The organism is Bacillus sp. FSL R5-0397 (genome assembly GCF_038593395.1).
GTDB lineage: Bacteria > Bacillota > Bacilli > Bacillales > Bacillaceae > Bacillus > Bacillus altitudinis.
On record NZ_CP151992.1, the window covers coordinates 57,672 to 102,500 of the forward strand.

General features: G+C 43.6%; 37 protein-coding genes, 11 tRNA genes and 4 rRNA genes (2 of these 52 running past the window's edge). All 52 read left to right on the plus strand.

Annotated features, from left to right (window positions below; all coding sequences use genetic code 11):
* Positions 1–623: the 3' portion of a 4-(cytidine 5'-diphospho)-2-C-methyl-D-erythritol kinase gene (gene ispE / locus NSQ70_RS00305; protein WP_017359321.1), read on the plus strand. The gene continues 247 nt to the left of window position 1, outside the view; the window shows 623 of its 870 coding nt (coding positions 248–870); its start codon lies off the left edge, out of view; the stop codon is at positions 621–623.
* 55 nt (positions 624–678) lie between these two features.
* The gene (gene purR / locus NSQ70_RS00310; RefSeq protein WP_007496210.1) at positions 679–1,512 is read left to right on the plus strand and encodes a pur operon repressor; all 834 of its coding nucleotides are present in this window, start codon (positions 679–681) and stop codon (positions 1,510–1,512) included.
* A 38-nt stretch (positions 1,513–1,550) separates the two neighbouring features.
* Positions 1,551–1,928: a 2-iminobutanoate/2-iminopropanoate deaminase gene (gene ridA / locus NSQ70_RS00315; RefSeq protein WP_008341860.1), complete on the plus strand. Its 378-nt coding sequence runs from the start codon at positions 1,551–1,553 to the stop codon at positions 1,926–1,928.
* Positions 1,929–2,152: 224 nt separating this feature from the next.
* Positions 2,153–2,449, plus strand: a complete 297-nt coding sequence (gene spoVG, locus NSQ70_RS00320; protein ID WP_008357439.1) for a septation regulator SpoVG — start codon at positions 2,153–2,155, stop codon at positions 2,447–2,449.
* 198 nt (positions 2,450–2,647) lie between these two features.
* Entirely contained in the window at positions 2,648–4,018 is a 1,371-nt protein-coding gene (glmU, locus tag NSQ70_RS00325; protein ID WP_342502362.1) for a bifunctional UDP-N-acetylglucosamine diphosphorylase/glucosamine-1-phosphate N-acetyltransferase GlmU, read from the plus strand.
* A 22-nt stretch (positions 4,019–4,040) separates the two neighbouring features.
* Positions 4,041–4,994, plus strand: coding sequence for a ribose-phosphate diphosphokinase (locus NSQ70_RS00330; RefSeq protein ID WP_003217907.1), 954 nt, complete (start codon positions 4,041–4,043; stop codon positions 4,992–4,994).
* Between the two features lie 138 nt (positions 4,995–5,132).
* Entirely contained in the window at positions 5,133–5,759 is a 627-nt protein-coding gene (locus tag NSQ70_RS00335) for a 50S ribosomal protein L25/general stress protein Ctc (RefSeq protein ID WP_327872020.1), read from the plus strand.
* A gap of 140 nt (positions 5,760–5,899) precedes the next feature.
* Positions 5,900–6,466 carry an aminoacyl-tRNA hydrolase gene (pth, locus tag NSQ70_RS00340; RefSeq protein ID WP_007496201.1) on the plus strand — a complete coding sequence of 189 codons (567 nt, stop codon included), beginning with the start codon at positions 5,900–5,902 and terminating at the stop codon, positions 6,464–6,466.
* A gap of 55 nt (positions 6,467–6,521) precedes the next feature.
* Positions 6,522–6,752: an anti-sigma-F factor Fin family protein gene (locus tag NSQ70_RS00345; RefSeq protein WP_003217967.1), complete on the plus strand. Its 231-nt coding sequence runs from the start codon at positions 6,522–6,524 to the stop codon at positions 6,750–6,752.
* Positions 6,753–6,819: 67 nt separating this feature from the next.
* Complete coding sequence (gene mfd, locus NSQ70_RS00350) at positions 6,820–10,353, plus strand: transcription-repair coupling factor (RefSeq protein ID WP_327872019.1); 3,534 nt, start codon at positions 6,820–6,822, stop codon at positions 10,351–10,353.
* A 139-nt stretch (positions 10,354–10,492) separates the two neighbouring features.
* Positions 10,493–11,029, plus strand: coding sequence for a stage V sporulation protein T (gene spoVT / locus NSQ70_RS00355; protein WP_007496196.1), 537 nt, complete (start codon positions 10,493–10,495; stop codon positions 11,027–11,029).
* Positions 11,030–11,233: 204 nt separating this feature from the next.
* Complete coding sequence (locus NSQ70_RS00360; protein ID WP_327872018.1) at positions 11,234–12,826, plus strand: polysaccharide biosynthesis protein; 1,593 nt, start codon at positions 11,234–11,236, stop codon at positions 12,824–12,826.
* 1 nt (position 12,827) lies between these two features.
* Positions 12,828–14,312, plus strand: a complete 1,485-nt coding sequence (gene mazG / locus NSQ70_RS00365; protein WP_212361990.1) for a nucleoside triphosphate pyrophosphohydrolase — start codon at positions 12,828–12,830, stop codon at positions 14,310–14,312.
* Positions 14,309–14,569 carry an RNA-binding S4 domain-containing protein gene (locus NSQ70_RS00370; protein ID WP_008341839.1) on the plus strand — a complete coding sequence of 87 codons (261 nt, stop codon included), beginning with the start codon at positions 14,309–14,311 and terminating at the stop codon, positions 14,567–14,569. The genes mazG and NSQ70_RS00370 overlap by 4 nt, the downstream gene beginning before the upstream one ends.
* A 74-nt stretch (positions 14,570–14,643) precedes the next feature.
* Positions 14,644–14,952 (plus strand): sporulation protein YabP, encoded by a 309-nt coding sequence (yabP, locus tag NSQ70_RS00375; RefSeq protein WP_007496190.1) that lies wholly within the window; start codon positions 14,644–14,646, stop codon positions 14,950–14,952.
* Entirely contained in the window at positions 14,949–15,587 is a 639-nt protein-coding gene (gene yabQ, locus NSQ70_RS00380; RefSeq protein WP_024719361.1) for a spore cortex biosynthesis protein YabQ, read from the plus strand. The genes yabP and yabQ overlap by 4 nt, the downstream gene beginning before the upstream one ends.
* Before the next feature lie 18 nt (positions 15,588–15,605).
* On the plus strand, positions 15,606–15,980 hold the full coding sequence (locus tag NSQ70_RS00385) for a septum formation initiator family protein (RefSeq protein ID WP_007496186.1): 375 nt from the start codon (positions 15,606–15,608) through the stop codon (positions 15,978–15,980).
* Positions 15,981–16,062: 82 nt separating this feature from the next.
* Positions 16,063–16,461: a S1 domain-containing RNA-binding protein gene (locus NSQ70_RS00390; protein WP_003217901.1), complete on the plus strand. Its 399-nt coding sequence runs from the start codon at positions 16,063–16,065 to the stop codon at positions 16,459–16,461.
* Positions 16,462–16,639: 178 nt separating this feature from the next.
* A tRNA-Met gene (locus NSQ70_RS00395) sits at positions 16,640–16,713 on the plus strand.
* A gap of 25 nt (positions 16,714–16,738) precedes the next feature.
* Positions 16,739–16,810 (plus strand) — tRNA-Glu (locus NSQ70_RS00400).
* 202 nt (positions 16,811–17,012) lie between these two features.
* Positions 17,013–19,496 carry a stage II sporulation protein E gene (spoIIE, locus tag NSQ70_RS00405; RefSeq protein ID WP_025206603.1) on the plus strand — a complete coding sequence of 828 codons (2,484 nt, stop codon included), beginning with the start codon at positions 17,013–17,015 and terminating at the stop codon, positions 19,494–19,496.
* Positions 19,497–19,572: 76 nt separating this feature from the next.
* Positions 19,573–20,307, plus strand: coding sequence for a VWA domain-containing protein (locus NSQ70_RS00410; protein WP_008341829.1), 735 nt, complete (start codon positions 19,573–19,575; stop codon positions 20,305–20,307).
* Positions 20,291–21,301: a protein kinase family protein gene (locus NSQ70_RS00415; RefSeq protein WP_327872017.1), complete on the plus strand. Its 1,011-nt coding sequence runs from the start codon at positions 20,291–20,293 to the stop codon at positions 21,299–21,301. The genes NSQ70_RS00410 and NSQ70_RS00415 overlap by 17 nt, the downstream gene beginning before the upstream one ends.
* Before the next feature lie 96 nt (positions 21,302–21,397).
* A complete protein-coding gene (gene tilS, locus NSQ70_RS00420; protein WP_039170108.1) occupies positions 21,398–22,801 on the plus strand; it encodes a tRNA lysidine(34) synthetase TilS in 1,404 nt (467 codons plus the stop codon).
* 15 nt (positions 22,802–22,816) lie between these two features.
* Positions 22,817–23,356: a hypoxanthine phosphoribosyltransferase gene (gene hpt, locus NSQ70_RS00425; protein ID WP_007496175.1), complete on the plus strand. Its 540-nt coding sequence runs from the start codon at positions 22,817–22,819 to the stop codon at positions 23,354–23,356.
* A gap of 95 nt (positions 23,357–23,451) precedes the next feature.
* Complete coding sequence (ftsH, locus tag NSQ70_RS00430; protein WP_024719367.1) at positions 23,452–25,356, plus strand: ATP-dependent zinc metalloprotease FtsH; 1,905 nt, start codon at positions 23,452–23,454, stop codon at positions 25,354–25,356.
* A 163-nt stretch (positions 25,357–25,519) separates the two neighbouring features.
* Positions 25,520–26,296, plus strand: a complete 777-nt coding sequence (locus NSQ70_RS00435; RefSeq protein WP_008341820.1) for a type III pantothenate kinase — start codon at positions 25,520–25,522, stop codon at positions 26,294–26,296.
* A 15-nt stretch (positions 26,297–26,311) separates the two neighbouring features.
* The gene (gene hslO / locus NSQ70_RS00440) at positions 26,312–27,187 is read left to right on the plus strand and encodes an Hsp33 family molecular chaperone HslO (protein WP_007496169.1); all 876 of its coding nucleotides are present in this window, start codon (positions 26,312–26,314) and stop codon (positions 27,185–27,187) included.
* A gap of 52 nt (positions 27,188–27,239) precedes the next feature.
* Positions 27,240–28,142, plus strand: coding sequence for a peptidyl-prolyl cis-trans isomerase (locus NSQ70_RS00445; protein ID WP_025206605.1), 903 nt, complete (start codon positions 27,240–27,242; stop codon positions 28,140–28,142).
* A 77-nt stretch (positions 28,143–28,219) separates the two neighbouring features.
* The gene (gene cysK / locus NSQ70_RS00450) at positions 28,220–29,143 is read left to right on the plus strand and encodes a cysteine synthase A (protein WP_008341814.1); all 924 of its coding nucleotides are present in this window, start codon (positions 28,220–28,222) and stop codon (positions 29,141–29,143) included.
* A 125-nt stretch (positions 29,144–29,268) separates the two neighbouring features.
* Positions 29,269–30,687 carry an anthranilate synthase component I family protein gene (locus NSQ70_RS00455; protein ID WP_249670788.1) on the plus strand — a complete coding sequence of 473 codons (1,419 nt, stop codon included), beginning with the start codon at positions 29,269–29,271 and terminating at the stop codon, positions 30,685–30,687.
* A 13-nt stretch (positions 30,688–30,700) separates the two neighbouring features.
* Positions 30,701–31,294 (plus strand): aminodeoxychorismate/anthranilate synthase component II, encoded by a 594-nt coding sequence (gene pabA, locus NSQ70_RS00460; protein ID WP_008341810.1) that lies wholly within the window; start codon positions 30,701–30,703, stop codon positions 31,292–31,294.
* Positions 31,291–32,139, plus strand: a complete 849-nt coding sequence (pabC, locus tag NSQ70_RS00465) for an aminodeoxychorismate lyase (RefSeq protein WP_061417642.1) — start codon at positions 31,291–31,293, stop codon at positions 32,137–32,139. The genes pabA and pabC overlap by 4 nt, the downstream gene beginning before the upstream one ends.
* Before the next feature lie 9 nt (positions 32,140–32,148).
* Positions 32,149–33,006, plus strand: coding sequence for a dihydropteroate synthase (folP, locus tag NSQ70_RS00470; RefSeq protein WP_024719371.1), 858 nt, complete (start codon positions 32,149–32,151; stop codon positions 33,004–33,006).
* Positions 32,999–33,361: a dihydroneopterin aldolase gene (gene folB / locus NSQ70_RS00475; RefSeq protein ID WP_024719372.1), complete on the plus strand. Its 363-nt coding sequence runs from the start codon at positions 32,999–33,001 to the stop codon at positions 33,359–33,361. The genes folP and folB overlap by 8 nt, the downstream gene beginning before the upstream one ends.
* Positions 33,358–33,861 carry a 2-amino-4-hydroxy-6-hydroxymethyldihydropteridine diphosphokinase gene (gene folK, locus NSQ70_RS00480; RefSeq protein ID WP_135009434.1) on the plus strand — a complete coding sequence of 168 codons (504 nt, stop codon included), beginning with the start codon at positions 33,358–33,360 and terminating at the stop codon, positions 33,859–33,861. The genes folB and folK overlap by 4 nt, the downstream gene beginning before the upstream one ends.
* Entirely contained in the window at positions 33,813–34,046 is a 234-nt protein-coding gene (locus NSQ70_RS00485) for a helix-turn-helix transcriptional regulator (protein WP_008341798.1), read from the plus strand. Before folK ends, NSQ70_RS00485 begins: the two co-directional genes overlap by 49 nt.
* On the plus strand, positions 34,039–35,040 hold the full coding sequence (dusB, locus tag NSQ70_RS00490; RefSeq protein WP_057078731.1) for a tRNA dihydrouridine synthase DusB: 1,002 nt from the start codon (positions 34,039–34,041) through the stop codon (positions 35,038–35,040). Before NSQ70_RS00485 ends, dusB begins: the two co-directional genes overlap by 8 nt.
* Positions 35,041–35,130: 90 nt before the next feature.
* On the plus strand, positions 35,131–36,630 hold the full coding sequence (lysS, locus tag NSQ70_RS00495; RefSeq protein WP_024719373.1) for a lysine--tRNA ligase: 1,500 nt from the start codon (positions 35,131–35,133) through the stop codon (positions 36,628–36,630).
* A 341-nt stretch (positions 36,631–36,971) separates the two neighbouring features.
* Positions 36,972–38,520 (plus strand): 16S ribosomal RNA (locus tag NSQ70_RS00500).
* 183 nt (positions 38,521–38,703) lie between these two features.
* Positions 38,704–41,634 (plus strand): 23S ribosomal RNA (locus NSQ70_RS00505).
* A 61-nt stretch (positions 41,635–41,695) separates the two neighbouring features.
* Positions 41,696–41,811, plus strand: a 5S ribosomal RNA gene (gene rrf, locus NSQ70_RS00510).
* Between the two features lie 782 nt (positions 41,812–42,593).
* A tRNA-Val gene (locus tag NSQ70_RS00515) sits at positions 42,594–42,669 on the plus strand.
* 33 nt (positions 42,670–42,702) lie between these two features.
* Positions 42,703–42,778: transfer RNA gene (locus NSQ70_RS00520), tRNA-Thr, on the plus strand.
* A 37-nt stretch (positions 42,779–42,815) separates the two neighbouring features.
* Positions 42,816–42,891, plus strand: a tRNA-Lys gene (locus tag NSQ70_RS00525).
* Positions 42,892–42,898: 7 nt separating this feature from the next.
* A tRNA-Leu gene (locus NSQ70_RS00530) sits at positions 42,899–42,981 on the plus strand.
* Between the two features lie 30 nt (positions 42,982–43,011).
* Positions 43,012–43,083: transfer RNA gene (locus NSQ70_RS00535), tRNA-Gly, on the plus strand.
* A gap of 12 nt (positions 43,084–43,095) precedes the next feature.
* A tRNA-Leu gene (locus NSQ70_RS00540) sits at positions 43,096–43,181 on the plus strand.
* Positions 43,182–43,192: 11 nt separating this feature from the next.
* Positions 43,193–43,269: transfer RNA gene (locus NSQ70_RS00545), tRNA-Arg, on the plus strand.
* A 7-nt stretch (positions 43,270–43,276) separates the two neighbouring features.
* Positions 43,277–43,353: transfer RNA gene (locus NSQ70_RS00550), tRNA-Pro, on the plus strand.
* A gap of 8 nt (positions 43,354–43,361) precedes the next feature.
* Positions 43,362–43,437: transfer RNA gene (locus NSQ70_RS00555), tRNA-Ala, on the plus strand.
* A gap of 125 nt (positions 43,438–43,562) precedes the next feature.
* Positions 43,563–44,829, plus strand: a 16S ribosomal RNA gene (locus tag NSQ70_RS00560); it runs 282 nt beyond the window's last position.
* Together the 16S, 23S and 5S rRNA genes with 9 tRNA genes alongside form the textbook arrangement of a ribosomal RNA operon.

The following is a 44,829-nucleotide window of genomic DNA, read 5'->3' on the forward strand; positions in this document are numbered from 1 at the left end:
AAGGCGTATCGATTGTCATCACAAAAGCAATTCCCGTCGCAGCAGGTTTAGCTGGAGGCAGCAGTGATGCCGCAGCAGCGCTTCGCGGCTTAAACCGTTTGTGGAAGTTAAATCTCACGTTAGATGAACTAGCTGAGCTTGGAGCGGAGATCGGCTCAGATGTCTCTTTTTGTGTACACGGAGGGACAGCGCTAGCGACAGGACGTGGAGAGAAACTAAAGCATATTGCGACACCGCCGCATTGCTGGGTGATTTTAGCGAAGCCGGTGATTGGGGTATCTACAGCTGAGGTCTACAGACAATATGACGCAAGCAAAGTAGAACACCCAAATGTACAGCGTATGATTGAAGCAATTGAAGCGAAAGATTATAAAGAGATGTGCGGCTCACTCGGTAACGTGTTGGAATCTGTGACATTAAAGATGTATCCAGAAGTCGATATGATTAAGAGACAGATGAAGCGTTTCGGAGCAGATGCTGTATTAATGAGCGGCAGCGGGCCAACTGTATTTGGCTTGATTCAATATGAATCGAAGGTACAAAGAATATATAACGGACTGAGAGGATTTTGTGATCAGGTTTACGCTGTCCGCATGATCGGCGAACAAAATACCCTTGATTAAATCCGTATATTAAGTTATATTATTCATAAATTATTCGGGTTCTGGGGGTAAGTTCATGAAGTTTCGTCGAAGCGGCAGATTGGTGGACTTAACAAATTATTTGTTAACCCACCCGCACGTACTAGTACCTTTAACTTTTTTTGCAGAGCGATATCAATCTGCGAAGTCCTCTATTAGTGAAGACTTAACGATTATCAAACAGACCTTCGAACAGCAGGGAATAGGGACTTTACTTACTGTACCTGGCGCTGCTGGCGGAGTGAAATATATTCCAAAGATTCATCTAAAAGAAGCAGACGAAGTCGTCAACGATATCGGAGAGGCATTATCAACTCCTGAACGTGTGCTTCCTGGCGGTTATTTATATTTAACTGATGTTTTAGGCAATCCATCGATTCTTGCGAAAATCGGTAAGCTTTTTGCGACCATTTTTTCGGATCGACCGATTGATGTTGTCATGACTGTTGCGACGAAAGGTATTCCGATTGCCTATTCTGTTGCAGGTTATTTAAATGTGCCTGTTGTGATCGTTAGAAAAGATAATAAGGTAACTGAAGGATCAACTGTGAGTATTAATTATGCATCAGGTTCTTCTAACCGAATTCAAACCATGTCACTTGCAAAGCGGAGCTTAGATAAAGGATCCAATGTGTTGATTATTGATGACTTTATGAAAGCAGGCGGAACCATTAATGGCATGATGAATCTGCTAGAGGAATTTAATGCAAATGTTGCAGGGATCGGTGTTTTATTAGAAGATGAAGGCGTAGATGAACGTCTTGTCGATGAATATGTATCGCTTTTAAAGCTTTCAACCATTGATATGAAGCAGAAAATCATTGAGATTAATGAAGGCAATTTCCACGAGTTTTTTCATTCGAAAGCTTAAGCTTTGATCAAACATGTATTTGAATGGGAGAGATTGATATGACAAAAGTTGTTCAAACCAAAAACGCGCCAGCAGCCATTGGACCTTACTCTCAAGGGATTATCGTCAATAACATGTTTTACAGCTCAGGGCAGATTCCGTTAACGCCAGCTGGAGATTTTGTGAATGGAGATATTAAAGAACAAACACACCAAGTGTTTCATAATCTTAAAGCCGTCCTTGAAGCAGCGGGTGCTTCCTTTGAAACAGTCGTGAAAGCAACGGTTTTCATTAAAGATATGGAACAATTCGCTGAAGTGAATGAAGTGTACGGTGAATACTTCCATACACATAAGCCAGCTCGTTCATGTGTAGAAGTAGCCAGACTTCCAAAAGATGCACTTGTAGAAATTGAAGTTGTGGCATTAGTGAAATAAACAGGCCATCTCTTTGGAGACCGTTTGGTTTCATTATATGTATGAAAAGGCATCGTCATGATGTCTTTTTTCACGCAACCGATGTAAGCGTCGTCATTAAAATGACAAAAAATGTATAAATATCCCGATATTTCAAAAAAAGTTTAAAAAAAGAGCAGGAGAATCACCACAATCGTTGAATACCTAATTAATGCTTTTATATTGGGAAAAGGTGGTGAACTACTGTGGAAGTTACTGACGTAAGATTACGCCGCGTGAATACCGATGGTCGCATGAGGGCGATTGCATCCATCACGCTGGACCACGAATTTGTTGTTCATGATATTCGTGTGATTGATGGAAACAATGGCTTGTTTGTTGCAATGCCTAGCAAACGTACGCCTGATGGAGAGTTTCGCGACATTGCACATCCAATTAATTCAAGCACTCGGGGTAAAATCCAAGATGCTGTTTTAAATGAGTATCATCGCTTAGGCGAAGAGGAAGAGACAATTGAATATGAAGAAGCTGGAGCTTCTTAAAGATATGTGAACCTAAAAAGACAGCTTTAAGAGAAAATGAATGTTTTCTTTTAAATGCTGTCTTTTTTGCGTTTTTTCTCTTGTTCCTTATGTCTCCCGTTCATTAGAAAATTAATGCACTTCCTTTTGTATCCTTGAAATCAGTCCTTATTTAGGATATATTTTTCTATGGATAATAGGGATATTGGAGGCCAATCAATGGATAAGCGGTTCGCAGTGATTTTAGCAGCGGGAAAAGGAACAAGAATGAAGTCAAAGTTATACAAAGTACTTCATCCAGTTTGCGGAAAGCCAATGGTCGAGCATGTGGCAGATCAAGCGTTAAAGCTATCTTTAGCCAAGCTTGTGACGATTGTCGGTCATGGAGCAGAGGACGTCAAGAAGCAGCTTGGGGACAGAAGTGAATATGCACTTCAAGAAGAACAGCTGGGAACAGCACATGCCGTCAAACAAGCCAAATCGTTCCTCGCGCAGGAAAAGGGAACAACCATTGTCATTTGTGGAGATACACCATTATTGACAGCGGAAACAATGGAAGCCATGTTAAGCGAGCATCAAAAACAACAAGCGAAAGTGACGATTTTGACAGCACACGCGGATGATCCAACAGGTTATGGACGTATTATTCGTGATGAAACAGGTGCTGTGGTAAAGATCGTCGAGCATAAAGATGCAAATGATGCTGAACGTCAAGTGAATGAAATTAATACTGGAACCTATTGCTTTTCAAATGAAGATCTCTTCCGTGTGATTGAGCAAGTGTCAAATGAAAATGCACAAGGTGAATACTATTTGCCGGATGTCATTGAAATTCTAAAGAATGAAGGACAGACGGTTACAGCGTATCAAACACCGCATTTTGAAGAAACACTTGGAGTCAATGATCGTATCGCTCTATCACAAGCAGAGCAATTCATGAAGCGACGTATTAATCATCAGCATATGAAGAATGGTGTAACCTTGATTGATCCTGAGAACACGTATATCTCGCCAGATGCAGTCATCGGTGAAGATACAATGATTTATCCTGGGACGGTCATCAAAGGGAATGTAAAGATTGGTGCAGATGCCACAATCGGTCCGAACACTGAAATTGTTGATAGCGTAATTGGAGATCGGACAGTCATTAAGCAGTCTGTTGTCTGCGATAGTGAAGTTGGGGTAGATGTAACAATTGGACCGTTTGCTCATATTCGCCCGTTGTCGAAAATTGGCGATGAAGTGAAGATCGGAAATTTTGTCGAAATCAAGAAAACAGTTTTCGGTGACCGAAGCAAAGCGTCTCATCTAAGCTATATTGGAGATGCAGAGGTCGGAACGGATGTAAACCTTGGTTGTGGATCCATTACAGTTAACTATGATGGGAAGAACAAATTCTTAACGAAGATTGAAGATGGCGCATTTATTGGCTGCAATTCAAATCTCGTTGCACCAGTCACTGTCGGAAAAGGGGCATATGTTGCAGCCGGTTCAACGGTTACAGAAGATGTACCGCAGGATGCATTGTCTATTGCTAGAGCAAGACAAGTCAATAAAGAAGATTATGTGAAAAATATTCATAAAAAATAATCCAAATACCCGGAGGTTTACCATGTCTAATCGTTATGCTGATGCGAATTTAAAGATATTCTCTTTGAATTCAAACCCTGAACTTGCCAAAGAAATTGCCGATCGTATCGGAGTTGATGTAGGAAAGAGCTCTGTTAAACGTTTTAGTGACGGTGAAGTCCAAATCAATATTGAAGAAAGTATCCGCGGCTGTGATTGTTATGTTATTCAATCTACTAGTGCGCCAGTCAATGAGCACATTATGGAGCTACTCATTATGGTAGATGCACTAAAACGCGCTTCTGCGAAAACGGTCAATATTGTCATCCCTTATTACGGATATGCACGTCAAGATCGTAAGGCGAAACCTCGTGAGCCAATCACGGCGAAGCTTTTTGCGAACTTACTTGAAACAGCAGGTGCTACACGTGTCATTGCACTTGATCTTCATGCGCCGCAAATCCAAGGTTTCTTTGATATTCCAATCGATAACTTAATGGCTGTGCCAATCTTAACAAACTATTTTGAACAGAAAAACTTGAATGATATCGTTGTTGTGTCTCCTGACCACGGTGGTGTTACGCGTGCGCGCAAAATGGCGGACCGCCTGAAAGCACCAATCGCAATTATCGACAAACGTCGTCCGAAGCCGAACGTGGCTGAAGTGATGAACATCATTGGGAACATTGAAGGCAAAACGGCGATTCTCATCGATGATATCATTGATACAGCTGGTACGATTACACTTGCTGCAAATGCACTTGTGGAAAATGGAGCGGCTGAAGTCTATGCTTGTTGTACTCACCCAGTATTGTCTGGACCAGCAGTAGAACGTATTACAAACTCTAAAATTAAAGAATTAGTTGTGACAAACAGTATTCACTTAACAGATGACAAGAAAGTTGGAAAATTCATTCCGCTTTCAGTTGGGCCTTTGCTTGCAGAAGCCATCATCCGTGTACATGAAGAAGAATCTGTGAGCTACCTTTTCAGCTAATTTTCTGATTGGAAAAGGCCCTAGGCATCAGCTTGGGGTCTTTTTGCTGTGATAAATGAAAGGCAAACATGTTTAAAATGATTCAGTTATGGGTATTTATGAAAGTAGTGACAAAAAAGAAATAGGATGGTGCTGAATATGGCAACTTTAAAAGCAAATAAAAGAACTGATTTCAAACGTTCCACACTGCAAAAAATCCGTCATTCAGGACACGTTCCTGGTGTCATATACGGAAAAAATACAGACAACCTGGCTGTTTCATTAGACAGTATTGATTTATTAAAGACATTACGTGATGAAGGAAAAAACACAATCATCACATTAGACGTTGGCGGTGAAACAAAATCTGTGATGGTAACAGAACTGCAAACAGATCCGTTGAAAAATGAGCTAGTCCACGCTGATTTCCAAGTGGTCGACTTACAGCGAGAAATTGACGCAGATGTACCTGTACAACTCATTGGCGAATCCAAAGGTGTAAAGGATGGCGGTGTGCTTCAGCAGCCACTATTTGAGCTATCCATTACAGCGAAACCAAAGGATATCCCGCAAAATATTGAAGCTGATATTACAAACTTAGAAGTAAATGACGTACTAACAGTTGGTGATCTGTCTGTTCAGTCTACGTATCAAATTAATAATGATCCAGAAGAAGTTGTTGCTTCGATCTTACCGCCTCAGCAATCAGAGGTTCCAGAGCCAGATAGTGAAGAGGAAACGCAAGAGCCTGAGACCATTAAAGAAAAAGATGACAGCGAAGAATAACTGGTCAATTAGAGACGTAACCCTCCCGCGGTTACGTCTTTTGTGCTAGAATGAAAAGAATTCATACGTTTTGCATGAGGCAATCACATTGGCTCATTTTTTAGGCGTGTGCATGTGCGACAAAGGAGGTTATTGGTTTCATGATTGCGTTCGTTGGATTGGGTAATCCAGGAAAAGAATATGAAAAAACAAGACATAACGTCGGGTTTATGACAATAGATGAACTATCAAAAAAATGGGACATCCCATTAAATCAATCAAAATTCCATGGACAATATGGAACTGGGTTTGTTTCGGGGCAAAAGGTTCTACTTGTGAAGCCTCTTACATATATGAACTTATCAGGGGAATGTGTGCGTCCGCTGATGGATTACTATGATATTCCCCTTGAACATTTGAAGGTCATCTATGATGATCTTGATTTGCCAACGGGCCGGATTCGTTTGCGTACTAAAGGAAGTGCAGGCGGACATAACGGAATCAAATCGTTGATTCAGCATTTAGGTTCACCTGAGTTTGATCGATTCCGTATCGGCATCGGCCGTCCACAAAACGGCATGAAGGTCGTCGATTACGTACTAGGACGCTTCTCAGAGGAAGAACAGCCTGATATCTCATCTGCTATTCAAGCATCTGTTGAAGCTTGTGAAGCGGCTTTAACAAAGCCATTTTTAGAAGTGATGAATGATTTTAACAAGAAGGTATAAGAATGATAAGCAAAGCACATACTGATCATAAAATCTCAGCATGGGAGGATCACGTATGGCTTTGCACTATTACTGCCGGCACTGTGGTGTAAAGGTTGGCAGTCTAGATGAATCCGCTGTCCAAAGTGAAGCACTTGGATTTCATCACTTAACAAATGAGGAAAGAAACGATATGATTTCTTATAGGGAAAATGGTGATTTACATGTACAAACCATTTGTGAGGATTGCCAAGAGGCGCTCGAAAGAAATCCTGATTACCATCAGTATCATACCTTTATTCAATAAAAAGCTTTGGTGTAGATAATAGACCAAAGCGTTTTTCTGTTTTAAACAAGCAGGGAGGAGGAGCCAAATGAAAAATATACAATCATTTATCAAACAAAGTGATGATTTTCAGTCCATTTTTAATGGGCTAAAGGAAGGTTTAAAAGAACAACTGCTCGCCGGACTATCAGGCTCCGTCAGATCTTTATTTACAGCCGCCATATCAGACGAATTAAAGCGGCCGATGTTTATTGTGACACACAACTTATATCAAGCGCAGAAGGTCACAGATGATCTAGCAAGTGTGATGCCAGATCGCTCGGTCCTTCTTTATCCTGTCAATGAACTCATTGCATCTGAAATTGCTGTGGCAAGCCCGGAGCTTAGAGCGCAGCGTCTTGATGTATTGAATCGTCTCGCGAATGGAGAAAATCCGATTGTCGTGACCCCAGCAGCTGCAGTGCGTAGAATGCTTCCTCCTGTTGAGCTCTGGAAGGAGAGTCAGATCCATTTAAAGGTTGGTGAAGAAATTGATTTGGAGGCGTTTTCAAAACAACTCGTGCAAATCGGTTATGACCGGACGTCCATGGTCGCTGCGCCCGGAGACTTTAGTGTGCGCGGAGGCATCATTGACATTTATGCGTTAACGGAAGACCACCCGATCCGTATTGAGCTGTTTGATACAGAAGTGGATTCTATTCGGTCCTTCCACTCTGACACGCAGCGTTCATTGGAAACACTTCAAGAAATCAAGATTGGCCCGGCGAAAGAGCTGATTGTAAGAGGGCCTGAACGAGTGAGAGCGATTGAACAGCTTGACGAAGGTCTTGCCAGTAGCTTAAAGAAATTCAACTCGGATAAACAAAAAGAGCTGCTCCATCAGAATATTTCTGCTGATCGTGAGAAGCTGCTAGAAGGTATTGTGACACAAGAAATGACGAAGTATCTGTCCTATTTCTATGAAAAGCCTGCTAGTTTGCTAGATTATACATCGCAGGATACGATAATCATTCTAGATGAAATCAGCAGAATTCAGGAGATGGAAGAACAGCTTGAACAGGAAGAAGCAGATTGGACAATTAGTCTGCTGGAAGAAGGGAATATCCTGCATGATCTAGCCCTTTCCTTCCCATTTCAAGAGCTGTTCAATCAGCAATCGAGATCGATTCTGTACTATTCCTTATTTTTGAGACATGTTCAGCAGACCAATCCGCAAAATATCGTCAATGTATCTAGTAAGCAAATGCAGAATTTCCACGGGCAGATGAATGTGCTTGCAAGTGAAATTGAACGCTACAAAAAGCAGAATTATACGGTAGTCTTTTTAGGTGCGGATGAAGAGCGGACAGAGAAGCTGTCATCTGTCTTGCATGATTATGACATTGAAGCAGCTCTTGCTAAACCTGATGCTGAGCTTGTCAGCGGGCAAGTATATATTTTACAAGGTGAGCTGCAAACCGGTTTTGAACTACCTTTATCCAAAATTGCTGTCATTACAGAGGGTGAACTTTTCAAGAAACGTGTGAAGAAGCAGGCACGTAAGCAAAAGCTGACGAACGCAGAGCGAATCAAAAGCTATTCAGAGCTGCAAGTGGGCGATTATGTGGTGCACATTAACCACGGGATCGGTAAGTATTTAGGAATTGAAACGCTTGAAATTGGCGGCATTCATAAAGATTATTTAAATATTCATTATCAAGGAAGCGACAAGCTTTATGTCCCTGTTGAACAAATTGATCAGGTGCAGAAGTATGTAGGGTCAGAAGGAAAAGAACCAAAGCTATACAAACTAGGCGGTAGCGACTGGAAACGCGTGAAGAAAAAAGTAGAATCATCTGTGCAGGACATTGCAGATGATCTGATTAAGCTGTACGCAGAACGTGAAGCAAGCAAAGGGTATGCCTTCTCGCCTGACCATGAGATGCAGCGCCAGTTTGAATCTGCATTCCCTTACCAAGAAACAGACGATCAAATTCGCTCGATTCATGAAATCAAGCAAGACATGGAGCGGGAGCGCCCGATGGATCGTCTGCTTTGTGGAGATGTGGGCTATGGAAAAACAGAGGTGGCGATTCGAGCGGCCTTCAAAGCCATTGCTGACGGGAAGCAGGTGGCACTGCTTGTACCAACAACGATCTTAGCGCAGCAGCATTTTGACACCATTATGGACAGATTCCAAGACTATCCTGTTAAAATCGCTCAGCTTAGCCGCTTCCGTACACGAAAAGAAACAACAGAAACATTAAAAGGGCTGAAAAATGGAACGATTGATATGGTCATCGGGACGCATCGTCTTCTTTCAAAAGACATTGTGTACAAGGATTTAGGACTTTTAATTATCGATGAAGAGCAGCGCTTTGGTGTGACGCATAAAGAGAAAATTAAACAAATGAAAGCCAATATTGATGTGCTGACGTTAACGGCAACGCCAATTCCTCGTACGCTTCATATGTCGATGCTTGGCGTACGTGACTTATCTGTTATTGAAACGCCACCTGAGAACCGTTTCCCAGTTCAAACCTATGTTGTCGAGTACAATGGTGCGTTAGTTAGAGAAGCCATTGAGCGAGAACTGGCAAGAGGCGGTCAAGTGTACTTCCTTTATAACCGAGTGGAGGATATTGAACGAAAAGCAGATGAAATCTCGATGCTTGTTCCAGACGCAAAAGTGAGCTATGCACACGGGAAAATGAGTGAGAATGAGCTGGAATCCGTGATGATTAATTTCCTAGAAGGTGAATCGGATGTACTCGTCAGTACAACCATTATCGAAACGGGCGTAGACATACCAAATGTGAACACGCTCATTGTTCATGATGCTGATAAAATGGGGCTTTCGCAGCTGTACCAGTTAAGAGGACGAGTTGGGCGCTCGAATCGTGTGGCCTATGCTTATTTCACTTATCGAAAAGATAAAGTGCTTTCTGAAGTAGCAGAGAAAAGACTTCAAGCTATTAAAGAATTCACTGAGCTCGGATCAGGCTTTAAGATTGCGATGCGTGACTTAACGATTCGAGGAGCAGGAAATTTACTTGGTGCACAGCAACATGGATTTATTGATTCTGTTGGATTCGACCTTTACTCTCAAATGCTGAAAGAAGCCATTGAAGAAAGAAGAGGCGATACGACTGCTCAAGAAAAATTTGAGCCGGAAATTGATCTCCAAATTGATGCCTACATTCCAGATAACTATATTTCTGATGGCAAACAAAAGATCGAGATGTATAAACAGTTTAGAGCGATTGGATCAATAGAAGAGCGGAAAGAGCTTCAAGATGAAATGATTGACCGATTTGGAGAATATCCGCAAGAAGTGGCTGATTTGTTCACGATTGCGACGATGAAGGTGTACGCTGTGCAGGAACGTGTCGAGTTGATCAAGATGGAGAAAGGCATTGTCAGACTCACTCTCGATGAAAAAGCAAGCAGCGACATCGATGGTCAAAAATTATTTGAGCTTGGCAGTCAATATGGACGTGATATCGGTCTTGGCATGGAAGGCAGCAAGCTGATTATTTCTGTCCAAACAAAAGGCAAGAAAACGGAGGAGTGGCTTGAAGTCGTTCTTCGTATGCTTCGAGGTCTTCAAGATGTGAAAAAAGAAACCATTCCATCTTCATAAAATTTTGTTGGTCTCTCGTGTATATTACGTTTGATGTGACGGATACTAATCTCAGGGTCAAGTGGTGAATGTTGCATAAAGTGGACGCTTTTGTTCCATTCACCCAACACATCATCAAACGAAAGAGAGGCAGCAGTGAATGAAAGCAACTGGAATTGTACGCCGCATCGATGATCTAGGTAGAGTGGTTATACCGAAGGAGATTCGCAGAACATTGCGTATCCGGGAAGGAGATCCACTTGAGATTTTTGTCGACCGCGATGGAGAAGTCATTTTGAAGAAGTATTCACCGATTAGTGAGCTAGGAGACTTTGCGAAGGAATATGCTGATGCTTTATTCGACAGTTTGGGTCATTCTATCCTCATCTGTGATCGTGATACGTATATTGCTGTATCCGGCAGTTCAAAAAAAGAGTACTTAAACAAATCCATTAGTGATTTACTTGAACGAACAATGGATCAGCGTAATTCTGTATTAGAGGACAGCAAGAAAGAAATTCAGCTTGTGGATGGTATTGATGATGATGTATCAGCTTATACCATTGCACCTATTGTTGCAAACGGAGATCCAATTGGCGCCGTCGTTTTATTTTCTAAAGAGCGTTCAATGGGAGAAGTGGAGCATAAAGCGGCAGAAACGGCAGCTGGCTTCTTAGCCCGTCAAATGGAACATTAGGTCTAATAATTCTATATCATCTTGATAAAAAGAAAGAATGCCGATGAAATCATCTGATTTTGTCGGCGTTTTTTATATGGGATGAAACAAAATAATGAATGTATCGTCTACTCCTTAGAAAGAAACGGCTTGCCAGTCACATATGATATAATGAGTGCGTTTAAATGCAGGTATATTTTTTGATTGAACATAAAGGAGTCATCCATGAAAAATGCTGTGAATCAGCCGCATTGGCTTTTCCAAGGTGCGGTGATTTTAACCATCGCAGGCTTGTTATCAAAGATACTGAGTGCCGTATATCGTGTCCCTTTTCAAAATATCGTAGGAGACACAGGTTTTTATATTTATCAGCAGGTCTATCCCTTTCTTGGCATTGCGATCATGCTCGGCACCACTGGTTTTCCTGTGATGGTGTCCAAGCTCCTGAGCGAGCATGGTGAGGAGAATCGCCGAATCATTACAAAGGTATCCTTGGTGTATATCACTTTGCTGAGCTTGGTCTTATTTCTTTGTTTATATATAGGAGCAGGCACAATTGCGAATCTCATGGCAGACAGTCAATTAATGCTTCTCATCCAGATGAGTTCGTTTGTGTTTTTATTTCTGCCGCTTACCGTGATGCTGAGGGGTGTTTTTCAGAGTGATGGGCTGATGCTCCCCACTGCGGTCTCTCAATTGGCTGAGCAGCTCATCAGAGTAGGCGTCCTGCTTGTTTTATCTTTCTATTTTGTGAGACATGGCTATTCGCTTTATGAAACAGGAGCGGGTGCGGTGTTCTCTTCTATAGCTGGAAGTGCTGCTTCACTCCTTTTGCTTCTTTTCCTTTGGCTGACCTATCGGAAGCGGTTGTCAGCGAGCAAGACATTAAAACAGGCTACACTGCGGAAAAAAGATGTGCTGAAGAGTTTGGTGCTGTATACATTGACGATTTGTGTGAGTGGATTGCTGATCCTATGGATGCAAATGATCGATGCTTTTCACTTGTATGCGCTGCTGCGCAGTGAGGGACTGAGTGAAGCAGCTGCAAAGGCGGCAAAAGGCGTATATGACCGAGGTCAGCCGTTCCTGCAGCTCGGGACGGTGTTTGCAATTAGTATCGGGACGTCTCTTGTTCCGTTTTTGTCGTCGGCCTTAAGAAAAGGGCAGCATGAAGCAATTCGTGAAAAAGTACGTACATCGTTTAAGGCAACATCGGTGCTGGGGATTGGTTCAGCTGTCGGGCTTATATGTATTTTATCGTCTGTGAACATTATGCTTTTTCGTAATGACTTAGGGACAGATGCTCTGCAGATATTTTGCATATCCATTGCCTTTACATCAATGGCGATTACGCAAACCGCTTTACTTCAGGGTCTGGGACATACCGTGTACCCGGCTATTGTGGTCCTGATCAGTGTACTGGTGAAATGGGGGCTGACGCTGGCTCTTGTCCCGTTATTCGGCATTTATGGAGCCGCATGGTCGACTGTTTGTGGGTTTCTCGCCGCCGCTGCGCTCAATGCGGTGTATTTGAAGCATAAAGGGTGGATTTCAATAAGAGAGCTATTCCCAGTGAAAATTCTTTTATCAGCAGCATTCATGGCTGTCGTTTTAATTGGATATCAGGCATTGTTTTCTTGGGTCATTCCCTTTGAGAAACGTCCGTTTTCTGTTTTAGAGAGCCTGACTTCAGTTTTTATTGGTGGTTTCGCCTTTTTATATAGTATTCTTAAGCTAGACGTATTTACGGAAGAGGAATGGAGACTCATTCCATTAGGAGAAAAGATTTTATATTTTAAACAGATGAGAGGGAATTGAAATGGCAGGTAAGATTACAGTCGTTGGTCTTGGGGCAGGCGACATGGATCAGCTAACGCTCGGTGTATATAAGCAGCTGAAGCAGGCGAAAGAAGTATACATGAGAACGCAGGATCATCCACTCACCGCAGAATTGATGCAGGAGGTCCCGTCTCTGACCTTTTTTGATGAGATATATGAAAAGCATGATCAGTTTGATGCAGTGTATGAGGAAATCACAGACATTCTCTTCCGAGAGGCTGAGGAGAAAGATATTGTGTATGCAGTACCAGGTCACCCGTTTGTAGCGGAAAAGACAGTGCAACTTCTTGTTTCACAACAGAAGGAGCGCGGGGTTGAGGTGTACGTGGCTGGTGGACAAAGCTTTTTGGATGCGACGTTTAATTCCTTACAGATTGACCCAATTGAAGGGCTGCAATTCGTTGACGCAGGGGATATGAGAGCGGATGATCTGAAGTTGACCCAGCACGTGCTGATCTGTCAAGTATATGATCAGATGACAGCCTCGAATGTGAAGCTGACCCTCATGGAAAAGCTACCTGACGATTATGAAGTCTTTATCGTAACGGCAGCGGGAAGCAGTCAGGAACAGATTACAGGTGTTCCTTTATTTGAACTTGATCGAGATGTGTCGATAAATAACTTAACGAGTGTTTATGTGCCTCCAATCCAAGATGAAAAGCTACTCTATCAACAATTTGACACTTTCCGTGAAGTCATTCGTACATTAAGAGGTCCTGGCGGCTGTCCTTGGGATCAAAAACAAACGAATGAGTCGCTCAAACCATATTTAATTGAAGAATGTTATGAGCTGCTGGAAGCCATAGATGAAGACGATCCAGATCATATGGTTGAAGAACTCGGAGATGTACTGCTTCAAGTTTTACTCCATGCTCAAATTGGTGAAGATGATGGTTACTTCTCAATGGATGACGTCATCCAGCATGTCACAGAAAAAATGATTCGACGACATCCGCATGTGTTTGGTGATACGGATGTGTCTGAAGCATCAGATGTCGTCGCCAACTGGGAAAAAATCAAGCAGCAGGAAAAACCGGAGCGTGCAGCATCTATTTTGCAATCCATTCCAACGACACTTCCAGCTTTAACAAAAGCTTATAAGCTCCAAAAGAAAGCAGCGAAAGTGGGCTTCGATTGGACAGAAGTAGAGGATATTTGGAACAAATACGAAGAGGAAAAGCGGGAATTCCTTGTGGAAGTGGCAGAGAAAACGGATGAAGGTGCAACAAAGCAGATGAAGGATGAATTTGGGGATCTTTTATTTGTTCTCGTCAACATCGGCAGATTTTATCACCTAGAGCCTGAAACCGCCCTCTCTTCTGCAAACACAAAATTCATGCGGCGCTTTCAGCATATTGAACAAAAAGCAAAGGACATAGGGCGTTCACTAGAAGACTTGACCCTAGAAGAAATGGACGATCTGTGGAACGATGCCAAACGCATAGAAAGAGGTGAACATACATGAGACTAGATAAATTCTTAAAAGTGTCTCGTTTAATCAAAAGAAGAACATTGGCAAAAGAAGTAGCCGATCAAGGGAGAATTTCCATTAATGGCACGCAGGCGAAAGCCAGCTCTGACGTGAAAGAAGGGGACGAGCTTCAAATTCGCTTCGGCCAAAAGCTTGTGACTGTTCAAGTCAACGAGTTAAAAGACACAACGAAAAAAGAAGAAGCTGCTGGCATGTATACCGTGCTAAAAGAAGAGAAAACAGCAGAATAGGGCTTGTTCTAAATGTCCCGCCTGTCACATACAATGCAGTAACAATGCAAGTATGAGATATGGGGGATGTATAAATGAATCAATATTATAATCAACCTCAAGGCACGAAGTTGTCATCAGAAGCCGAGCATCATGTCACAATGCGCAACAGAAAGCATTTAGATATTACCGGGGTCAAACAAGTCGAGAGCTTTGATAATGAAGAATTTCTGCTTGAGACTGTCATGGGAGTCCTCGCCATTCGCGGAGAAAATCTGCAAATGAAAAACTTAGATGTAGAAAAGGGCGTTGTGTCCATTAAAGGGCGTGTCTTTGACTTAATCTATGTAGATGAGCAGCACGGGGAGAAAGCTAAAGGATTTTTTAGCAAGCTGTTTAAATGACACTGACGGTCCAGTTTTATACGATGCTTTCGATGGCGGCGATGGGCATCTGGCTGGGCGCATCGCTGGATACGTACAAGCTGTTTGTGAACCGGGAAAAAACAGCAAAATGGCTGCTGGTCATTCACGACCTCCTTTTTTGGGTGGTGCAGGGTCTCTTATTCTTTTATGTCCTGCTGCTGACCAATGAGGGAGAATTCAGGCTTTATATTTTTCTAGCTGTTGCTTTAGGTTTCTCGATGTACCAGGCATTGATGAAACAGCTGTATATGAACATCCTCAAGTTTGTGATGAGGTGTATTTATCAGACTGTTCTCGTCCTGAAAAGGCTGATCATGTCGATGGTTTTCCAGCCCATTCGCTGGATCGTTGGTTTGATCATAAGTGCTCTTCTGTTCTTGTTCCACTCGCTCTTACGCCTTGTTCGTTTTGCGTTTCGACTCGTGTGGAAGGTGCTGTATATTGTTTGTTATCCGCTTATTTGGTTACTCAATGTAACCATTATTCATCGAATTCCCGAAAAATGGCGAACATCAATGAGGTTGTTTTTCTCAAAAGGAGCAGGAATTTTACAAGGGATCAAGAAAGTATCTCGTACCATGAAAACGAAATGGAAACAATTCTGGACAAAGTAAGAGAGGAGGCCTTCATCCTTGAACGAGAGAAAAAGAAATATCGCACAAATTCAAAATGATTATCAAAAACAAATGGAACAGCAAGCGCAGCGCCTAAAACGCAAACGCCGGGGACTCCTTAGAAGGCTTACCGTGTTTGGAGTCATTGTGCTCATGTTTGCTGTTTTGGTAACAAGTGCCCTCTGGTCGCAATCGTCTGCATTGAAAGAAAAAGAAGAGAAGAAGGTTGCGCTTGAAAAAGAATTGAAGCAATTACAAACAAAGCAGGAAGATATTTCTGATGAAATCAAAAAGCTGAAAAGCAAAGAATACGTACTCGAACTGGCACGACGGGACTATTATATGTCTAAAAAAGGCGAAAAAATCTTTGATGTGGGCAATAAGAGCGATTAGCCTTGTTGACACTTAAAATTCAGTTTATGTATAATTGAACAAATGAGATTTTTTTATAAGTCTAAGGAGGAGCACTTTTTTTATGTCGATTGAAGTTGGCAGCAAGTTACAAGGGAAAGTTACGGGCATTACAAATTTTGGAGCTTTTGTGGAGTTGCCAGGCGGTTCAACTGGTCTCGTTCATATCAGTGAGGTAGCCGATAACTATGTAAAAGATATTAATGAGCATTTAAAAGTCGGTGAACAAGTTGAAGTGAAAGTGATTAACGTTGAAAAAGACGGTAAAATCGGCTTGTCCATTAAAAAAGCAAAAGATCGTCCTCAACAACAACAATCAAGACCGAGCAGAAATGATTTCCGTCCGAAGGAATCGTTTGAGCAAAAAATGAACAAATTCTTAAAAGATAGTGAAGACCGCTTAACATCTTTAAAACGTAACACGGAATCAAAACGTGGGGGACGCGGAGCAAGAAGAGGTTAACTTGTTGCTGCTTTCTATATATCTTTCACAACAAAGCACCTGCTGTTTAGCGGGTGCTTTTTTCAATACAAATTCAACGTTTTTTGTGATTTCGCCATTTAATTTAAAACTTTCTATTGACGGACAAGCGAATCCTTTGTATTATAGTTCTTGTGCTTCTTAGCGCATTTTATATTATGGCGGTGTAGCTCAGCTGGCTAGAGCGTACGGTTCATACCCGTGAGGTCGGGGGTTCGATCCCCTCCGCCGCTATCCTTTTAAAAAGAACAATAAGCAAGGCCCGTTGGTCAAGCGGTTAAGACACCGCCCTTTCACGGCGGTAACACGGGTTCGAATCCCGTACGGGTCATCTTCCAAACAGCTTTCTATAGGAAAGCTGTTTTTTTGTGCTTTCGTAAAATTCTGATGAAAGACATCGACTTTCAAGAAAGTATGCCTTTTTGGCAAATAAAGCGTCGAACGTTTTATGGAAACGACAACTTCTTTTGACAAAATTTCTTTTTCACCTTCGCTATAATGCAAGCAACGAATATCAGGTGGGGGATGAAAAGATGGAAAAACTAGAAAGAAGAACTGATTTAACGGGAGCCGGGTTTGAAAGAATCAGTGCAGGGTTAAAAAAGATGAAAAACCTGTTTCTTCATCATACGCATTCTCTTTTTTTCTATAAAGGGTTTATTTATGTTGTTCTGGGCTTTTTATTGGGACGAGCCTTTATCTTATCTGAAATTATGCCGTTTGCATTGCCTTTCTTTGGGTCCATGCTGCTCATTAAAAGGGATAAAGCAATGCTTGCTTGTCTTGCTTTACTCGCTGGAGCGATGACGATATCACCTCAAAATGCATTATTCGTGTTTGCGTCATTGATCGTATTCCTCCTCATGTCAAAGGTCGTTTCATTTATCATCAAAGACCCAGTGAAAACATTACCGGTTGTGATTGTGCTCTCAATGCTGATGACCAGGGGAACTTTTGTTTACCTCGAGCAGGGTGCGGTTCAAAGCTATGACTATGTGATGGCGGGGGTTGAAGCTGGACTTGCCTTCATTTTGACACTGATTTTTCTTCAAAGTTTGCCGATTTTTACAGTCAGGAAAATCAAACACTCTTTAAAGGTTGAAGAAATTATTTGCTTTATGATATTAATCGCTTCAGTTTTAACAGGTCTGGCTGGGATCACATTTCAAGGAATGCAGGCAGAGCATATTTTGTCACGATATGTAGTGTTGAGCTTTGCCTTTATTGGAGGAGCGAGTATTGGTTGTACAGTGGGTGTTGTAACTGGATTAATTCTTGGTCTCGCCAACATCGGCAACCTTTATCAGATGAGTCTGCTTGCCTTTTCGGGCTTATTAGGCGGATTACTAAAAGAGGGGAAAAAAGCAGGAGCCGCCATCGGCTTGATTGTGGGTTCTTTACTAATCTCCCTCTACGGTGAAGGGTCAGCAGGGCTGATGACAACGCTATATGAATCACTCATCGCAGTTGCACTGTTTTTGCTCACGCCACAGTCAGTAACGTCCAAGGTGGCAAAATATATTCCTGGTACGGTAGAGCATGTACAGGAACAGCAGCAATATGCCAGAAAAGTACGAGACGTGACAGCAAAAAAGGTAGATCAATTCTCTAATGTATTTCATGCGCTGTCTGAGAGTTTTGCGACATTTTACGAATCCATTCCTGAGGAGAAGAAGCAGGAAGAGGATGTAGATCTTTTTTTAAGTACGATCACAGAACGTTCCTGTCAAACGTGCTATAAGAAAAATAAATGCTGGGTGCAGAACTTTGATACAACCTATGAACTCATGAAACAAGTTATGCATGAATCTGATGAAAAAACGTACGAGCATAACCGGAAGTTGAAAAAGAAATTCAGTCAGCACTGCTCAAAATCAAAGCATGTAGAAGAATTGATTGAAGAGGAGATAGCTTACTATAAAGCAAATCAGACCTTAAAGAAAAAGGTCCAAGACAGCAGGCGCCTTGTGGCCGAACAACTGATGGGTGTTTCGCAAGTCATGGAGGATTTTTCCCGGGAAATAAAACGAGAAAGAGAGCAGCATTTTATTCAGGAAGAGCAGATGATAGAAGCACTTCAGAACTTTGGAATTGAAATTCAGCAAGTTGAAATTTATAGCTTAGAACAGGGAAATGTTGATATAGAGATGAGAATTCCCTATTGCCAAGGTCATGGGGAATGCGAAAAAATCATCGCTCCAATGCTCTCGGATATTTTAGAAGAACAAGTTTTAGTCAAAGCAGAGCAGTGTGCGGAGCATCCAACAGGTTATTGTCATGTTGTATTCGGTTCTGCAAAATCGTATCGAGTGTCTACAGGTGTAGCACATGCAGCGAAAGGCGGAGGATTAGTATCTGGAGACAGCTACAGCATGATGGAGCTGGGTGCAGGTAAATATGCCGCAGCTATTAGTGATGGGATGGGAAATGGAGCAAGAGCCCATTTTGAAAGCAATGAAACGATCAAGCTGTTAGAAAAAATCTTGGCGTCTGGTATTGATGAAAAAGTAGCGATTAAAACGATTAATAGCATTTTATCTTTACGGACAACAGATGAAGTCTATTCCACATTAGACTTATCCATCATTGATTTACAGGATGCGAGCTGTAAGTTCCTCAAGATTGGCTCCACTCCAAGTTTTATTAAACGTGGTGATCAAGTGATGAAGGTACAGGCCAGCAACTTGCCTATTGGCATTATTGATGAATTTGAAGTAGAAGTGGTGAGTGAACAGATGAAGGCAGGAGATCTCCTTATCATGATGAGCGACGGTATCTTTGAAGGACCAAAGCATATCGAAAATCATGATTTGTGGGTCAAACGAAAAATGAAGAGCTTTAAAACAGAAGATCCGCAAGAGATTGCTGATTTATTAATGGAGGAGGTCATTCGCACAAGAGCAGGTCAAATCGATGACGATATGACGGTTGTCGTCATTAGGCTCGACCACAATACACCAAAATGGGCATCCATTCCGACAGGTACATTCTATCTCCAGAAACAAGAGATTTCTTGAAATATCGTATAATATGAATTTCTTCTGGCGATGATGGGGATATAAGCATTCAGTTACAATCCCAGGAGGAATGAAGATGCGAAAAGGTCACGTAAACCAAATCTTACTGATTACAGATGGCTGCTCAAATCATGGGGAAGACCCACTTGCGATTGCCGCATTGGCAAAGGAGCAAGGGATCACAGTCAATGTCATTGGCATTATGGAAGAGAACAGACACGATCATGAAGCGATGAAAGAAGTAGAGGGGATTGCTCTAGCAGGCGGAGGCATTCATCAGGTTGTCTACGTTCAGCAATTGTCTCAAACCGTACAAATGGTTACAAAAAAGGCGATGACGCAAACGTTACAAGGTGTTGTGAATAAAGAATTGCAGCAAATTCTTGGCAAAGATACTGAAATTGAAGAACTTCCCCCAGATAAGCGTGGAGAAGTGATGGAAGTTGTGGACGAGCTCGGTGAGACGGTTCATCTTCAAGTGCTTGTGCTTGTGGATACGAGTGCAAGTATGAAACCGAAGTTGCCAACGGTCAAAGAAGCACTCATCGATCTCTCTATTAGTCTAAATTCGAGAATTGGTGAAAATCAGTTTGGGATGTGTGTATTTCCCGGGAAAAACTCAGATGCAGAAATTGTGTTGAACTGGACGCCACGGTTCGATTCGTTATCATCGATTTTCCCGAAGCTGACAACAGGAGGAATTACACCGACAGGACCAGCAATTCGAGAAGCACTCCAGCATTTCAAATCAGTTCGATCACGAAAAGGGCTGCTTGAAGCGAAGGAAGAACATGATGAATTCGGCTTCTAACATCCCATTAGGTACAATGATAAAGGGAAAGTGGCATCACCAACATTACCGCATTGTAAAAGAGCTGGGAAAAGGGGCGAACGGTGTGGTTTATCTGGCCGAATCGCTAAAGGGACAAGTGGCCCTTAAAGTGAGTGATGACAGTATGCTCATTGCATCTGAAGTCAATGTATTAAAATCCTTTTCAAAGGCTCCTGTGAAAACCATGGGGCCTTCTTTTTATGATATGGATGATGCTCTTTATCCTGGAATGTCAGAGAAACGGTCGTTTTATGTCATGGAGTATGTCAGAGGGCCATTGCTGCTTGAATTTGTGAAACAAAAAGGCGATGAATGGATCGTCGTTCTCATGATTCAACTGTTGTCTAACCTTGCTCACTTACATAAGGAAGGCTGGATCTTCGGTGACTTGAAGCCTGATAATCTCATCGTTTCAGGACCCCCAGCTACGATTCGTTGTATTGATGTTGGAGGAACAACGAAGGCAGGAAGGGCGATTAAGGAATACACCGAGTTTTTTGACCGCGGCTACTGGGGCTTCGGTACAAGAAAAGCAGAACCTTCTTATGATCTATTTGCCTTAAGTATGGTCATGGTGAACTGTGCCTATAAAAAAGAATTTAAAAAAGGGGCAGAACCAGAAAAGCAGCTTTATCGAGCGATTGAAGGACATCCTTTATTAAAGCGATATGAGAGGGTGTTAAAAGCGGCTCTCCAAGGCAAATATCAATCAGCGGCAGACATGAAAAGCGCGATGTTGAAAGAAGGACAATTGCTTGCTTCAAGAAAATCACGACAGAAGAAGCCATCACAGCAAAATAGGCAAAAGCCAGCTGTTCCCCAACATCAACAGGCCGCACCTTCACGATCAAGAGTTGCTGCTGCGAAAAGAACATCAGTACGCAAAAAATCAGGCGGGCTTTTTGAAACCATTCTCATCTTATGCAGTGTGCTCGCTCTTTACTGTGCCTATGTGGTTTTATTCCTATTATAGAGCTGTAAAAAAGCAGGCTTCTTCTTTGCTTGGAGCTAATGAAAGTGATAGGATATGTATATCTTTAAATTACCTGCTCTTTGTGAGGAGGAAGTTGTGAATAGAATTGAATCTTTTTTGAAAAAACATGATGTTTTCCTTGAAAATACGACAGTCATTGTCGGGGTTTCTGGCGGACCAGATTCTATGCTCTTGCTGCATGAACTAAACAAACGTCGAAAAGGTTCCTTTCAGCTGATTGCAGCCCATGTAGATCACATGTTCAGAGGAGAAGAATCCTTTGCTGATTTGGCATTTGTTGAAGCGTACTGTAAAGAGCATGAGATCCTTTTTGAATCGGCTCGTATACAGGTCACCCAATATGCAAAAGAAAACCGCTTAAACAAACAGGCAGCTGCAAGAGAGTGCAGATATGCTTTCTTTCGTCAATTGATGGAACAGTACAACGCTCAATTTATAGCGCTTGCACATCATGGAGACGATCAAGTAGAAACAATGGTGATGAGGCTGACAAGAGGGACTGTTGGAATAGGACTCGCAGGTATGCAAGCAAAGCGCCCTTTTCAAGAAGGGTGGCTGATTCGTCCGCTGATTGGATATTCTAAGGATGATGTACTCACTGCTTGCGAAAAAGAACAAGTTCCTTATGTCATTGATCAAAGCAATCACACCGATGACTACTTGAGAAACCGGATCAGAAGACACGTTCTTCCCGTGTTAAAAGAAGAGGCACCTCATGTGCATGAAAGCTTTCAGTTTGTAAGTGACATGCTGACTGAGGATGAGCAGTACTTGCAGGCATTAACAAAGGATCAAATGCATCAAGTCATTACGAATCAAACGCCTAAGCAAATTGAGATCAAAACGAAGCCTTTGCTTGACCTGCCTTTGCCTTTACAAAGAAGAGGCATTCAACTAATATTAAACTATCTTTATGAAAACACTCAATCAGCGTTTTCAAACCAGCATATTCTAGGGACTTTGGACTGGTTATCTCATACTGATCAACCGTCTGGATCATTAGATTTGCCAAAAGGTTTACAAGCTGTCAAATCTTATGATCACTGTATGTTTACCTTTGAACGATCGCTTGTCATAGATCAGTCATATACTCATCATTTAAGAGGTGAGCTTGGCGAGGAACTTTTTCTCCCGAATGGACAGTCTATCTTGGTATCAAATCATGTTCCGGAGGATGCACGGAACGGAAACCATTTTTTCTTGCTTCAAAAAGATCATGTTCGTCTTCCTTTGATCATTCGCTCACGAAAAAACGGTGATCGAATCAAACTTAAAGGGATGAATGGATCAAAAAAGGTGAAAGATATATTTATTGATAAAAAAGTGCCTCTTGCAGAAAGAGACAGCTGGCCGATCGTCACTGACTCGGATCATCAAATCATCTGGATCCCAGGTCTGAAAAAATCCGTTTTTGAAGAAATTGATATGACAAACAGCGATCTCATTGTATTACAATATAGACAGCACGAAAATTTGTAGGGGGCAAGCAAAAGCATGAAACAAGATATTGAAAAGATTTTGATCTCAGAAGAAGAGATCCAGCTAAAAGTGAAGGAACTGGGTGCAACATTAACCAGCGATTATGATGGTAAATTTCCCCTGGCTATTGGTGTTTTGAAAGGGGCTCTTCCATTCATGGCAGACCTGATCAAACACATTGATACATATTTAGAGCTTGATTTTATGGATGTATCTAGCTACGGAAAGTCTACCGTATCTTCTGGAGAAGTGAAGATCATCAAAGATCTAGATACTTCTGTTGAAGGAAGAGATATTCTAATTATGGAAGATATCATCGACAGTGGGTTAACTTTGAGTTATCTGGTAGAGCTTTTCCGATACCGTAAAGCAAACTCCATTAAAATTGTGACATTGCTTGATAAACCAAGCGGCCGCAAAGCAGACATCAAAGCAGATTATGTTGGGTTTGAAGTACCAGATGCATTTGTTGTTGGCTATGGATTGGATTTTGCCGAACGTTACCGAAACCTCCCGTATATTGGAGTGTTAAAACCATCTGTTTACGAAGGCTAATGAGCACACGTTTACATGAGGTTATTGGTTGTGTTGGAATGATTTTCTATGATACTATTGAACATAGTTGTGCTTACTGTGGGAGGAGGTAAGGAATGAATCGGGTTTTTCGTAATACGATTTTTTATATACTTATTTTATTACTTGTGATAGGGGTTGTCAGTTGGTTAGGATCCCCTAATCAAAAGCCTGAGAACATGTCTTACAGCAAATTTTCGCAAAATTTAAGTGCGGGAAAAGTGGAGAGTATCTCCATCCAGCCTGTAAGAGGGGTTTATGAAATTCGTGGTCAATTAGATGGTGCGAAGAAAGATGAATACTTCATTACCCATGTTCCAGATGGTCAAGGTGTTGACCAGATTTACAGTGCACTGAAGAATACAGATGTAAAAGTAGAACCAGCACCTGAAACAAATGGATGGCTGCAAGTTCTGACAACCATCATTCCATTCATCATCATCTTTATCCTGTTCTTCTTCTTATTGAACCAAGCTCAAGGCGGTGGAAGCCGTGTCATGAACTTTGGTAAGAGTAAGGCAAAGCTTTACACAGAAGAGAAGAAACGTGTGAAATTTAAAGATGTTGCCGGTGCGGATGAAGAAAAACAAGAGCTCGTAGAAGTGGTTGAATTCTTAAAAGATCCACGTAAATTTGCGGAGCTTGGCGCAAGAATCCCTAAAGGGGTTTTACTAGTAGGACCTCCAGGTACAGGTAAAACATTGCTTGCGAGAGCATCTGCAGGAGAAGCAGGCGTTCCTTTCTTCAGCATCAGTGGTTCTGACTTCGTCGAGATGTTCGTCGGTGTCGGTGCATCACGTGTACGTGATTTGTTTGAAAATGCGAAAAAGAATGCACCTTGCTTAATCTTTATTGATGAGATTGATGCAGTGGGTCGTCAGCGTGGAGCAGGTCTTGGCGGTGGTCATGATGAGCGTGAACAAACGCTTAACCAGCTTCTTGTTGAAATGGATGGTTTTAGTGCCAACGAAGGGATTATCATCATTGCTGCAACGAACCGTGCAGATATCCTAGATCCTGCATTGCTACGTCCGGGACGTTTTGACCGTCAAATTACGGTTGACCGCCCAGATGTCATTGGTCGTGAAGAAGTACTGAAGGTTCATGCGAAAAACAAACCGCTTGATGATACAGTCAACTTGAAAGCCATTGCAAGCAGAACACCAGGGTTCTCTGGGGCAGATCTTGAGAACTTACTAAACGAAGCAGCACTTGTTGCTGCCCGTCAAAACAAAAAGAAAATTGATATGCGTGATATCGACGAAGCAACTGACCGTGTCATTGCTGGACCGGCTAAGAAAAGCCGTGTCATTTCGAAGAAAGAACGTAATATCGTGGCGTACCATGAAGCAGGTCATACCGTCATTGGGCTTATCCTAGACGAAGCGGATATGGTGCATAAAGTAACGATCGTTCCTCGTGGTCAGGCAGGCGGATATGCGGTCATGCTTCCAAGAGAAGACCGTTATTTCCAAACGAAGCCAGAGCTTCTTGATAAAATCGTCGGCTTGCTCGGCGGCCGTGTTGCAGAGGAAATTACGTTTGGTGAAGTAAGTACAGGCGCACACAACGACTTCCAGCGTGCAACAGGCATTGCAAGAAGAATGGTCACAGAGTTCGGTATGTCTGATAAACTTGGTCCTCTACAATTCGGTCAAGCACAAGGAGGTCAAGTATTCCTTGGCCGTGATTTCAACAACGAGCCGAATTATAGTGAAGCGATCGCTTATGAAATTGACCAAGAAGTTCAGCGCTTCATCAAAGAAAGCTACGAACGTGCGAAACAAATTCTCACTGAGAATAAAGATAAGCTAGAAATCATCGCACAAGCTCTTCTAGAAGTGGAAACATTAGATGCTGAACAAATTAAATCTCTTTACGAAACTGGAAAGCTTCCAGAGCGTGTATACGCAGATGACGAAGAGAAAAACGATGATGTGAAAGTGAACATCAAGAAAAAAGAAGAAGACGAGGAGATCTAATCTCCTTCTATAAAAAGCTGTCGGGCTCACCGGCAGCTTTTTTTATTTCGATTCATGAATGGATCGGTTTCGAATTGTTTACAAATGGAACTCAATTCGTGTATGGTATGATAGAAAGTCGAAAAATGCTCTTTTTGAGACACTATTCAAAGTGGTGATGAAGTTGTTACTCGTGATAGATGTAGGAAACACAAATACCGTTTTAGGTGTTTATCATAATGGCGATTTGAACTACCATTGGCGGATTGAAACAAGCCGTCATAAAACAGAAGATGAATTTGGTATGGCAATCCGATCCTTATTTGACTATGTAGGGCTGATGTTTGACCAGATAGAAGGGATTATCATTTCTTCTGTTGTCCCGCCAATGATGTTTGCTCTGGAAAGAATGTGCGAAAAGTATTTTCACATTACTCCTCAAATCGTTGGGCCTGGCATGAAGACTGGATTAAACATTATGTGTGACAATCCAAAGGAAGTCGGCGCTGATCGAATTGTGAACGCAGTGGCGGCCATTCACCTGTATGGGGCACCTCTCATTGTGGTAGACTTTGGAACAGCCACAACCTACTGCTATATCAATGAACAAAAACAATACATGGGTGGGGCGATTGCACCTGGTATTACCATCTCAACAGAGGCTTTATATACAAGAGCGGCTAAGCTGCCAAGAATTGAAATTGTCCGTCCAGATCACATTGTTGGAAAAAATACCATCAGTGCGATGCAATCCGGCATCCTTTATGGATATGTTGGGCAAGTCGAGGGCATAGTGAAACGGATGAAGCAGCAAGCCAAACAAACACCGAAAGTCATTGCAACAGGCGGTTTGTCTACATTGATTGGAAATGAATCAGACTGTATTGATATTGTCGATCCGTTCCTCACATTAAAAGGACTTCAATTAATTTATGAACGCAATCGTGTCGGTGTATTATAGGAGGGTTTAATCAAAATGGATTATTTAGTTAAAGCGTTAGCATATGACGGGAAAGTCCGTGCGTATGCTGCGAACACAACAGATACAATCAACGAAGCGCAGAGAAGACACCATACGTGGCCAACTGCTTCAGCTGCTATCGGCAGAACCATGACAGCGACTGTCATGATGGGAGCCATGCTGAAAGGCGAGAATAAATTAACTGTCAAAATTGAAGGCGGTGGGCCGATCGGAGCCATCATTGCGGATGGAAACGCAAAAGGTCAGGTGCGCGGATATGTCTCAAACCCACAAGTTCACTTTGATTTAAATGAACATGGGAAGCTGGACGTTAGACGTGCTGTTGGAACATCTGGAACGTTAAGTGTTGTCAAAGATATCGGACTGAAAGACCACTTTACAGGGCAAACGGAAATTGTCTCAGGTGAAATTGGAGATGACTTTACTTATTACCTGGTCTCCTCTGAACAAGTGCCATCCTCTGTAGGTGTGGGTGTTCTTGTCAATCCAGACAACTCGATCCTTGCAGCAGGCGGTTTCATCATTCAATTGCTGCCTGGAACAGAAGATGCAGTCATCGAAAGACTCGAAAAGAGATTATCAACCATTGAACCGATCTCTAAACTGATTGAAAAAGGGATGACTCCTGAAGAAATTTTAGAAGAAGTGCTCGGTGAAAAACCTCAAATCTTAGAAACTGTACCTGTCGAATTTTCTTGTAACTGCTCAAAAGAACGGTTTGCCAACGGTATTATCAGCCTAGGGAAAGCCGAAATTGAGGATATGATTGAACAAGACGGACAAGCAGAAGCTCAATGCCATTTTTGTAACGAAACGTATGTATTTACAAAAGAAGAGCTAGAAGAGCTACGTGAAGAAATAACCCGCTAAGCTCTAAGCAGCGGGTTTTCTTTTTAGAATGGAAAGGAGACGAAAGATGAGACTGAAAGCAAGAGTGGTATGGACATTTATCCTCGTTCTGCTCATGATTAATGCCGTTGTCATTGCATATGTATTAACAAAGTCACAAATGTCGCAGGCTTCTTCAAATGGGAAGAGCGGTGAAGAAATTGCTTCTATTGGGAAAGAGAAAGTCACACGTCAAGAATGGTTAAAGAAAATGGAAGACCGCTACGGAAAGGCAACACTTGAACAAATGATTAATCAGAAGGTAGTCAATCAGCTTGCGAAAGAAAACAAGCTGGAGGTATCTTCAAAAGAGATCAATCGTGAGCTGCTGATGCTGAAAGCGGTATCTAATAATTTCTACGAAGACGGTCATACAAGTGAAAAGGAATGGAAAGAGCAGATTCGTTATCAAATTTTATTAGAACAGCTTCTAACGAGAGATGCGGTCGTTTCTGAAAAAGAAGCCAAATCCTTTTATGAAAAAAACAAAGACTTGTATCAATATGATGACTCATACCGAATTCGCCACATTGTTGTGAAAACAAAAGACGAGGCACAAAGTGTATTAAAAGATTTAAAGGGCGGATCTAGTTTCGAAGCTGTAGCAGCTGAACGATCCACCGATCGATATACCTCTCCTTACGGCGGAGATCTTGGATTTGTCACAGAAGAGCAAGAAAGCATTCCAGCCCTATACATACAGGAAGCCCAAAAGCTTCAGCCAGATGAATGGACGAAAGAGCCGATCGAGATCAAAAACGGTTATGCCATCATACAATTAAAAGAAAAATTAAATGGCCGCTCCTTCTCTTATGAAGAAGTCAAAGATCAGATCAAAAGACAGATCGCCATGGAAGATCTGGGTGAAAAGGCGAATGTCAAAACCCTGTGGAAAGAAGCAAAAGTCACATGGTTTTACGATGGAGAGCAGGACTAAAAGCATTGACAAAATTTTTCGAAATTGATAATTTAATATTAATACAATAAAATTACTCGGAGATAGAGGTGTTAGTGATGGCTCGTATTGCAAATTCAGTTTTTGAACTAATAGGAAATACACCAGTCGTTAAATTAAACCGTTTAGTAGATGAAGACAGTGCGGATGTCTACTTGAAACTTGAATATATGAACCCAGGCAGCAGTGTAAAAGATCGTATTGCGTTAGCTATGATCGAAGATGCTGAAGCAAAAGGTACATTAAAAGCTGGTGACACACTCATTGAGCCAACAAGCGGAAACACAGGAATCGGTCTTGCGATGGTCGCGGCTGCAAAAGGAATTAATGCGATTTTAGTTATGCCGGATACAATGAGTCAGGAGCGCCGCAACCTTTTACGCGCTTACGGTGCAGAACTTGTATTAACACCGGGTGCAGAAGGAATGAAAGGTGCCATCAAAAAAGCAGAAGAATTAGCAGAAGAGCACGGATACTTCATGCCTCAGCAGTTCAGCAATGAAGCCAATGCTGAGATTCACCGCCGCACAACAGGGAAAGAGATTCTTGAACAGTTTGACGGCGACCTTGATGCATTTATTGCAGGAGTTGGTACGGGTGGTACGATTACAGGTGCTGGTGAAGTCCTGAAAGAAGCCATTCCATCTATTCAGCTTTATGCGGTAGAACCAACAGATTCTCCTGTACTATCAGGCGGTAAACCAGGTCCGCATAAAATTCAAGGCATCGGAGCAGGCTTTGTTCCATCTATCTTGAACACAGAAGTATATGACGGCATTATCCAAGTGAAAAACGAAGATGCATTTGAACTTGCAAGAAAGGCAGCGAAAGAAGAAGGAATCCTTGGTGGTATATCTTCAGGAGCAGCCATTTATGCAGCGCTACAAACAGCGAAGAAGCTTGGTAAAGGGAAAAAGGTTCTAGCGATTATTCCAAGTAACGGTGAACGTTACCTTAGTACGCCGCTTTATCAATTTGATTAAACAATACACCCCAGCATTTGCTGGGGTTTTTTCATGAATTCTGAAGATGGAAAGCAAATACTATTTTCTAATTAAAATGGATTGCATTACAATAAGATTAATGAAAATAAAAAAAGGATGATTACATGACACAACGTAGGCCGATGGGCATCAAAATTCCTTTTACGAAAGATGCATTCTTGAAACGATACGAACAATTAACGGCTCATGAATCACATCACGTCCTTCTTGAAAGTGCACGTGGCGGAGAATACAGTATTGCCGGCATTCATCCGATCGCTAAAGCGAAAGGGAAGGACGGGATGACCACCATCCATTATCAGAATGAGGTGTTGTTCAAAGAGGGAGATCCTTTTAGGGCGTTTGCTGATTGGTTTCAAACCCTACAAACCGAAACGAACGACGAATACCCTGACTTCCAAGGTGGAGCGATTGGATTTTTAAGCTATGATTACGCAAGATATATCGAGCATTTTAAAATGCTGTCCATCGATGATTTGAAGACGCCTGATTTGTATTTCCTCGTATTCAATGATGTCGCTGTCTTTGATCATAATAAAGACGTCCTCTGGCTGATGACTCATACAGAAGGAGACGAACCTGTCAGTGAAGTTCATCAAAGACTCGAAGAATTAAAGCACAGCTGGACAAGCACATCAGAAGAATCAGCACATTCACCTGTCAATGTGTCTTCTTCGGAATGTGTACCTGCTGCACCTTTTACTGAAGAAGCTTTCGGGGAAGCTGTAGAAACGATTAAACAATATATCGCGAACGGTGACGTGTTCCAAGTGAACCTATCGATTAGACAAGATGAACAGCTTCATACCCACCCATATCATTTATACAAAACATTACGTCACGTGAATCCATCTCCATATATGTCATATCTGCACACGCCAGATTTCCAAATTGTCTGTGGATCTCCAGAACTGCTTATTAAGAAAAAAGGCATTCAGCTCGAAACAAGACCGATCGCTGGCACAAGATCAAGAGGCAAGGATGATGCGGAAGATCAAGCGCTGGCAAAAGAACTCATTGAAGATGAAAAAGAACGCGCAGAACATGTGATGCTCGTTGATCTTGAGCGGAATGATCTTGGACGAGTGTCTACTTATGGCTCAGTCAAGGTGAACGAGTTTATGGCCATTGAGAAATATTCACACGTGATGCACATTGTATCAAATGTCCAAGGGGAGCTACGTGATGATTGTGATGCAGTAGATGTCATGAGAGCTGTATTCCCAGGCGGCACGATTACAGGTGCGCCAAAAGTGAGAACAATGGAAATCATAGAAGAGCTTGAGCCGACAAGGCGTGGGCTTTATACTGGATCTATAGGCTGGTTTGGATTCAATCAAGATATGCATTTTAATATCGTCATTCGCACGGCTTATTGTACAGGGGGCAGAGCCTTCATGCAGTCAGGTGCAGGCATTGTCATCGATTCTGTACCAAAGCACGAATACAAAGAATCGATTAAAAAAGCCTATGCAGTGAAAAAAGCATTACAGTTGAGCAAAGAAGAGACTATTTTGAGTTAGAGGTGAGCAGAGTATGATATTAATGATTGATAATTACGATTCATTTACGTACAACCTGGTACAGTATTTAGGTGAGCTTGGGGAAGAACTGATTGTAAAACGAAACGATCAAGTCACTATTCAAGAAATCGAAGAGCTCAAGCCAGACTTTCTGATGATTTCTCCAGGACCTTGCAGTCCGGATGAAGCAGGAATTAGTATGGAAGCGATCAAACATTTTGCTGGGAAGATTCCGATCTTCGGTGTCTGCTTAGGTCATCAATCCATTGCACAAGTATTTGGTGGAGATGTCATTCGTGCGGAGCGGTTAATGCATGGGAAAACATCAGAGATTGAACACGACGGCAAAGGTGTCTTCACGGGACTCCAAAATCCGCTCGTCGCAACGAGATATCATTCATTAATTGTTAAAGACGAGACGCTACCGGAGTGCTTTGTCAGAACAGCGAGCACAAAGGAAGGCGAACTCATGGCCATTCGCCATAAAGAACTTCCGATTGAAAGTGTTCAATTCCATCCAGAATCGATTATGACGTCCTTTGGTAAAGAAATGCTCAGAAATTTCATTGAAACCTATCGTAAAAAGGGGAATGAAGTAAACGCATGATCATTTACCTGAACGGTCAGTATATAGAGGAGAAAGACGCGACTCTTTCTCCTTTTGATCATGGTTTTCTATATGGCATCGGTGTATTCGAAACATTTACCTCTCTAGCAGGACAAGTCTTCTTGTTAGACTGGCATCTTGAAAGGCTCAATCAATCATTGCGTGACCTTTGCATCGAATCCACAATAGAGAAACCATTTGTACTCGACATCATTCATACATTATTCAATCAAAACCAAATAACGGACGGTCATGCGAGGATCCGCTTCAATGTTTCTGCGGGCAGAGGCAATGGATTTTCTGCAGACCCTTATGAGGAGCCTGTTGTTTTTGTGATGATCTCCCCATTCCGGCCTGAATCAATAGTAGATGAAAAACAGGGAATCATTCTTGATACAAGAAGAAACACACCGGAAGGTCCAAGACGGCTCAAGTCGCATCATTACATGAACAACCTGCTGGCGAAAAGAGAAGTAGGGAACGATCCGTCTGTAGAAGGGATCTTTTTAACAAAAGAAGACGATGTGGCAGAAGGAATTACGTCAAATCTATTTTGGCGAAAAAAAGATGTGATCTATACACCTTCACTTGATACCGGCATTTTAAACGGGGTTACCCGTCGATATTGTATCGAAACGCTGCAAGCTTCGGGGATCCCACTAATAGAAGGAAGATATCCACTCTCACACTTGCTCTCAGCTGATGAGGCGTGGATGACCAATTCGGTTCAGGGAATTGTGCCTTTTAAAAATATCGGAGACACCGTCCTGCAAAACCACAACCGAACGATTTCGACCAAGCTGAGAACAGAATATACAAAAGAACGTCTAGAACATAAAGAGTAGGTGGACACAATGACACAACAATTGATAAAACAGCCTAAAATCATACAAGCCAAGCACCATACCCTTAGTTATGAAGAGAAGACATTGGTCATGGGCATTTTAAATGTCACACCGGACTCTTTTTCAGATGGAGGAAAATTCAATCAAATTGATAAAGCGCTGGCTCATGCAACGCAACTCATAGAAGATGGGGCGCATATTATTGATATTGGCGGTGAATCGACTCGGCCGGGGGCGGCACTTGTCTCAGAGCAAGAGGAGCTTTCAAGGGTCATTCCTGTCATTGAGAAGATCACAAAAGAATTGGACATACCTATTTCTATTGATACGTATAAAGCCCATGTCGCAGATGAGGCAGTGAAAGCGGGAGCCTCAATCATTAATGATGTATGGGGGGCGAAAGCTGATCCTCAAATGGCGCATGTGGCAGCGAAGCACAACGTGCCAATCATCTTAATGCACAATCGACCAGAGCGGAATTACACCCATCTGATTTCAGATATGATTGCAGATCTGAAAGAAAGTGTTCAAATTGTAAAACAAGCGGGTGTCCGTGATGACATGATTATATTAGACCCTGGTGTAGGATTTGCGAAAAATAAAACTGACAACCTCATGGTCATGAATGAACTTGAACATTTTTGCCACCTAGGGTATCCGCTGCTTCTAGCAACATCCCGCAAACGATTCATCGGTGCAGTTTTAGACCTGCCGCCTGAAGAACGTACTGAAGGAACGGGTGCAACGGTCTGTCTTGGAATTCAAAAGGGCAGCGCGATGGTCCGAGTGCACGATGTAAAAGAAATCGCAAGAATGGCAAAAATGATGGATGCCATGCTGAATAAAGGAGGCGCTTATCATCGATAAAGTATATGTAAACGGAATGGAATTTTACGGCTATCACGGTGTATTTGCAGAAGAGAATAAACTAGGCCAGCGCTTTCGTGTGGACCTAACAGCTTCACTGGATTTAAGTAAGGCAGGACAAACGGATGACCTAAATGAGACCATCAACTATGCTGAGCTCTACAACATCTGCAAAAATATTGTAGAAGGGGACCCAGTGAACCTCGTTGAAACGCTGACAGAAAGAATTGCAAATCAAGTGTTAAAGGACTTTCCGACAGTTCAAGAATGTACAGTAAAAGTAATCAAACCAGATCCGCCAATTCCAGGACACTATCAGTCCGTTGCCATTGAAATGACGAGATCACGCGCATGAACAATACAGCATATATCGCTTTAGGGTCAAACATAGGTAAAAAGGAAACCTATTTAAAAGAAGCTGTCAAAAAACTTCACGAACATCCAGGTGTTCAAGTTGAATCCATTTCATCTATATATGAGACAACACCTGTAGGCTACGAGAATCAGGATGACTTCTTGAACATGGCTGTGAAGATTTCCACCTCGCTTCGTCCTGAAGAACTTCTATCACTGACTCAGAAAATTGAGCAGGAGTTAGGCAGAACAAGAGAAGTGAGGTGGGGTCCACGGACAGCTGACCTTGACATTTTACTTTATAATCGTGAAAATATTGAAACAGAACAACTTGTAGTGCCGCATCCTAGAATGTACGAACGTTTATTCGTTCTTGTTCCGATGAGTGAGATTTGCCCAGAAATCGGCGAAGCCCAGATAAACGCCGTAACAGACCAAGAAGGTGTAAGCATATGGAAAAAGACATGTGGGGTAGAAGAATTCGTGCATACCGAAAGCTAAAAGGGTATACTCAGGAAGGGTTCGCCAAAAGACTGGGCATCTCTGTCTCTGTCTTAGGGGAAATTGAGCGAGGCAATCGATTACCAACAAACCAAATGGTTGGTCAAATAGCAGATGCTTTAAATATAACGGTGGAAGAACTTTCACCAATACTTGAAGAAGAAAGGAGGGGACATGATGTTTAAAATCGGAGATATCGAAATTAAAAACAAAGTAGTGCTCGCACCAATGGCTGGTGTGTGTAACTCTGCTTTCAGACTCACGGTGAAAGAGTTTGGAGCGGGCTTAGTCTGCGCTGAAATGGTCAGTGACAAAGCGATCTTGATTAATAATGCCAGAACGATGGGCATGCTGTACATTGATGAACGTGAAAAACCGTTGAGCCTTCAGATATTTGGGGGAGAAAAGGACACGCTCGTAGAAGCGGCCAAGTTTGTAGACCAGAATACAACGGCGGACATTATTGATATTAATATGGGATGTCCTGTACCAAAGATCACGAAATGTGACGCAGGAGCGAAATGGCTGCTGGATCCAAACAAGATTTACGAAATGGTATCCGCAGTCGTAGAAGCTGTAGATAAACCTGTTACTGTGAAAATGAGAATGGGCTGGGACGAAGACCATATCTTCGCTATCGACAATGCCCGTGCTGTTGAACGAGCAGGTGGACAAGCGGTTGCGCTTCACGGACGGACACGTGTGCAGATGTACGAAGGAACAGCGAATTGGGATATTATAAAAGAGGTCAAACAATCTGTTTCCATTCCAGTCATCGGCAATGGAGATGTCAAAACCCCTCAAGATGCAAAACGTATGCTTGATGAAACAGGTGTGGATGCTGTCATGATCGGAAGAGCCGCACTAGGAAACCCGTGGATGATTTACCGGACGGTTCATTATTTAGAAACGGGTGAACTAAAAGAAGAGCCTAATGTGCGTGAGAAAATGTCTGTGTGCAAACTTCACTTAGACAGACTCATAGACCTGAAAGGCGAGCATGTGGCTGTCAGAGAAATGAGAAAACATGCAGCATGGTACTTAAAAGGTGTCCGGGGCAATGCAGATGTAAGAAACCAAATCAATCAAAGTGAAACGAGAGCGGAGCTTGTAAAAGTTCTAGATGACTTTACGATCGAAGCCGAGGCAAAAGAGCTTCAAAGAATAAAAGTAGGATAAGACTATCTTTCTTTTTGTAGCTCACTGCTAGTGCACGTACTGGCAGTTTTTCTGCTTTTCTCTGCAAAATACATTATTGGAGTGATATAAATGAGTAATGAAGGGCTTAATAACGAAGAATTAAATGATCAATTCCAAGTAAGACGTGACAAAATGAATAAAATGAGAGAAGAGGGTATCGATCCATTCGGTGAACGATATGACCGTTCTCATCAATCCGCACAAATTATTGCTGAATATGACGAGTTTTCAAAAGAAGACTTAGAAGAAAAAGCAGCTCAAGTAACAATTGCTGGCCGTATGATGACAAAACGCGGAAAAGGGAAAGCTGGCTTTGCACACATTCAAGACTTAGAAGGACAAATTCAAATCTATGTACGTAAAGATAGTGTAGGAGAAGAAGCTTACGAATTATTCAAAAGCTCGGACCTAGGCGATATTATCGGTGTGACTGGAACCGTATTTAAAACGAATGTAGGAGAACTTTCAATTAAAGCGACTAGCTTTGAGGTTCTTACAAAAGCACTTCGCCCGCTCCCTGATAAATATCACGGACTAAAAGATGTAGAACAACGCTATCGTCAGCGTTACCTTGACCTGATTGTCAATCCAGAAAGTAAGCAGACGTTCATCATGCGAAGCAAAATCATTCAATCAATGAGAAGATACTTAGATTCAAAAGGATACCTAGAAGTTGAAACACCAACAATGCATAGCATCCCTGGTGGTGCATCAGCTCGTCCTTTCATTACTCATCACAATGCACTTGATATGCCACTTTATATGCGTATTGCGATCGAGCTGCATTTAAAACGTCTAATTGTCGGTGGTCTAGAGAAAGTATACGAGATTGGTCGCGTATTCCGTAATGAAGGAGTCTCAACTCGTCATAACCCGGAATTTACTATGATTGAGCTGTATGAAGCATATGCAGACTATAAAGACATCATGAACCTAACGGAAAACTTGATTGCTCATATTGCCCAAGAGGTGCTGGGAACAACAACAATTCAATATGGAGAAGATCAAATTGATCTAAAACCTGAATGGAAGAGACTCCATATGGTTGAAGCAGTCAAAGAAGCAACAGGTGTAGACTTCTGGCAGGAGATGTCTGTAGAAGAAGCAAAACAGCATGCTGCTGATCACGATGTTGAAATCACAAAAAACATGACAGTAGGTCATATTATCAATGAGTTCTTCGAGCAAAAAGTAGAAGAAACACTGGTTCAGCCTACTTTTATTTACGGGCACCCAGTTGAGATTTCTCCATTAGCTAAGAAAAATCCTGAAGACCCGCGCTTCACGGACCGCTTTGAGCTATTCATCGTGCGTCGCGAGCATGCAAATGCATTCACCGAGCTGAATGATCCAATCGACCAAAGAGAACGCTTTGAAGCTCAATTAAAAGAACGCGAAGAAGGAAATGACGAAGCGCATCTCATGGATGACGATTTTGTTGAAGCATTAGAATATGGCATGCCGCCAACAGGCGGACTAGGAATCGGTATCGACCGATTAATCATGCTGCTAACAAATTCTCCATCAATCAGAGATGTACTGCTTTTCCCGCAAATGAGAAACCGTTAATACATCAACAAAAGCGCCATTTGATCTGTGGCGCTTTTTATTTTTCATAAAATGAAATTTTTTTCAAAAAAACTATTGCAAGAAAAGAATCCAGATGGTATATTATTATTCGTTGCCGCAAAACAGCAACGAGGTTGAAAAAAGAAAATGAAAAAAGTTCTTGACTTCAACCGAAGCGAAATGTTAAGATATTGAAGTCGCTTACGAGCGATAACGAAAATGGTCTTTGAAAACTAAACAAGACAAAACGTACCTGTTAATTCGAGTTTTTATAAAAAATCCTATGATACATCATAGGTAGTCAGTCAAACTGGCGAAAAGCAAAACTTCGGTTTTGTACTTTTTCGGAGAGTTTGATCCTGGCTCAGGACGAACGCTGGCGGCGTGCCTAATACATGCAAGTCGAGCGGACAGAAGGGAGCTTGCTCCCGGATGTTAGCGGCGGACGGGTGAGTAACACGTGGGTAACCTGCCTGTAAGACTGGGATAACTCCGGGAAACCGGAGCTAATACCGGATAGTTCCTTGAACCGCATGGTTCAAGGATGAAAGACGGTTTCGGCTGTCACTTACAGATGGACCCGCGGCGCATTAGCTAGTTGGTGAGGTAACGGCTCACCAAGGCGACGATGCGTAGCCGACCTGAGAGGGTGATCGGCCACACTGGGACTGAGACACGGCCCAGACTCCTACGGGAGGCAGCAGTAGGGAATCTTCCGCAATGGACGAAAGTCTGACGGAGCAACGCCGCGTGAGTGATGAAGGTTTTCGGATCGTAAAGCTCTGTTGTTAGGGAAGAACAAGTGCAAGAGTAACTGCTTGCACCTTGACGGTACCTAACCAGAAAGCCACGGCTAACTACGTGCCAGCAGCCGCGGTAATACGTAGGTGGCAAGCGTTGTCCGGAATTATTGGGCGTAAAGGGCTCGCAGGCGGTTTCTTAAGTCTGATGTGAAAGCCCCCGGCTCAACCGGGGAGGGTCATTGGAAACTGGGAAACTTGAGTGCAGAAGAGGAGAGTGGAATTCCACGTGTAGCGGTGAAATGCGTAGAGATGTGGAGGAACACCAGTGGCGAAGGCGACTCTCTGGTCTGTAACTGACGCTGAGGAGCGAAAGCGTGGGGAGCGAACAGGATTAGATACCCTGGTAGTCCACGCCGTAAACGATGAGTGCTAAGTGTTAGGGGGTTTCCGCCCCTTAGTGCTGCAGCTAACGCATTAAGCACTCCGCCTGGGGAGTACGGTCGCAAGACTGAAACTCAAAGGAATTGACGGGGGCCCGCACAAGCGGTGGAGCATGTGGTTTAATTCGAAGCAACGCGAAGAACCTTACCAGGTCTTGACATCCTCTGACAACCCTAGAGATAGGGCTTTCCCTTCGGGGACAGAGTGACAGGTGGTGCATGGTTGTCGTCAGCTCGTGTCGTGAGATGTTGGGTTAAGTCCCGCAACGAGCGCAACCCTTGATCTTAGTTGCCAGCATTTAGTTGGGCACTCTAAGGTGACTGCCGGTGACAAACCGGAGGAAGGTGGGGATGACGTCAAATCATCATGCCCCTTATGACCTGGGCTACACACGTGCTACAATGGACAGAACAAAGGGCTGCGAGACCGCAAGGTTTAGCCAATCCCACAAATCTGTTCTCAGTTCGGATCGCAGTCTGCAACTCGACTGCGTGAAGCTGGAATCGCTAGTAATCGCGGATCAGCATGCCGCGGTGAATACGTTCCCGGGCCTTGTACACACCGCCCGTCACACCACGAGAGTTTGCAACACCCGAAGTCGGTGAGGTAACCTTTATGGAGCCAGCCGCCGAAGGTGGGGCAGATGATTGGGGTGAAGTCGTAACAAGGTAGCCGTATCGGAAGGTGCGGCTGGATCACCTCCTTTCTAAGGATATATGGAGCAGCGTACGTTTTTCGTCTTGTTTAGTTTTGAAGGATCATTCCTTCAAAACATGTCTCTAGCGAGACAGGATTGTTCTTTGAAAACTAGATAACAATAAGTAATACATTCACATTGAATGCAATGCAAAGTTCATCACACATAGTGATTCTTTCTAAAGTAAGAAATGGTTAAGTTAGAAAGGGCGCACGGTGGATGCCTTGGCACTAGGAGCCGATGAAGGACGGGACGAACACCGATATGCTTCGGGGAGCTGTAAGCAAGCTTTGATCCGGAGATTTCCGAATGGGGAAACCCACTGCTCGTAATGGAGTAGTATCCATACTTGAATACATAGAGTATGAGAAGGCATACCCGGGGAACTGAAACATCTAAGTACCCGGAGGAAGAGAAAGCAAATGCGATTCCCTGAGTAGCGGCGAGCGAAACGGGAACAGCCCAAACCAAGAGGCTTGCCTCTTGGGGTTGTAGGACACTCTATACGGAGTTACAAAGGAACGATATAAGCGAAGAGGTCTGGAAAGGCCCGCCAAAGAAGGTAACAGCCCTGTAACTGAAATGTTGTTCTCTCCAGAGTGGATCCTGAGTACGGCGGAACACGTGAAATTCCGTCGGAATCCGGGAGGACCATCTCCCAAGGCTAAATACTCCCTAGTGACCGATAGTGAACCAGTACCGTGAGGGAAAGGTGAAAAGCACCCCGGAAGGGGAGTGAAATAGATCCTGAAACCGTGTGCCTACAAGTAGTCAGAGCCCGTTAACGGGTGATGGCGTGCCTTTTGTAGAATGAACCGGCGAGTTACGATCCCGTGCAAGGTTAAGCAGAAGATGCGGAGCCGCAGCGAAAGCGAGTCTGAATAGGGCGCATGAGTACGTGGTCGTAGACCCGAAACCAGGTGATCTACCCATGTCCAGGGTGAAGTTCAGGTAACACTGAATGGAGGCCCGAACCCACGCACGTTGAAAAGTGCGGGGATGAGGTGTGGGTAGGGGTGAAATGCCAATCGAACCTGGAGATAGCTGGTTCTCTCCGAAATAGCTTTAGGGCTAGCCTCAAGGTAAGAGTCTCGGAGGTAGAGCACTGATTGGACTAGGGGCCCCTACCGGGTTACCGAATTCAGTCAAACTCCGAATGCCGATGACTTATCCTTGGGAGTCAGACTGCGAGTGATAAGATCCGTAGTCGAAAGGGAAACAGCCCAGACCGCCAGCTAAGGTCCCAAAGTATACGTTAAGTGGAAAAGGATGTGGAGTTGCTTAGACAACCAGGATGTTGGCTTAGAAGCAGCCACCATTTAAAGAGTGCGTAATAGCTCACTGGTCGAGTGACTCTGCGCCGAAAATGTACCGGGGCTAAACGTATCACCGAAGCTGCGGACTGTTCTTACGAACAGTGGTAGGAGAGCGTTCTAAGTGCAGTGAAGTCAGACCGGAAGGACTGGTGGAGCGCTTAGAAGTGAGAATGCCGGTATGAGTAGCGAAAGACGGGTGAGAATCCCGTCCACCGAATGCCTAAGGTTTCCTGAGGAAGGCTCGTCCGCTCAGGGTTAGTCGGGACCTAAGCCGAGGCCGAAAGGCGTAGGCGATGGACAACAGGTTGATATTCCTGTACCACCTCCTCACCATTTGAGCAATGGGGGGACGCAGGAGGATAGGGTAAGCGCGGTATTGGATATCCGCGTCCAAGCAGTTAGGCTGGGAAATAGGCAAATCCGTTTCCCGTGAAGGCTGAGCTGTGATGGCGAGCGAAATTTAGTAGCGAAGTTCCTGATTCCACACTGCCAAGAAAAGCCTCTAGCGAGGTGAGAGGTGCCCGTACCGCAAACCGACACAGGTAGGCGAGGAGAGAATCCTAAGGTGATCGAGAGAACTCTCGTTAAGGAACTCGGCAAAATGACCCCGTAACTTCGGGAGAAGGGGTGCTTCTTAGGGTGTTAAAGCCCCGAGAAGCCGCAGTGAATAGGCCCAGGCGACTGTTTAGCAAAAACACAGGTCTCTGCGAAGCCGTAAGGCGAAGTATAGGGGCTGACGCCTGCCCGGTGCTGGAAGGTTAAGAGGAGCGCTTAGCGTAAGCGAAGGTGCGAATTGAAGCCCCAGTAAACGGCGGCCGTAACTATAACGGTCCTAAGGTAGCGAAATTCCTTGTCGGGTAAGTTCCGACCCGCACGAAAGGCGCAACGATCTGGGCACTGTCTCAACGAGAGACTCGGTGAAATTATAGTACCTGTGAAGATGCAGGTTACCCGCGACAGGACGGAAAGACCCCGTGGAGCTTTACTGCAGCCTGATATTGAATGTTGGTACAGCTTGTACAGGATAGGTAGGAGCCTTGGAAACCGGAGCGCTAGCTTCGGTGGAGGCATCGGTGGGATACTACCCTGGCTGTATTGACCTTCTAACCCGCTGCCCTTATCGGGCAGGGAGACAGTGTCAGGTGGGCAGTTTGACTGGGGCGGTCGCCTCCTAAAATGTAACGGAGGCGCCCAAAGGTTCCCTCAGAATGGTTGGAAATCATTCGCAGAGTGTAAAGGCACAAGGGAGCTTGACTGCGAGACCTACAAGTCGAGCAGGGACGAAAGTCGGGCTTAGTGATCCGGTGGTTCCGCATGGAAGGGCCATCGCTCAACGGATAAAAGCTACCCCGGGGATAACAGGCTTATCTCCCCCAAGAGTCCACATCGACGGGGAGGTTTGGCACCTCGATGTCGGCTCATCGCATCCTGGGGCTGTAGTCGGTCCCAAGGGTTGGGCTGTTCGCCCATTAAAGCGGTACGCGAGCTGGGTTCAGAACGTCGTGAGACAGTTCGGTCCCTATCCGTCGCGGGCGCAGGAAATTTGAGAGGAGCTGTCCTTAGTACGAGAGGACCGGGATGGACGCACCGCTGGTGTACCAGTTGTTCTGCCAAGGGCATCGCTGGGTAGCTATGTGCGGACGGGATAAGTGCTGAAAGCATCTAAGCATGAAGCCCCCCTCAAGATGAGATTTCCCATTCCGCAAGGAAGTAAGATCCCTGAAAGATGATCAGGTTGATAGGTCTGAGGTGGAAGCGTGGTGACACGTGGAGCTGACAGATACTAATAGATCGAGGACTTAACCTATATTCTAATGTGAAAAATGAACATTGTTATCTAGTTTTGAGAGAACATTCTCTCCATCAGGTTTGGTGGCGATAGCGAAGAGGTCACACCCGTTCCCATACCGAACACGGAAGTTAAGCTCTTCAGCGCCGATGGTAGTTGGGGGTTTCCCCCTGTGAGAGTAGGACGCCGCCAAGCTTTTCAAAGGATCAGTTCCAGTCGGAACTGGTCTTTTTTGTGTTTTAATAAATGATATATCTATTTATATTGAAAATAGTGGTCTTTCACTACATTCTCAATAACTCATTCATTTCATCCCCTTCACTGGAATTCTAGACATTCTATAAAATTCTTATCATCCAACCTCGTCGCTCGCTCATCTTGCTAAGAGTCAACATCGAAAGAGTAAACATGTCTAAAAAGGGTCTTCTCCTCTGGCAACCATATGTAGCGAACTGCGCTTGCTGCTAGATCATTGAAACCTACATAAGAGAGCAAAGGGCATCTTGGTTTGCTAATGAGAGAGGGGAGGAAGATTTGAGTTAAGCACCACAATGTTTGATGAGGCAGGGGAACATTGAGACGAATTTTTGGAAAATGACCAGGATCAATTTAATATAAAGCAAATATACAAAATGGTTTCTCGGAAAAATAAAATAATAAAAAAATTCGTTTCTATATGCACGTTATCTGAGGATTTAAGGAATAAAACAAACATTTTTCAGCTTTAAAAGAGCTGTTTTTACATTGAAAAAGCGCTATTAATGCCCTTTTTAACAAAAAAACATAAAAAAATGAAAAAAAGACTTTTAAAATGAAGAGACAAGTGGTAAACTTCTTTAGGTGCCTTAACGAAAAGATGTGAAAAAATAGCTTTAAAATAAATTCAAAAATTATTTTAAAAAAGTCTTTACAAACAATATCTTATCGTTATATAATACTATTTGTCAGATCGAGAGGCATTCGAAACGACATGATATGGAGGATTAGCTCAGCTGGGAGAGCATCTGCCTTACAAGCAGAGGGTCGGCGGTTCGAGCCCGTCATCCTCCACCATATTTATTCTTACATAATGTTAGGATAGATAAAGCCGGTGTAGCTCAACTGGTAGAGCAACTGACTTGTAATCAGTAGGTTGGGGGTTCAAGTCCTCTTGCCGGCACCACTTTCATATGGTAAGATAGACAAGTCGCTTTAAAAGCGAGCCATTAGCTCAGTTGGTAGAGCATCTGACTTTTAATCAGAGGGTCGAAGGTTCGAGTCCTTCATGGCTCACCATTTTCATGCGGGTGTGGCGGAATTGGCAGACGCGCTAGACTTAGGATCTAGTGTCTTTATGACGTGGGGGTTCAAGTCCCTTCACCCGCATTGCCAAACAACATAAAGAAATCCTGTAATGCGGAAGTAGTTCAGTGGTAGAACACCACCTTGCCAAGGTGGGGGTCGCGGGTTCGAATCCCGTCTTCCGCTTATACCATCCACGCCGGGGTGGTGGAATTGGCAGACACACAGGACTTAAAATCCTGCGGTAGGTGACTACCGTGCCGGTTCAAGTCCGGCCCTCGGCATTATAAAATAAGCGCCCGTAGCTCAATTGGATAGAGCGTTTGACTACGGATCAAAAGGTTAGGGGTTCGACTCCTCTCGGGCGCGCCATTAAGATCGGGAAGTAGCTCAGCTTGGTAGAGCACTTGGTTTGGGACCAAGGGGTCGCAGGTTCGAATCCTGTCTTCCCGACCATCTTTTATGGGGCCTTAGCTCAGCTGGGAGAGCGCCTGCCTTGCACGCAGGAGGTCAGCGGTTCGATCCCGCTAGGCTCCACCAATATGATCTTTGAAAACTAAACAAGACAAAACGTACCTGTTAATTCGAGTTTTTATAAAAAAATCCTATGATACATCATAGGTAGTCAGTCAAACTGGCGAAAAGCAAAACTTCGGTTTTGTACTTTTTCGGAGAGTTTGATCCTGGCTCAGGACGAACGCTGGCGGCGTGCCTAATACATGCAAGTCGAGCGGACAGAAGGGAGCTTGCTCCCGGATGTTAGCGGCGGACGGGTGAGTAACACGTGGGTAACCTGCCTGTAAGACTGGGATAACTCCGGGAAACCGGAGCTAATACCGGATAGTTCCTTGAACCGCATGGTTCAAGGATGAAAGACGGTTTCGGCTGTCACTTACAGATGGACCCGCGGCGCATTAGCTAGTTGGTGAGGTAACGGCTCACCAAGGCGACGATGCGTAGCCGACCTGAGAGGGTGATCGGCCACACTGGGACTGAGACACGGCCCAGACTCCTACGGGAGGCAGCAGTAGGGAATCTTCCGCAATGGACGAAAGTCTGACGGAGCAACGCCGCGTGAGTGATGAAGGTTTTCGGATCGTAAAGCTCTGTTGTTAGGGAAGAACAAGTGCAAGAGTAACTGCTTGCACCTTGACGGTACCTAACCAGAAAGCCACGGCTAACTACGTGCCAGCAGCCGCGGTAATACGTAGGTGGCAAGCGTTGTCCGGAATTATTGGGCGTAAAGGGCTCGCAGGCGGTTTCTTAAGTCTGATGTGAAAGCCCCCGGCTCAACCGGGGAGGGTCATTGGAAACTGGGAAACTTGAGTGCAGAAGAGGAGAGTGGAATTCCACGTGTAGCGGTGAAATGCGTAGAGATGTGGAGGAACACCAGTGGCGAAGGCGACTCTCTGGTCTGTAACTGACGCTGAGGAGCGAAAGCGTGGGGAGCGAACAGGATTAGATACCCTGGTAGTCCACGCCGTAAACGATGAGTGCTAAGTGTTAGGGGGTTTCCGCCCCTTAGTGCTGCAGCTAACGCATTAAGCACTCCGCCTGGGGAGTACGGTCGCAAGACTGAAACTCAAAGGAATTGACGGGGGCCCGCACAAGCGGTGGAGCATGTGGTTTAATTCGAAGCAACGCGAAGAACCTTACCAGGTCTTGACATCCTCTGACAACCCTAGAGATAGGGCTTTCCCTTCGGGGACAGAGTGACAGGTGGTGCATGGTTGTCGTCAGCTCGTGTCGTGAGATGTTGGGTTAAGTCCCGCAACGAGCGCAACCCTTGATCTTAGTTGCCAGCATTTAGTTGGGCACTCTAAGGTGACTGCCGGTGACAAACCGGAGGAAGGTGGGGATGACGTCAAATCATCATGCCCCTTATGACCTGGGCTACACACGTGCTACAATGGACAGAACAAAGGGCTGCGA

Excerpts from the sequence above, each read along its gene's own strand:
- purR (WP_007496210.1), top strand. The coding sequence starts at position 679 with ATGAAGTTTCGTCGAAGCGGCAGATTGGTGGACTTAACAAATTATTTG.
- ridA (WP_008341860.1), top strand. The coding sequence starts at position 1,551 with ATGACAAAAGTTGTTCAAACCAAAAACGCGCCAGCAGCCATTGGACCT.
- glmU (WP_342502362.1), top strand. The coding sequence starts at position 2,648 with ATGGATAAGCGGTTCGCAGTGATTTTAGCAGCGGGAAAAGGAACAAGA.
- NSQ70_RS00330 (WP_003217907.1), top strand. The coding sequence starts at position 4,041 with ATGTCTAATCGTTATGCTGATGCGAATTTAAAGATATTCTCTTTGAAT.
- NSQ70_RS00335 (WP_327872020.1), top strand. The coding sequence starts at position 5,133 with ATGGCAACTTTAAAAGCAAATAAAAGAACTGATTTCAAACGTTCCACA.
- pth (WP_007496201.1), top strand. The coding sequence starts at position 5,900 with ATGATTGCGTTCGTTGGATTGGGTAATCCAGGAAAAGAATATGAAAAA.
- NSQ70_RS00345 (WP_003217967.1), top strand. The coding sequence starts at position 6,522 with ATGGCTTTGCACTATTACTGCCGGCACTGTGGTGTAAAGGTTGGCAGT.
- mfd (WP_327872019.1), top strand. The coding sequence starts at position 6,820 with ATGAAAAATATACAATCATTTATCAAACAAAGTGATGATTTTCAGTCC.
- spoVT (WP_007496196.1), top strand. The coding sequence starts at position 10,493 with ATGAAAGCAACTGGAATTGTACGCCGCATCGATGATCTAGGTAGAGTG.
- NSQ70_RS00360 (WP_327872018.1), top strand. The coding sequence starts at position 11,234 with ATGAAAAATGCTGTGAATCAGCCGCATTGGCTTTTCCAAGGTGCGGTG.
- mazG (WP_212361990.1), top strand. The coding sequence starts at position 12,828 with ATGGCAGGTAAGATTACAGTCGTTGGTCTTGGGGCAGGCGACATGGAT.
- NSQ70_RS00370 (WP_008341839.1), top strand. The coding sequence starts at position 14,309 with ATGAGACTAGATAAATTCTTAAAAGTGTCTCGTTTAATCAAAAGAAGA.
- yabP (WP_007496190.1), top strand. The coding sequence starts at position 14,644 with ATGAATCAATATTATAATCAACCTCAAGGCACGAAGTTGTCATCAGAA.
- yabQ (WP_024719361.1), top strand. The coding sequence starts at position 14,949 with ATGACACTGACGGTCCAGTTTTATACGATGCTTTCGATGGCGGCGATG.
- NSQ70_RS00390 (WP_003217901.1), top strand. The coding sequence starts at position 16,063 with ATGTCGATTGAAGTTGGCAGCAAGTTACAAGGGAAAGTTACGGGCATT.
- spoIIE (WP_025206603.1), top strand. The coding sequence starts at position 17,013 with ATGGAAAAACTAGAAAGAAGAACTGATTTAACGGGAGCCGGGTTTGAA.
- NSQ70_RS00410 (WP_008341829.1), top strand. The coding sequence starts at position 19,573 with ATGCGAAAAGGTCACGTAAACCAAATCTTACTGATTACAGATGGCTGC.
- NSQ70_RS00415 (WP_327872017.1), top strand. The coding sequence starts at position 20,291 with ATGAATTCGGCTTCTAACATCCCATTAGGTACAATGATAAAGGGAAAG.
- hpt (WP_007496175.1), top strand. The coding sequence starts at position 22,817 with ATGAAACAAGATATTGAAAAGATTTTGATCTCAGAAGAAGAGATCCAG.
- ftsH (WP_024719367.1), top strand. The coding sequence starts at position 23,452 with ATGAATCGGGTTTTTCGTAATACGATTTTTTATATACTTATTTTATTA.
- hslO (WP_007496169.1), top strand. The coding sequence starts at position 26,312 with ATGGATTATTTAGTTAAAGCGTTAGCATATGACGGGAAAGTCCGTGCG.
- cysK (WP_008341814.1), top strand. The coding sequence starts at position 28,220 with ATGGCTCGTATTGCAAATTCAGTTTTTGAACTAATAGGAAATACACCA.
- NSQ70_RS00455 (WP_249670788.1), top strand. The coding sequence starts at position 29,269 with ATGACACAACGTAGGCCGATGGGCATCAAAATTCCTTTTACGAAAGAT.
- pabA (WP_008341810.1), top strand. The coding sequence starts at position 30,701 with ATGATATTAATGATTGATAATTACGATTCATTTACGTACAACCTGGTA.
- pabC (WP_061417642.1), top strand. The coding sequence starts at position 31,291 with ATGATCATTTACCTGAACGGTCAGTATATAGAGGAGAAAGACGCGACT.
- folP (WP_024719371.1), top strand. The coding sequence starts at position 32,149 with ATGACACAACAATTGATAAAACAGCCTAAAATCATACAAGCCAAGCAC.
- folK (WP_135009434.1), top strand. The coding sequence starts at position 33,358 with ATGAACAATACAGCATATATCGCTTTAGGGTCAAACATAGGTAAAAAG.
- NSQ70_RS00485 (WP_008341798.1), top strand. The coding sequence starts at position 33,813 with ATGGAAAAAGACATGTGGGGTAGAAGAATTCGTGCATACCGAAAGCTA.
- dusB (WP_057078731.1), top strand. The coding sequence starts at position 34,039 with ATGTTTAAAATCGGAGATATCGAAATTAAAAACAAAGTAGTGCTCGCA.
- lysS (WP_024719373.1), top strand. The coding sequence starts at position 35,131 with ATGAGTAATGAAGGGCTTAATAACGAAGAATTAAATGATCAATTCCAA.